This is a genomic window from Streptosporangium sp. NPDC000396, assembly GCF_042898655.1.
GTDB lineage: Bacteria > Actinomycetota > Actinomycetes > Streptosporangiales > Streptosporangiaceae > Streptosporangium.
This window is the reverse complement of record NZ_JBIAZA010000010.1, coordinates 226420-284090: the sequence shown is the minus strand read 5'-3', so window position 1 is coordinate 284090 and position 57671 is coordinate 226420. Positions and strand designations below refer to the sequence as shown.

Here is a 57671-nt window from a genome sequence, read left to right as displayed (position 1 = left end):
TCCGCCTCGGAGATTGAGGACTTCGCGAGAGGAATGGGCGGTGTCCTCAAGCCCAGTAAGAGGAGTCGGAAGTGGCGCAAGGCACCGTCAAATGGTTCAACGCGGACAAGGGCTACGGCTTCATCGCGGTAGACGGTGGTAAGGATGTGTTTGTCCATTACTCCGCGATCCTGATGGACGGCTATCGTGCGCTCGAACAGGGCCAGCGGGTCGAGTTCGAGATCACTCAAGGTCAGAAGGGTCCTCAGGCGGAATCCGTCCGGACGGTTTGACGAGGCCATTTCGTCAAATCATCGGAAAGTGCCAGTGGATCCCGTGGCAGCGCAGTCCGCGCGGATCCTCTCGCACGACGGCCCGGTCCACCGCTTCGGCCGGTGGGCCGGGCCTCCGTTTGGGACATGACCGGGCAGGTCCAGGTCAGACTCTGTCCAGGCTCGCACCGGGTTCCGCCCAGGCTTGGGTCGGGTCCCGGCGAACTTGGGCCGAGGCCGGGCAGGTTTGGGCCGGGTTCTGTCCGGGCCGAGGCCAGGTCAGCGCCGCGTCGCTTGCACTCTCCGGGGTAGAGTGCTAAACAGTTGCTTGGCACTCCCTGTCGGAGAGTGCCAACCCTGGATCGAGACGATGGGGCCCGCCGAACGGAGTCGCGGGTCCACATGCCGTCGCGGGCGTCGGCTCGATCCGGTGCAAGCCACCCTGTGTTTGGGAGGTCTAGCCGTATGGCAGCCAAGATGATCGCGTTTGACGAGGACGCCCGGCGCGGTCTCGAGCGCGGTATGAACCAGCTCGCGGACGCCGTCAAGGTGACCCTCGGCCCCAAGGGCCGTAACGTCGTTCTGGAGAAGAAGTGGGGCGCCCCCACCATCACCAACGACGGTGTCTCCATCGCCAAGGAGATCGAGCTCGAGGACCCGTGGGAGAAGATCGGGGCCGAGCTCGTCAAGGAAGTCGCCAAGAAGACCGACGACGTCGCCGGTGACGGCACCACCACCGCCACCGTGCTCGCCCAGGCTCTGGTGCGTGAGGGCCTCCGTAACGTCGCCGCGGGCGCCAACCCGATGTCCCTGAAGCGGGGCATCGAGGCCGCCGTGGAGCGCGTCTCCGAGGAACTGTCCAAGCTGGCCAAGGACGTGGAGACGAAGGCGCAGATCGCCTCCACCGCCTCCATCTCCGCGGGTGACCCGCAGATCGGCGAGATGATCGCCGAGGCGATGGACAAGGTCGGCAAGGAAGGCGTCATCACCGTCGAGGAGAGCAACACCTTCGGCCTGGAGCTTGAGCTCACCGAGGGCATGCGCTTCGACAAGGGCTACATCTCGCCCTACTTCGTGACCGACCCGGAGCGTATGGAGGCCGTCCTCGACGACCCCTACATCCTCGTCGTCAACTCCAAGATCTCCGCGAACAAGGACCTGCTCCCGGTTCTCGACAAGGTCGTGCAGGCCGGCAAGCCGCTGCTGATCATCGCCGAGGACATCGAGGGCGAGGCGCTGGCCACCCTGGTCGTCAACAAGATCCGTGGCCTGTTCCGCTCGGTCGCCGTCAAGGCTCCGGGCTTCGGTGACCGCCGCAAGGCCATGCTCGGCGACATCGGCATCCTGACCGGTGCCCAGGTCGTCAGCGAGGACCTCGGCCTCAAGCTCGAGTCCACCTCCCTGGACATGCTGGGCCGCGCCCGTCAGGTCATCGTCACCAAGGACGAGACCACCATCGTCGACGGCGCCGGTGACCCCGAGCGGATCGCCGGCCGGGTCAACGAGATCCGCGCCGAGATCGAGAACACCGACTCCGACTACGACCGCGAGAAGCTCCAGGAGCGCCTCGCCAAGCTGGCCGGCGGCGTGGCCGTCATCAAGGCCGGCGCGGCGACCGAGGTCGAGCTCAAGGAGCGCAAGCACCGCATCGAGGACGCCGTCCGCAACGCGAAGGCGGCCGTCGAGGAGGGCATCGTGCCCGGCGGTGGTGTTGCCCTGCTCCAGGCCGGCACCAAGGCGTTCGACAAGCTTGAGCTGCCCGGCGACGAGGCCACCGGTGCCGCGATCGTGCGCAAGGCTCTGGAGGAGCCGCTGAAGCAGATCGCCGTCAACGCCGGCCTTGAGGGCGGCGTCGTGGTCGAGAAGGTTCGCAACCTCAACCCGGGCGAGGGCCTGAACGCCGCCAGCGGCGAGTACGTCAACATGTTCGAGTCGGGCATCATCGACCCGGCCAAGGTGACGCGCTCGGCTCTGCAGAACGCGGCGTCCATCGCGGCGCTGTTCCTCACCACCGAGGCTGTCATCGCCGAGAAGCCTGAGAAGGCTGCTGCCGCTCCCGCCATGCCGGGCGGCGGCGACATGGACTTCTAAGTCCAGACGCTTTTACGAAAAGAGGCGACCCCGAGGTGCCGGGGCCGCCTCTTTTCGCGTTCACCGAACGTCGCACTGCCGGACTTTGCCCTTTCTCCGAGGTTCACAACCTGTAAAGAGGCCAGTCCTAAACGGGTTCTGACTAAAGGGCCTTAACCCAGCGCGACCACTGCGGCCGAGGAGCATAACCGACGGCTTCCAGCCAGAAAGCCGGCAGCGCATCGATGTCTTCGAGCCGGCCGTTTCGCGCACTCACTGTCATGGGCGGGAAAGCTAGCAGAGCTGTGCGGGGAGCTCCCGGGCGTGAAGAACGGTCAGGGAGGTGACCGCACGGGTCAGGACCACGTAGAGGCGGGCCAGGCCGCGCGGCTCGGCGTCCACGATGTCGGCCGGCTCGACCACGATGACGTGGTCGTACTCCAGACCCTTGGCCAGGGTCGCCGGGATGACCAGCAGGCGGTGCTCCTCGGCCGAGTCGGGGCTCAGCACGCGATGTTCCAGATGGGACAGGGCCTCGGACACGGCGGTGACCGAGTCGTCCGGGACGATGACGCCGATCGAGCCCTCCCGGGACAGCGCCTCCCGCGCCGCCTCACGCACCGCGCCGGCCAGGGAGCCGTCCGAGGCGGGCCGTACCGTCAGGGAACCCACACCGGGCCGGAGCGACTGGGGGACGGCCAGGTCCGGGGCGACGGAGGGCAGCAGCCTGGCGGCGTAGTCGAGGATCTCGCGGGGAACGCGGAAGCCGAGCGTGAGTTCGGTGACCGCGCCCTCCTCGAAGCCCAGGTGGGTGAGGACCTCGGTCCAGGATCGAGCGGACCAGGGGGTGGTGCCCTGCGCGAGGTCGCCCAGAACGGTCGCCGACCCGGTACGGCAGCGCCGCCCGAGGGCGCGCAGCTGCATGGCGGACAGGTCCTGGGCCTCGTCCACGACCAGGTGTCCCAGGGAGGCGGTCCGCTCGATCAGGTCGGCGAGCTCGTCCATCAGCGCGCCGTCCGCCGCCGACCACTTCGCCGAGCGGAAGGACTTGGCCGGCTTGGCCCACAGGAGCAGAGCCTGCTCGGAGGCAGTGAGATCGTCCTTCGCCGCGGCGGCGAGGAACTCGGGATCGCTGAACAGCCGATGGAGCACCTGCTGCGGGGTCAGCTTGGGCCATACCTGGTCCACGAGCTGCTTGACCGGCCTGGACCGGGCCACCGCGTCCTGCACCCGGTCGTCGGGGGACTCGCCGCGCTGCTCCATCCGGACGAGCACCATGTGGGCCAGGCGCTGGGCGAGAGCCGTACGGCCGGGGCCGTAGCGCGTGGTCCCACGCAGGGAGGCGACGATCTCACGGACCTCGTGGTCGGCCACCCGGTACCGGTTGACTCCCTTGGTGAACAGCAGGCCCTCGGCCGGCTTGACGATGTGCATCCACAGGGCGCGCCTGAGCACCGGTGCGATCCTGGCGTCGCCCTTGACGGCGCTGACCGCGGGATCCTCGGGCGCGGAGTGGTCGCCCAGGATCCCGGCGACCGTGGTCTGGTCGACCTTGACCTCGCCCAGCGCGGGGAGCACCGAGGAGATGTAGGAGAGGAAGGCCCGGTTCGGTCCGACGATCATCACGCCGGATCGGGCGAGCTTCTCACGGTGGGTGAAGAGCAGGTAGGCGGCCCGGTGCAGGCCGACGGCGGTCTTGCCGGTGCCGGGAGCCCCCTGGACGCACACGGTCCGGCCGAGTTCGGAGCGGACGATCTCGTCCTGGTCGGGCTGGATGGTCGCGACGATGTCGCGCATCGGACCGGAGCGGGGCCGCTCGATCTCCTCGGTGAGGATCTTGCTGTGCTGGAGGGTGACGCCCTGCGTGAGCGGCTCGTCCTCGTAGGCGGTCAGGTCGCCGCCGTGGTAGCCGAACCGGCGGCGGAGCGCGACGCCCATCGGGTCGGACGGGCTGGCCTGGTAGAACGCTCGCGAGACGGGAGCCCGCCAGTCGATCACCATGGGGCGGCTGCGATCGTCGTGGACGTGCCTGCGCCCGACGTAGATGGTGCCGGGAAGGTCGTCGTCCGCGGCGCGGTCGAGGCGGCCGAAGAACAGCGGGGTGCCGGCGTGGTCGGCGAGCGCCGCCACTCGCTGGTCCAGGAGCGCCTGCAAAATCTGCTGGGACACCCAGTCTCCGGCGGCGTCGGAGGAGAGGGACTGGGCGTGTTCTCGCATCGCGCGCAGCGCGGCCCTGGAGGCCGCCAGGTGCCGGCGTTCAGCGGTGAGGGTGTCGGCTGGATCGCCGGTTATGTCGGGGGCCAGTTGGTGTGCGGGCATGCGAAAGCGCCTCCCATTCGGCAAACGGAGGTGGTGGTCAGGTAGCGAATCGACTAGCGTACCGGCGGCCTTCGCACGCCTCAAAGGAATTACACGCGGACTGGGAACCGGCCGGAGCGGGTATCCCAACGGACGTGCGGATCTCCCCTGTGATACCGACTGTGGCGAGCCTCCTGCTCGCCGCGCTCTGGGGGCTGTCGGTGTTCGCGGGCTGGGGACTGGATGCCTTCTGCTCGGACGGCGCCTGCGCCGACCGGCTGGGCGGGTTCGTCCGGGTGTCCGGCCTGTTCGCCGTGGTCGCGGCCTGCTGTACGGCGGGCGCCTGGCTGGCCCCGGCGGCCCGCCGCGACGAGGGCCGTTTCATGGCCCTCATGAGTGTCGCGGTGGCCGCCTGGGTGATCGCCGAAGGGGTGGTGTTCGTGGGCGGCATGATCGTTCGGTAGCCGTCCTGGCACCCTCCGTCATTCTGCCTCAAGATACCGAAAAAGCCGGGCAAATCCGGTGAATCACACAGACCATGAGGGTATGTCGCCCAGGTGGCCGTCGCGGCCTAGCGAGGGGGTGGTGTCTTTGTCGAAAGCCTGCGGTATCTCGTGGACCTGACAACAGATGACGGCGTGTTCGCCATGTGACGTTATTCCCCGGCGAGCACGTCGTCTGCGTCAATGATGTGATACGCGTACCCCTGCTCGGCCAGGAACCGCTGCCGGTGCGCGGCGAAGTCCTGGTCGACGGTGTCGCGGCTGACCACGGAGTAGAAGCGGGCCCCGCCGCCGTCCGACTTGGGCCGGAGCACGCGCCCCAGCCGCTGGGCCTCCTCCTGCCGCGACCCGAAGGTGCCCGACACCTGAACGGCCACCGAGGCCTCCGGCAGGTCGATGGAGAAGTTCGCCACCTTGGAGACGACGAGGACCTGGATCTCCTTGTCGCGGAACGCCTGGAACAGCCGCTCCCGCTCCTTGACCTTCGTCTCGCCCTTGATCACCGGTGCGTTCAGGTGCTCGCCGAGCTCGTCCAGCTGGTCGATGTACTGGCCGATGACCAGCACCTGCTCGTCCGGATGCCGCCGGACCAGCGCCTCGGTCACCCGCGTCTTGGACGGCGTGGTCGCGCAGAACCGGTAACGCTCCTCGGAGTCGGCCATCGCGTAGGCGAGCCGCTCCTCGTCGGTCAGCGTCACCCGGACCTCGACGCAGTCGGCCGGGGCGATCCAGCCCTGGTTCTCCATCTCCTTCCACGGCGCGTCATAGCGCTTGGGGCCGATCAGGGAGAACACGTCACCCTCCCGGCCGTCCTCGCGCACGAGCGTCGCGGTGAGCCCCACCCGCCGCCGGGCCTGCAGGTCGGCGGTCATCCGGAAGATCGGGGCGGGCAGCAGGTGCACCTCGTCGTAGACGATCAGACCCCAGTCACGGGCGTCGAACAGCTCCAGGTGCCGGTAGACGCCCTGCCTGCGGGTCGTCATCACCTGGTAGGTGGCGATGGTGACCGGCCGGATCTCCTTCTTGGTGCCGGTGTATTCGCCGATCTCGTTCTCGGTCAGCGAGGTCCGCTTGATCAGCTCCTGCTTCCACTGGTGCGCCGAGACCGTGTTCGTCACCAGGATCAGCGTCGTCGCCTTGGCATGCGCCATCGCCGCCGCGCCCACGATCGTCTTGCCCGCGCCACAAGGGAGCACGACCACACCCGAGCCGCCGTGCCAGAACGCCTCGGCGGCCGCCTTCTGGTAGGTGCGCAGCTCCCAGCCGTCTTCGGCCAGGGTGATCGGGTGGTGCTCGCCGTCGACGTATCCGGCCAGGTCTTCAGCCGGCCAGCCCAGCTTGAGCAGCAGCTGCTTGATGTTGCCGCGCTCGCTCGGATGCACCGCCACGCCGTCGTCGCCCAGCCGCTCGCCCAGCAGCGGCTGGATCTTCTTGGAGCGCAGCACCTCCTCCAGCACGGCTCGGTCGGTGCTGGTCAGGACGAGCCCGTGGACGGGATGCTTCTCCAGCCGGAGCCTGCCGTACCGCGCCATGGTCTCGGCCACGTCCACCAGCAGCGCGTGTGGCACCGGGTACCGGCTGTAGGCGATCAGCGCGTCGACCACCTGCTCGGCGTCGTGCCCCGCCGCCCGCGCGTTCCACAGCGCCAGGGGGGTGACCCGGTAGGTGTGCACGTGCTCGGGCGCGCGCTCCAACTCGGCGAACGGCGCGATCGCCCTGCGGCACTCGTCGGCCCTGTCATGGTCGACTTCCAAAAGCAGGGTTTTGTCCGATTGGACGATCAGTGGCCCGTCAGTCACAGACTTCTCCCTCGTGTACGGCCGGCGAACCCATGGTCGCACTCACACGGGCGATCACCGGCTCAATCCTCGCCTGACGACCCCCGCTCCGTATGTCCAACGGAGATGAGCCTCCGGACAGTCCCGATCTCGCTCAATTGTCGAAAGCGCCGCTGGCACCCGCGACGATGAGGGCGATGATGCCCAGGATTACCAGGCCGACGTTGATGCCGACGCTGATCCAGGTCCACTTGAGCAGGTTCCTGGCGCCCCGGGGGTCGGTGTCGACCTTGCCCAGCGCGATGCCGGACAGGATGGCTCCGGCGATGCCGCCCAGGCTGACGTAGCAGGTGAAGCCCAACATGATGCTGACGACCAGTGCGACGATGGCGTGGGTTCGGACGCCGTCGTTGTTCTTTTGCGGCGCGGGACCGTAGCCGTACTGCCCGTAAGGCTCGCCGTAGCCCTGACCGTAACCGGGGTCGTAAGGCTGCCCGTAACCCTGCCCGTAGGGCTGCTCGTCATAGCTCGGCTGCTGCTGACCGTAGGGCTGCTGGCCGTACCCGGGAGCCTGGCCGGGGCCGGTCTGGCCGTACCCGGGAGCCTGGCCGGGGCCGGTCTGGCCGTACCCGGGGGTCTGGCCGGGGCCGGTGCTGTAGGGGCTCTTCCAGTCGTCCGGGTTCGTGCTGGGACCTTCGGGGTGACCGCTGCTCACTGGACCGTCTCGCTCCTGTCGAGGGGAACATCAACGGATATCACGATATTGGGCTTGTGTCGCGTGCCGTAACTAAACGCCATAGATGGGCGGCCTTGGTCGCATCTAGACAGGCGTTGCGACCCTTCCGGTGAGGAGACGCGCGGTGCTGGTCCTCCGGCATCGGCGCGCCGTAGTGCCTGATCAGTAGTGCTTGATCAGCGGTGCCTGGTCAGTTGATGTCGGCGATGCCGGTGATGCGGTGCAGGGCGAAGCGGTGCACCGCCGCCCGGGTCTCGTCGTAGGCGGTGAGATAGCCGCCTTCCATCCGGGCGGGTTCCAGGATCCGGCTGGTGGCGTTGCCCTGGGAGTCGAGGTAGCCGATCCAGACCTGGGAGCCCTGCCGGATGGCCTCGCGCAGCGCGGTGATGGTGGCGCTCGCCGGGGACCGGGGAACCTGGCCTTCGGGGGCGTCGACGGGGACCCGGCGGGACCGGCGGGCGGCGTCGCCCGCGCGCACGGCGCGGACGGCGGCCGCCACGACGTCGGCCTCCAGGCCGGTGAAGGTGGCCGTGGAACGGACGACGGGCTGGCCGTCGGTCCTGCGGACGTCGAGCTGGGTGATGATCACATCGCCGTCCAGGGACTCGGCCACCGGGGCGTAGCCCATCGCGCGCAGCGAGTCGACCAGGGTGGGCCGGGAGGTCTTGGAGGCGATCACGGTGGGGGCCAGCCGACGCAGCCGCAGCGGAAGTGCGCGCCTGTCTGCCATCACCTCGTCCAGCAGCGAGGGGTCGTCGCATCGCACGTAGGCGCTCGCCGTGCCGACGCGCATGCGGCCGTGGCGGCGGGCCACGTCGGTGATGAGGTAGCTGAGCGGCTGCGGCACGGGCGTGGCCGAGTGACGCTCCAGCATGGCCAGCATCTCGTCGGCGCCCTGCCCGGCGTCCAGAGCCCGCCGGATCGACTGCTCGCCGAAACGGTAGACCGTCGCGCCGCCGGTGGACTCCACATCGGCGGCCAGTCCCAGCCACCGCCTCAGGTCGCTCGTCAGCGGACCGGGGGCGACGGCGGTCAGGTCGGCCTGGAGGAGCACGTGGTCGAGCGGTTCCGGCAGCAGCGGGACCAGCAGCTGACCCGCCGACGCGGTCCGGCTGCCGCCCGGAAGCAGGGCCCGGCCGTGGCCCACGATCGCGCCGAGGCCGGTGATCCCGATCTGCTCGGCCTCGCGCAGCGTGAACTCCACCAGCTGGTCGCGCTGGCCGCCGCGGCGGCGGGGCTGCTCCCAGGCCAGGCGCTCGCGCACCGATTCGAGGGTGGGGGCCACGCCGGGGCCGGCGGCGGAGAGGATGCCCAGGGTCGTGGTGCGGATCTCGGCGGCGACGGGGCGGCGCAGGTCGGGGTGGAGGGCGTTGAGCAGCCGATCGCGCTCGTCGCGCTCGCCGATCACTCCCGGCACCCGGTCCATGGTGAGCCAGGTCGTGGCCAGCACCACCCAGCGGTCCTCGGTGCCCTTCACCCGCCAGCCGTCATAGGTCGGGGTGGGCAGCCAGTCGCCGTCCACCGAACCGCTCGCGGCCACCAGCCCGGCCGCGTGCGCCACCTCGATGATCAGCCCCGCCACCCACTCGGGCACGTCCAGCAGGCTCGCGGCCCGCTTGAGGTCGCGCACGGCCAGGCCGCCGCTGCGCAGCACACCGGGAGGGTCGACGCTCCACCTCTCGCACAGCTCCTCCACCGCCCGGGTGAACGTGAACGCCTGCCCCGCGGCCGTGCGGTCGGAGAGCTCCTGGGCGCGCTCGGGGCCGTCGAGCGCGGGCGGGACGGGAGAGAGGTCCTGGTGGATGCGGCCGTCGCGCAGGAACAGGCCGACCTCGCGCGGCAGGACGACGGTCTCCTCCCCGGTGGCGCCCAGCAGAGCGCGGGAGAGAAGCTGCTCGATCGGCGACTGGGCGGTGGCGGCCCGCACCTCCCTGCGCGCGTTGGGCACCCGGCCGCTGGCGGGCCCCCAGGCCAGCTCGTTGAGCGCGGACCGGGCCTGCGGGGAGACATCCTGGATCAGCCGCCCGACGGTCTCCGGGTCGCCGAGCAGCTCGGCGAGGGCCTCCTTGGTGTCGCCTTCGCCGCCGACGTCATGGATCAGCTCGGCCAGCCGCTCCGCGGGATGGTGCCTGAACAGCTCCTCCGCCGGCGGGCCGAGCCCCGCGGGGGCCTCCAGGACCTCCCGCACGCCGGGGGCCAGCGCCAGGGCACTGTCGGGCCCGTAGACCAGGGCCAGGGTTCGCAGCCGCTCGACCGTCTCCTTGAGCGCGCCCTGGAACGGCGAGCCGGCCGCTCCGGGCAGCGCGCGGGCCATCTGGGTGCGCAGCGGTTTGTAGCCGATCGGCTCGGGGAGCACGGCCAGCGTCTCCACGACCGAGAGCGTGAACCGGTCGAGCCGATCGAGCACGCGGCCGATCGCCGACGGGCTGCTCGCCCGCGCGGCCAGCCCCTCGAGGTGTGCCGGGACCGGGGTGATGAGCTCGGGGCGCACGGTGACGAGGGCCCGCAACTGGTCGTCGCTCCGGCCGCGCAGCCACGTGGTGAACTCCGTGCTCATTCCGTCAATGGTAGGAGGCCTTACCGACAAAGCGCGGTCCGGGCAAAGGCCGCATTTACCCGACCGGCCATGAGCAGGGCCTCCGCCGGCTCATCCGATCGCCTGTACGGCCGGCCGAGGGAGCAGCCCGAGCGCCAGGCGCACCCAGGAGGCGACGAAACGATCACGCTCCGCGCGCCCCGGTGGCTCGCCCACGGTCTCCTGGAACAGCCTGTAGTGAACCACCGCACCGCCGAGCACGGCGCCGATCGCGGGCCAGTCGAGCTCGGCCTCGGCGTATTCGGGCTGGGCCCGGAACCACATGGTGATCGCGTCGAACATGGGCTGCAGCAGCCCCTCGCGCACGATCGCCACCAACTCGGGGAACTGGCTCAGGTCGCGGAAGAAGACGCGCGTCAGCTCGCTCTCCTCGCGGACCTTGGCCAGTCCCGCCCTGCACAGGTGCGCCAGGCGCTCTTCGAGATCGACCGAGGCGTCGACGGTGCTCATCTCGGCCAGGGTCTCGGCGATCTGCGCCCTGGTCCGGGTGGCGTGCTCGTTCATCGCCGCGGCCAGCACCTCGTACTTGGACTTGAAGTGCCGGTAGAGCCCCCCGGCGCCCGGCGACAGCCCCGAGGCGGCCTCGATCTCGGCCACCGAGGTTGCCGAATAGCCCCGTTCGGCGAACAGGCGCAGGGCCTCGTCGATGATCCGCTCGCGCGTCGATCTGGTCATTTCTCTGCCGATACCTCCCCCATGACCCTATCCAGCGCCGAACCTGTCGGCTTTCGGCACGCCGGATCGAGCCCGAGACGGGTACGGATCCGGCCGGGCGGGCGGCGTGGGTGAGGATCCGGCCATGAGGTGGTCTCCAAGCCACCCGGATGTGGCCGTTCCCCTTCCCAAGGGTTCCACAGCAGGTGGCGTGGCGTACAGCGACCCGGGATTACCCATGTCCGGATGTATTTGGCATGCTTCGAGGGGCATGTGGAGTGTGCCCTTCTTGATGTTCTCCGGGATCTGTCCGGGGTCCGATGGCGGCGGATCCCGGCCGGGCTGCCCCTTCCCCAGTGAAAGGAACCGAACAGATTCCGATGAACACCACTCCTGCCCGCCCCGAAGACGGAAGCATCCTGGCGAGATTCCGTGAAGCGGATGAGGAGCGGTGAACGACCGGATGAACTCGGTGGGATTCGACCTGGACATGACGCTCGCGGACACGCGGGCCGGCATCGCGGCCGTCTACGACGAGCTGGCGCTGCGCACTGGCGTGTTCATCGACAGCGCCGCCGTGGTGGCCAGGCTGGGGCCGCCGCTGGAGTGGGAGCTGGCCAACTGGTTGCCCCCGGAGGAGATCCCGGAGGCCGTCGCCGTCTTCCGGTCGCTGTACCCCTCGCTCGCCGTTCCGGCCACCACGCTCATGCCCGGCGCGCGCGAGGCCGTCGAGGCCGTACGGCGGGGCGGCGGCAGGGTCATCGTGGTGACCGGGAAGAATCTCCGTGACGCGGTGCGAACGGTCGAGTTCCTGGGCCTCGACGTGGACGAGGTCGCCGGATCCGTCTTCGGGGCCGACAAGGGCCCGGCTCTCGCGAGTTTCGGCGCGGCCGCCTATGTTGGAGATCATGTCGCCGACATCGAGGCGGCGCGAGCGGGAGGCACCGTCAGCGTGGCGGTGGCGACAGGCCTTTACCCGGCGGGAGAGCTGCATGATCACGGAGCCGATGTGGTGCTCGGAGATCTGACAGAGTTCGCCGGGTGGTTCGACGGTTGGCGAGCCTCGGCCGCACTCGTGTAATTCAGGCCTGATTAGCACTCGTGTAATTCAGGCCTGATTAGACGGTCGCTCTGAGCCTTCGCTGGGCATAACCTACATCCATTCCTTTTCACGACAGTCTGAACGAGGTCACCCCTGTGCCGAGTGGCAAGGTCAAGTGGTACGACGCCGACAAGGGTTTCGGCTTCCTCACCCGCGACGACGGCGGTGAGGTCTTCGTGCATTCTTCCGCGCTGCCGGGCGGCGTGGGCTCTCTCAAGCCGGGTCAGAAGGTCGAGTTCGGCGTGGCCGAAGGGCGCCGCGGCCAGCAGGCGCTCTCGGTCCGCGTGATCGACCAGCCGCCCACGCTCACCAAGAGCGTCAAGCCGAAGGGCAAGCGCAAGAAGCCCGACGAGATGGTCGTCATCGTGGAAGACCTGATCAAGCTCCTGGACGCGGTCTCCACGTCCTACCAGAAGGGCAAGCACCCCGAGGCCGCGCACGCCAAGAAGATCGCCGCTGTGCTCCGGGCCGTGGCCGACGACCTGGACGAGTGACCTGACGCCTCGCGGCTCAGCCGTGAGGATTGGTCAGCGGTTTGGTCCGCTTCTCCGTCGGGGAATCGTCCCGCCGCACGACCGCGGTCGTCGTTCCGGCGGGCTTGGGCCTGGGCGTCTCCCACGGGGCGGGGGAGGCGGTGTCCGGAGCGGAGGAGGGAGCGTCGGGGGTCGAGGACGGGGAAGGGGCGCCGGAGGCCGAGGACCGGGCGTCCGCACCGGCTGCTCGGGCGGCCTCGACCTTGGCGTCCCTCGCCCGCGTTCGCCGGCCTCGCCGTACCAGCAGCCAGCCGAGCGAGCCTCCCAGCACCGCGGCCATCACCGCGAGCCCGGCGGACCCTCCGGCGAACAGCGACAGCAGCAGCCCGACCAGCCCGCCGAGCACCCACGCGATCTGCAGGAACGCCTCCACCACGCCGAAGGTGGACGAGCGCACCTCCTCGCCGATCTCGCGCTGCACGATCGCGTCCAGCGCGAGTTTGCCCAGGCCCTGGGCGAACGCGGCCACCAGCGCGACGGCCACCGCGGTCCACAGGTTGAACACGATCGCCGCCACCACGGTGACCGCGGCCGTCAGGGCGAGGGTGACCAGCACGATGAGCTGCGGGGAGTGGCTGCGCACCCAGGAGGCCACGGCCGCTCCGGCCAGGCCGCCGACGCCGGCGGCCACGGCCAGCACGCCGATCGTGACCGTCGGGGCGAGGCCGGGCAGTTTCCTGTCCTGGACAAGAAAGAGCAGGTAGAAGAGCAGGAACCCGGAGTGGAGGCGGATGGCGACGTTGGCCTTCATCGCCTCGGCGACCACCGGGCCCACGTTCAGCAGGGTGCGCCAGCGGTGCGACCGCTCCTCGTCCTCCTCCAGCTCCTCAAGATCGGGAGAGTCCACGTGACGCGGGAGCCGTACCGCCAGGACGCCTTCCAGCAGGAAGAGCACCGTCGCCCCGCGTAACACCCATTCGGCGCCGAGCCAGGCGCTGATGCCCGCCCCGGCCGGAACCGCGAAACCGGCCGTCACCAGGGCGAACAGGGCGACCCTCGCGTTGGCCGTGACCAGCGCGATGTCGGCGGGCAGCACGTTCGGCATGATCGCCGCACGGGAGACGTTGTAGGCCTTCGACAGCACCAGCACGGCCAGAGCCGCGGGGAAGATGGTGAACTCGTCGTCCGAGACGATCGCCGCCGCCATCGCGAAGCACAGCAGGCCACGGCCGAACAGGGTGCCCGCCATGACGAAGCGCCGGCCCGAGCGGAACCGGTCGAGAACCGGGCCGACGAACGGCGCCACCACCACGAAGGGGATCATCGTGATCAGCAGGTAGAGCGCGACCTGACCCCGGGCCTCGTTCACCGGGAGCTTGAACAGCGTTCCGGCCAGGGCGGCGGTGACCAGCGCGTCGCCCGCGCTGTGCGCGGCGGTCAGCTCGATCAACTGCCCCAGCCCCGTACGGCCCGCGCCCTGGGCGTAGGTGAGCCGGCGCGCGCTCCTGCCCACCCATCGGGTCCCGCTCGCCGCGCCGCGACCGGCGCGCATGACTCCCCGCCCCGTGCTTTTACCGGCGCGGACGGTCGCCCGGCCCGCTCCGGAGGCAGAGCGGCCGATCAGGCGACAGGTCTCGCCCGCTGCCTTCTGCGCCCGTTCCCACCCATTTGCCACGCATCCAGTCTTACCCGATTGCATCATCTCCAAGGCTGAGGCCCAAGCACCCCAACCTTCACAGATCGTGATTTTCAGTCCCGTTGACAGGTGAGACGTCCGGTGCGGTGGGCGACTCCTCATGTCATGCGCCCGTACCGGTGTCGTTCGCTCCGGGCATGGGTGAGAATGAACTGTGAGTCAGCGCAACGAGCTAGGCAGGAAGCACAGCGACCGTCGGGTTGCGAGACCGCTGGAGGAGGACTCGTGAGCCGCACCCGAGCCCGCACCCCCGCTCTCGACCAGGCCTGCGTCGCCGCCGTCGACCTGGCCCGTTCCGCGATCGAGGAGACCGTCAAGCCCGACGAGGTGGGTGAGCACCTCGGGGTCGAGAGCGAGGGCGAGCGGGTCGTCACCCATCACTTCGCCTGCCTCGATCGCGCCTACCGAGGGTGGCGCTGGGCCGTCACCGTCGCCCGGGCCTCCCGGGCGCGCAACGTGACGGTCAGTGAGGTCGTGCTCTTGCCCGGCTCGGGCGCGCTGCTGCCGCCCGAGTGGGTGCCGTGGAGCGAGCGGCTGCGCCCCGGGGACCTGGGTGTGGGCGACCTGCTGCCCACCGCCGAAGACGACGATCGGCTCGCGCCCGCGTTCACCGGGGCCGACGAACCCGACCAGCAGCTGATTCTTGAGCAGGGCCTCGGCCGGGCACGGGTGCTCTCCCCGATCGGCCGTGACCGCGCCGTGCGCCGCTGGCACTCCGGTGACTCCGGCCCTCACACCCCTCTCGCGCACGCCGCTCCCGCGCAGTGCTCCACCTGCGGCTTCTACTGGCTGCTGGCCGGTGCGCTGGGCGCCGGGTTCGGCGTCTGCACCAACGAGTACGCCCCCGACGACGGCCGCGTGGTCGCCGCCGACCACGGCTGCGGCGCGCATTCCGAGGCCGCCGTCCTGCCGCCCCAGGTCGAGCCGACCTCGCCCATCCTCGACGACCTCGCCTACGATCTCGCCGAAGACTCCGCCGAGGCGGATCTGGCCGGTTCCGTGGACGACGCCGCCGCCGAGCCACTGGGTCACTCCTGATCCGACGCTGGTCTCGCAGGCCGCCGGACCACCTCTGGTCCGGTCACCTGCCGTGCGACGTGATCTGTGGGGCCCCTGACCTTTGGACTCATCGCCTTGACTGACATTTTCGGAACTGATCGACTGCGCTCCGCCGTGCTCGCGGCATGGACGGCTTCGCCCGCGCGTTTCCGCGAGGACGCCAACGCAGAGGAGGACTTCGCACTCGGCGGCTATCGCGACCGGCTGATCGTCGAGCTCGCCCAGAACGCCGCCGACGCCGCGCTCCGCGCCGGGGTGCCCGGCCGGCTGCGGCTGTCGCTGCGCGAAGGGGTGCTGTCGGCCGCCAACACCGGAGCCCCGATCGACGCCGCCGGGATCGAGGGCGTGTCGACGCTGCGCGCGTCCGCCAAACGCGACGAGTCCGGTGCGGCGGGCCGCTTCGGCGTCGGCTTCGCGGCCGTGGTGTCGGTCTGCGACGAGCCGGTGATCGGTTCGCTCGGGTCCGGGGTCGTCCGCTGGTCCCGCGACCAGACCGTCGCGCTGGTGGCCGCCGAGCCCGTGCTGGCCAAGGAGCTCGCCGAGCGCGGCGGGCACGTGCCGCTGCTGCGCCTGCCGTTCCCCGCCGGTCCGGTGGAGGTTCCGAGCGGATTCGACACGCTCGTACGGCTGCCGCTGCGTGACAGGGCGGCCGAAGACGCCGTCCGGCGGATGCTGGAGGAGACCAGTCCCGCGCTGCTGCTCGGCCTGCCCGCGCTCAGGTCGATCGAGATAGACGTGGACGGCGAGGTCAGGACGGTCCTGCCCGACGGCTGGCACGTGGTCTCGGCTTCCGGGCAGTTCTCCCCGGAGCAGGTGACCGAGCTGTTCGCCGACCGGCCGACCGAGGAGCGGGCCCGGCCGTACTGGCTGGTCCGCTGGGCCGTACCCGTCGACGGGCCGGCCGGCGACGCTTCGGACGGCGCGCAGGACGGCCCGCGAATCGGCGCGCAGGACGGTTCGCGAAGCGGGGCGCAAAGTGGTTCCCAAAGCGGCTCGCGGGGCGGTGAGCCCAGGCCGCTGCCCGCGCAGGTGCCGCCCGTGGTGCACGCGCCGACGCCGAGCGACGAGCAACTTGACCTGCCCGCGCTGCTGATCGCCTCGTTCCCGATGGCCACCGACCGGCGGCACGTGGCCATGGGCCCGCTGACCGACTTCCTGGTCGAGCGCGCCGCCGACGCCTACGTCGAACTGCTCGCCGGGCTGCCCCGCACGCCCAAGCTGCTCGATCTGGTCCCCGGTCTGATGGGCAAGGGCGAGCTCGACGCCCAGGTGCGCCGGGCCATTCTGCGCAGGCTTCCCGACACGCCGCTGCTTCCCGCCCTCTCCCCGCCCGCCGACGCCGAAGGGTCGCCCGCCGGACGACCCGCCGACGGCGAGGACCTGGTCGTGGCCGGACGGCAGGCGTCCGTGGTGGAGGCTCCGGGCGAGCTGCTGGAGAAGGTCGCCGACATGGTGCCCGGCCTGCTGCCCGCCGGATGGCCGTCCAGGCACCCCGCGATCGTCACTCTCGGCGTCAGGCGAGTGGAGCTCGCCGACGTCGTGGACATGCTCTCCGGCGACGTCGTCAAGGACAGGGATCCGGCCTGGTGGCGGTCACTGTACGAGGTGCTGCCCGCCGACGACCCCGAGTCTCTCGGCGCGCTGCCGGTGCCGCTGGCCGACGGCCGCCTGGTCCGGGGACCGCGCGGCACGCTGCTGCTGACCGACGGCTCCACGCTGGACCCGGCCGTGCTCGCCCCGCTCGGGCTGCGCGTCGTTCACACGGACGCCGCCCACCCGCTGCTGCTGCGGCTCGGCGCGGGAGAGGCGACGCCCCGGACGGTCCTGGAAGACCCGCTGACCCGCGCCGCCGTCGCGGAGTCGCTCGACAGCGCCGACTCGGAGCCGGTGGCTCAGGCGGTGCTCGCGCTGGTGGAGGCCGCCGGGCTGGCCGTCGGCGAGGCTCCGTGGCTTGCCGACCTGGCGCTGCGCGGTGCCGACGGTGAGCTGTATCCGGCGGGCGAGCTGCTGCTGGCCGACGGATCGCTGGCCGGGCTGCTGGACCAGGAGACGCACTTCGGCACGGCCGCGCCCGAGCTGGTGGAGCGCTACGGCTCGCGGGTGCTGGCCGCGGCCGGAGTGCTCGACGGTTTCGCCGTGGTGAACGACACCGACGTCATGATCGACCCGGACGAGTGCGACCACGACCTCGACCGCGAGGACGAGTGGCTGGAGGCCGTTCTCGACCTGCTGCCCGAGATGGACGTGCCGCCGATCACCAGGGAGTTCTCCGCCATCCGCGACCTGGAGTACGTCGCGGACTGGCCGTCGGCCCTCGCCCTCCTGTCGCGCCCGCCGCTCCGCTCGGTCCTGCACCCGTTGCGGGTTCTGGTGGCGGGTGAGGTCGTGGAGGTGCCGTCCTACACGGCGTGGTGGCTGTCCACCCACCCGGTGCTCGGTGGAAAACGCCCCACGGAGCTGCGGCTCCCGAGCGCCGACCCGCTGCTGTTCGGCCTGTACGGCGACGCCCCCGGCGGCGTCGACGAGGCCGCGCTGGCGATGATCGGCGTCCGGACCACCCTGCCCGACCTGCTCGCCTCGCACGGCGGTCCCGACGAGCTTCTCGAACTGCTGGCCGACCCCTCCATCGAGGTGGACCGGGCACAGCTCCGGGCTCTGTGGGTGGCCCTGGCCGCCGTCGCGCCCGCCCGCGTCGCGCCACCGCGCGCGGTCCGCGCCGTCCTCGGCGGTGAGATCGTCGTCGCCGAGGCCGAGGGCGGCCGTCTGCTGTCCGGCGGCACCGGTGCCGAGGGCGAGCTGGGCGAGCCGGTCGTGGTCGAGGCGCCGGACCTGCTTCCGCTGGTCGCCGACCGGCCGCTGATCCTGGCCCCGTTCGACCTGGCCGAGGCGCTGTCGGAGTTGCTCGACCTGCCGCTGGCCGGGGAGGAGTTCGCCGGTGAGGTGACCTCTGCCGGTGAGGTCCGGGAGGTTCCGCCCGCCGTACGGTCGCTGCTGCCGGGTGCGCCCGCGACCTACATGGAGCACGAGAAACTGCTCGTGGACGGCGTCCCCACCACCTGGCGGTTCTTCGAGGGCACGGTGCACGCCACGGGCGTGGAGGGCCTGGCGCGTGGGCTCGCGTGGGCGTCGGGCCAGTGGGGTGACCGGCTCGCGGTCGCCGCGCTGCTGCGCGATCCGGCCGCGGTGCCGCTGCTGCTCGCCGAGGCGGACCTGGACAGCTGGACCGCCTCGACCGACTAGGGTCTGCTTCCGGCCGGCCCTGCTCTCGCGTTTCCTCGCGCGCCGGGGTCAGCGCAGGCGGGGCTGGTGTCCCTCTTCCGTCGCGTCGGGCGGCGGGGGAGGGACGGGCGGGATCGCCGTGATGGGCTCGACCGGTTCCTCGTCGGGGGACGGCGGGCCTCGGCGGTCACGGCGCCGGACGTACCAGAGGCCGAACAGGCCGCCGCAGATGCCCGACACGCAGGTCCAGATCCACCAGCGGTGCTCCGGGCCCGGTTGCACGATCAGGAGCACGACCAGGGCGACCGCCCACAGGCCCGTGCCCACGAGGATCGTGGCCGAGTCGCTGGTCTTCAACGGCTGGAGATCCGGGGGGCGAGGCTGGTTCACGTGGTCCAGCGTAGGCGACGGGGTCTCACCGGTGGCAAAACGCCCCCTGTGAGAGCGCGGATCGATCTCGAAAGCATCACCATCGTGACCCAAGTCTTCCGATGGCGGGTGCTCGCTGTCACCCTGCGTGCGTGAGCGACAGGAAAACCAACCATATAAGTGCACTTGACCGTTTCTTTCACGTCACGGACCGTGGTTCTTCGGTAAGCCGGGAAGTCCGTGGTGGGTTCGTCACCTTTTTCACGATGGCCTACATCGTCGTGCTCAACCCCTTGATCATCGCCACGGTCAAGGACGCGGAGGGCCAGTTCATCGGCGACGGGAGCACGCCGAACATCCCGCTGGTCGCGGCCGGCACCGCGTTCGTGGCCGGGCTGCTGAGCATCCTGATGGGCGTCATCGGCAAGGTCCCGTTCGCGATGGCCGCCGGGCTGGGACTCAACGCCTTCGTCGCTTTCGGCATCGCCTCGCAGATGTCGTGGGAGTCGGCCATGGGCCTGGTCTTCATCGAAGGCGTGATCATCGCTCTTCTGGTGCTGACCGGATTCCGGACGGCGGTGTTCAACGCCATCCCGTCCCAGCTCAAGACCGCGATCAGCGTCGGCATCGGCCTGTTCATCGCCCTGATCGGCTTCGTGGACGCCGGTTTTGTCCGCAAGGCGCCCGCCGTGCCGCTGGAACTCGGCATCGGCGGCAACCTGACCAGCTGGCCGATCCTCGTCTTCGTGGTCGGCCTGCTGACGGTCGCCCTGCTGGTGGCCCGCAAGGTGAAGGGCGCCATCCTCATCGGCATCGTCGCCACCACGGTCCTCGCGATCGTCGTCGAGGCCGTGACCAAGGTCGGCGGCCCGGGGACGCCGGACAAGCCCAACCCCTCAGGCTTCCGGCTCGTCGTCCCGGAGATGCCCAAGGAGATCTTCGGGTTCCAGAACCCGCTGGTGCTGTTCAGGGAGTTCGACCCGGTCGGCGCCTTCAGTTCCGTCTCGGTCCTCATGGCCCTGCTGTTCGTCTTCACCCTGCTGATCACCGACTTCTTCGACACGATGGGCACGATCGTGGGCGTCGGCGCCCAGGCCGGTCTGATCAAGGAGGACGGCTCCCTGCCCAAGACCCGTGAGATCCTCCTCGTCGACTCCATCGGCGCGGCGGTCGGCGGCGCGGGCTCCGTCTCGTCCAACACGACCTACATCGAGTCGGCCGCGGGCGTCGGGGAAGGCGCGCGCACCGGCCTGGCCAGCGTCGTCACCGGCGTGCTCTTCCTCCTGGCCATCTTCGTCTCGCCGCTGGTCGCCGTCGTCCCCTACGAGGCCGCCGCCCCCGCGCTCGTCATCGTCGGCTTCCTGATGATGACCGCGATCCGCGAGATCGACTTCTCCGACTACGAGATCGCCATCCCGGCGTTCCTCACGATCGTGCTCATGCCGTTCAGCTACTCCATCGCCAACGGCATCGGCGCGGGGTTCGTTAGCTTTGTCCTGATCAAGCTCGTCAAGGGCAAGGCGCGCGAGGTTCACACCCTCATGTGGGTGGTCGCCGCCCTGTTCGTCGTCTACTTCGCCCTCGGCCCGATCAAGATCCTCCTCGGCCTCGCCTGAGGACCAAGCCGAAGGCCGTCATGATGACCACTGCGTCGGTCATCATGACGGCCTTCTCCGTGTCCGGACCTCCCGCGAAGCCCAGTGGCGTCGCCGTGGTGGTCAGCTGTCCGGCCCGGCGGCGTTTTCGCTGAGGGACTCTGCCTGGGGTCGCAGGCTGGTCACGACGGTCGCGGCGTAGCTCCCGGCGAGCGCGATCCAGCAGATCACAAGGATCACGGCATGGATGTTCTTGAGGTCGCTCATCATGGGCCGCCCGGTGCCGGGGTCGGCCGGGAGGGGACGTACCAGCCCGAGCGGATCCTCAAGGACGGTGAACGAATCTGACGGGTTCCCGTCCGTGCGGGCCGCCTCCCGCCGGGCTTGCGTGAACTCGCTTCCGATCATCGCTCCACCGGCCACCGGGTCGCCGTCCGGCCCTACGAGCTCCAGGAAGACCGTGCAGGTATACGGGCCGAGGGCGGCGTCCTGGCCGGTGGCCGACCTGCCGCACCGGTCGGTCGTGTCCGCGACGGTGGCCTCGACCGGTCGGCCCAGCACGCTCAGATACAGGGCGTGAAGGGGCTGCACTCCGCCGAGAAAGATGGCGGCACCGAGGACGAACTGCGCCAGCGCCGTGGTGACGACCCACCGGGTCCGGCCGCTCAGGGTCAACAGCAGCAGGATCGGTGTCGCCAGCAGGCCGAAGAAAAAGGCCATGAACATCAGGTAGGGGAAGAATCCGCCGTCGTTCCTGCTGATGGTCAGTGGCGCCACCAGGTCGCAGACGAGGCACGCCAGAAGCGGGATCAGGTGTTTCGGCTTCGGTTTCCAACGCCCCATGCCGCCCTCCCTGGGCCATTGTCGATCACATCGATGGTGCCATCACCGGACGATCGGGGGAATACTTCGCGCTCCAGCCCTGAATCGCCGTGCTCCGCAGCCGTGAACCGCCGCAATTTGCGTAGGGGGTACCGATGCCGGGCCCTCTCCGCCGCCGCATCGTGAACGCATGAGCACCGGACAGAGAGTGATCTGCCGGTTGGTCGCAGGGCGATTGGTCACAGGGAGAGGAAACGATGGGCAGGAACATGTCCTGGGCGTCCGGCGGGACGCGCACCAGAGCATTGGGAATGGTCGCCGTGGGGTGCCTGGCGTCAGCGCTGCTCGGCACCACGACGGCCTCGGCCGAAACCGAGACCGCCGGTGCGCGGCGGGCGGGCGCGGGGTCCTCGCCCGACACCTGCGCGTCCGGGTACGTCTGGCGCGGAGCCAGGGCCAGCGACCACGTCTGCGTCACCCCGGCCACCCGCGACCGTACGGCCGGCGAGAACGCCGGCGTCTGGCACGAGTGCACCACCGGCTTCGTCTGGCGGGAGGCGTACCCGGGCGACCACAGATGCGTGGTTCCGGACTCCCGCAGCCAGGCCCGCAGCGACAACGCGAACGCGCCCTACCGGCTCGCCTGGGTGATCATGACCAGGCGGAACCACTCGGCCCCGCCGCCCACCTGCGAGGGGAACGCCTGCTCCCACAGCAACGAGTCGCCGTACCAGACGGTGGGCATGCGGGGTTACTACCTGACTCCCGGCGCCCAGGTGACCGTCCGGATCGTCCGCTCCGCCGACGGGCGGGTCATGTGGTCCGGCAACACCACGGCGCAGGCCGGTGGGAAGGGGCCGGGCGGGAACTACTCGATCGACACCGAGCGCACCGTTTGCCAGGGGGGCCTGTTCGCTCCTCCGCTCGACGCGTACGTGCAGGCACGGGAGAACGGCGGCGCGTGGTCACCTCGCGTGCCGATCGCCTGGCGCCTGTGCTCCAGACTCTGACGACTCCGCCGCTGTCCTGTCCGCAGAAACCGCTCCACGGGAAAGGAAGCCTTGTGCACGCTATGAATCGTGGCCCGCTTTTACTGGCCGCATCCACTCTGCTGGCGACGGTGGTCACCGCATCCCCGGCCGCGGCGGAAACCGTCCGCTACTACGAGGTCGTCGTCGAGCACAGCGGCAAGTGCCTGGACGTTCAGGACGCCAGCCGCGCCCACGGCGCCGACGTCATCCAGGGAAAGTGCTTGGACGGATACAACCAGCAGTGGTCTCTGGTGCCGGTCGGAGGCGGCTACTACAAGCTCGTCGCCCGGCACAGTGGCAAGTGCCTGGACGTTCAGGACGCCAGTCCCGCTCACGGTGCCAACGTCCTACAGGCGACCTGCTCGAACGAATATGACTACAACCAGCAGTGGAGGATGCGCTCTGTCTCCGGCCCGAAATGGCCCGGCACCGGTACTCCCTTCCAGCTGCGGGCCCGGCACAGCGACAGGTGTCTGGACGTTCAGGATGCCAGCTACGCCCACGGTGCCAACGTCCTGCAGGCGACCTGCTCGAACGGGGCCAATCAGCGCTGGCGCCTCCGAACCCCCTGAGGTCGCCGCTCACGGTGCGTCGGGCCCGGCCGAGGGGGGAGGGTCCGGCGGGTCCGACCCGAGGGCCTTCAGCCTGCGGGCCAGACCGGCCCGATCGCTGACGCCGAGCTTGTGGTAGACGCGGTTCAGGTGGCTGGAGACCGTCCGTATGGAGATGAACCGCTGGCCGGCGATCTGGCGGTTGGTCAGGCCACCGGCCGCCAGCTGGGCGATCTCCCACTCGCTCGCCGTCAGCCGGGGAGCGGACAGCTGCGCCAGGGCGGGCGTGTGCGCTCCTTGGCAGCGGGTCGCGAGGTCATGGGCCCGTCCCGCCGAGGCCCGCGCGTTACGCTCGCGCCCCTCGGCGATGTGGGCGAGGGACGCCTGGGCGGCGGCCTCGGCGGCATAGAGGATCACCCCGAACCTCTCGAAATCCGCCGACACCTCATCCAATGCCTTCCCGGTGCGGGCCGCCGCGTGCCTGGCGCAGAGCACGACCAGCTCGCCGTCGACCAGCTCGACGAGTCCGGCTAGCCGGTCGGCGACCCGCCTGGCCGCGCCCAGCCGTACCACGTCGTGCAGCGCGAACATCTGCCAGACGCGCAACCCGTGCCGCTCGGCGTCGTCTGCGGCGGCCAGCGCGCACTCGACGGCGCCCTGCACGTCTCCCGCGAGCGCCGTCATCCACGTCCGGGCCAGCAGCAGCGGGAAACCGACCGCCATGAACGAAAGGAGCGGCGCCGATTCCTCGTCGCCGGGGAACGCCTTCCGGGCCGCCTCCAGGTCGCCGGTCAGGGCCGCCGCGTGCGCGAGCTCACCCCGGCACGGGGCGGTGGTCACCAGCGGGATCACATCCCAGCATTCGACGCTGTCGGCGCCCCACCGCCGGGCGTCCTGGACCTGGCCGCGGAGCCGGTGGACGGCACCGAGAATGGCGCTGGAGGTGGCCCTGGCGAGCGGCGCCGAGCCGAACTCGCCTTCGAGGGCCAGCCGTTCGGCGGCGGCGGCCTCGGCGGAGTCGAGAGCTCCGGTGAACAGGTGGGCCATGCAGATCCCGTCGGCCAGGAAGTGCTCGACGAACGGTGCCTGGTCCCGCCAGGCGTCGACATCGGAGAGCGTGCCGGTCATCAGGGCCAGCGCTTCCCGCACCCGCCCGCGCATGAGGAGGATCCAGGACGAGACCGCGGACAACATTGCGGTGAGCCGGACTTCCGGCACCCCCAGCTCGCGTGCCCGGTCGAGGTCGTGCTCGGCCTCCCGCAGGCGCCCGGCGTACACGTGGAACGCCGCACTGAACGACAGGATGTCCTGTAGCAGGGCGGGGACGGCGGTCGCCGCCGTCGCGTCGGCCAGCACCCGGAACGCCTCGGCCTCCCGCCCCAGGCCCCAGATCAGGTTCCAGGCGCGCGCGATGCGATGCATGACGAGCTCGTGCTCGGCCGTGATCAGCCCCTCGGCGCGGGAGAGCACCGCCTCGGCCTCCGCGGCCTGGCCGGTGAAGAACAGCATCGGTCCCAGCACCCCGGCCACGGCCGCGCCGCCACCGGCGTCCAGGGCGGCTCGCCCGAGCCGGATCGCCAGGTCCAGGTCCCACGCCGCCCACGAGGCCAGGCAGGCCTCCATCAGAAGGGCGGGGTCGGCGGCCCCCTCACCGTCGAGCTGCCAGACGGCGACCCGGACGAGGTCGCCACGACGCCGCATACCGGTCGCCTGCGCGGCCTCGGCGAGCCGGCGCAGCAGGGAGCGGGTCCGGAAGGGGCCCATCGCGCCGCGGACCGCCTCACCGTAGAGCGGGTGCGCGAGCCGTACCACGAGGCGGTCCCTCTCCCCGTCGGTGGTGATGAGCTGCCTGGCCTCGGCCCGGTCGACGGACGAGGAGGGGACGAGGCGCGTCAGGATGTCCGCGTCGAGGGGCTCGCCGAGGGCGACGAGCTCCAGCACCTCGCGCTCCGCGTCGTCGACGTCGCCGAGCCGGGTCTCGATGAGTTCTCTGAGCCGGGAGGAGACGAGGAGTTCACCCTGCCACTGCCAGACGCCCTGGGACGATCTGCGAAGACGTCCCTGTTCCTGTCCGGTCAGGACGAGCTCGCGCAGGAACAGGACGTTGCCCTGGGCGGCGGTGTGCAGGCGCTGCGTGGTCCACAGGGCGGGCTGCCCGCCGAGCGCCCGCGACAGCAGGAGCCGCGTCTCCTGAGAGGACAGGGGAGCGAGCTCCAGCCGGGACATCAGGTCGTTCTTCCACAGCGCCATGATCGGGTCGGGTGAAGGCTCGCCGCTGCGGACGGTGGCCAGCAGTCTCGCCCGGCCGTGCACGACCAGGTGGTGCACCAGGGCCGCCGAGGTCGCGTCCAGCAGGTGGGCGTCGTCGACGTGGAGCAGCATGCCGTCCGGTGCGACGGCGTCGGCGGCCCAGCGCAGCAGGTTGCCCCGTCCTCCGACGGGAAGCCGGGCGGGAAGCATGTGGGCGAACGCCCCGAGCGGGATGGCGGTCCCGGCGCTGGTCCCGCACACGTGGACGACGGGCAACCCGGTGATCTCCTTGAGCGCCTCGGTGACCAGACGGGTCTTACCCACCCCCGCCGGTCCGGCGACCACGAGCCCGCTGCCCCGAAGGCTCGCCGCGCGTACGCGGTCGAGTTCCGATGCTCGCGCGACGAACGGCCACAAGCCTCGCATGGGCTTAATATACGGACGGTTCAGATGATCGTCCGATCATTTCATCACGGTTCGATTCGGACTACCGCGAAGCCCTGTCCTGGCTGAGCCGTGAAGCGGAGGTCGTCGACACGACCGGAATCCCGCCTTCGCGGGTCGCCCGGATCGTCGCGGCCGGAGCCGGGGTGGAAACCGCGGGCGTCGAGTAGCCGCTGTCGGTATGGCGGAAGCTCGGATTCGGCCCTGGAACAGCCCTGAATCGTCCGGCGCGTCGCCCTTGATCCCGTCACGGCCTCGCTGGACCCGTCCTGGGTTCTTTCTTGCCGAAATCGCCTTACGGAAAGCCTTTATTCGCCTACTCCAGGTGACAGAAAGGAATGGATATACACTGGTAGTTGGTCGTATATATGGAGGTCGCCTGTGGCGAAGATCCTGGTGGATGTCGATGAGGAGATGCTGGCCGCGGCCCAGCTCCTCCTTGGCACCAAGACCAAGAAGGACACGGTCAACCTGGCGCTCGCGGAGGTCGTCGCGCGAGTGACCAGGTTGAAGGCTCTGGAGGAGGGGGTTGAGCTCTTCGCGGAAGGCGAGTTCGACTCCTTGCTGGACAAGCGCAACTACCGGTCCGTCCCGGAAGGGCATGATCCGATTCCGCGTAAGGAAGATGATCCGGCTCCGGGTGAGGAAGACCACGAGGATGGCCGGAGGGCCGCATGAGTGCCTTCGGCACGCACCTCGCCGACACCTCGGCGGTGGTGCGCATCTATCGGGACGCCGAAGTCCGCGAGCACTGGAGCCAGCATGTCGTCTCCGGGCTCATCTCGATCTGTCCGGTCGTCGAGTTGGAGATGCTTCGCGCCGCCGAAGGTAAGGTGGCGCGCGAGCGGCTTGACGAGGTGCTCTCGGGAACCTATGGCTGGGTGCCGATGCCGGACGACGCCTTCCATCGGGCCCGCGAACTCCAGGACACCCTGGCGGCGTCCTCCAGCCATCAGGGGCCGAGTGCCGTGGATCTTCTGATCGCGGTGACGGCACGGCACCACGGGCTCAAGGTGCTCCACTATGACCGGGACTTCGCGACGATCGCGAAGGCCGCAGACATCGAGGTCGAATGGGTCGCCCAGCCGGGTTCGGCGAACTGAGGGTTTCCCGGCTGAGGCGCCCCTGCGAGGTCCTGCCTGCGGGGGCGCTTCGCTGGGGCCGGTGTTCCCCCGGGTGTCCGGCACGTCGGTCGGCTCCCGCCAAGAAAATCTCCCCCGAAGGGAATGCGTTGCGATCGTATTTAGTTAGCAAAGGTAATGACTCATGCTAACGAACTACCCCAAGAAGGACCCCGCCGCGAGCCTGCGAAGCGACGCCGGTCTGGCCTCGGCGCTGCGCGTGTCGCTGGCGCGGCTGAACAGGCGCCTGCGCAGGCAGGCCGCAGTGCACTCGCTGACTCCCACCCAGCTCGCGACGCTCGCCGCCGTGGAACGGCATTCCGGGATAACCCCCGGCGAATTGGCCGAGCTAGAGAAGGTGCAACCGCCCTCGATGACGCGCGTGATCGCCGCGTTGGACGAGCGGGGGCTGGTGTCGCGTACCCCGCACCCGACCGACCGGCGTCAGGTGACCGTGAGCGTGACCGAGCAAGGAACAACGCTGCTGAAGGAGGAGCGCCGCCGCAAGGAGGCGTGGCTGACACAGCGGTTGAAGGAGCTGACACCCGAGGAGAAGGCGGTGCTCCGTCAGGCGGCTCCGATCCTGGAGAAGCTCAGCCGGATCTAGCCGAGCCTGAGGAACCCGGGGCCTCGGCGACCCTTCAGGACGCCGAGGCACATGCCGTACCCGGTGGGAAGCCGGGCCGGTGGGCAAGGGCACGAGGGCGGATCGCGCACGCCGTACCCGGTGGGAAGCCGGGCCGATGGGCGAGGCTGCGGCGGCTGAGGATTTCACGGGCCGCGGCCGCGAGGGAGCTGCAGGCCGTCGAGACCGCGACCGCGCAGGTCGTGCCGGAGACGCGGGGCGGGATGTTCCGGTCGCTGCGCAACCACAACTACCGGCTGTTCGCGATCGGCGGGGTGGTCTCCAACGTCGGCGGATGGATGCAGCGCACCGCGCAGGACTGGCTGGTGCTGGACCTGACGCACGGCAGTGCCGCCGCGCTGGGCCTGACCACCGCGCTGCAGTTCCTGCCGCTGTTGCTGTTCGGACTCTGGGGCGGCATGCTCGCCGACCGCTATCCCAAGCGGCCGCTGCTGATCGTCGCCCAGTCGCTCATGGGCGTGCTGGCGCTGACCATGGGCGTGCTCACCGTGACCGGGGCCGCGCAGGCCTGGCACGTCTACGTGATGGCCTTCGTTCTCGGTCTCATCGCGTGTGTCGAAGTGCCGACCCGGCAGTCGTTCGTGGTCGAGATGGTCGGCCGCCACGACCTGGCCAACGCCATCGCGCTGAACGCCTCCAGCTTCAACCTGGCCCGCGTGGTCGGTCCGGCCCTCGCGGGCGTGCTGATCTACGCTCTCGACGGCACGGGCCCGATCTTCCTGATCAACGCGCTGTCGTTCCTCGCCGTGCTCGGTGGCCTGGCGCTGATGCGCGCCTCGGAGCTGACCACCCCCGACCCGGTTCCCAGGGCCAAGGGCCAGCTCCGTGAGGGGCTGCGCTATGTGCTGGAGCGGCCGGACCTGCTGCTGCCGATACTGCTGATCGCCTTCGTGTCGATGTTCGCGCAGTCGTTCTCGATGTCCATCGTGCTGATGGCCCGTCATGTCTTCGGCGCGGGCGCGTCCTCCTTCGGAGTGGCCTCCAGCATGTTCGCGGTGGGTGCGCTGGGCGGCGCGCTCATGGCGGCCCGGCGGGTACGGCCCAGCCGCAAGCTCCTGATCGGCGGCGCGGCGTCGTTCGGCCTGTTACAGATCGCCACCGGTCTGGCTCCGTGGTATCCGCTCTACCTGCTCTTCCTCATCCCCGCCGGTGTAGCGCTGATCTCGGTCAACACGGCCGCCAACACCAGCGTGCAGCTGGCCTCCTCGCCGGAGATGCGCGGCCGGGTGATGGGCATCTACGTGCTGGTGTTCACCGGGGGCGCTCCGGTCGGCGCGCCGCTGCTCGGCTGGATCTCCGAGCTGGGCGGCCCCCGCGTGGGAGTCGTGATGGGAGGGGCGCTCACCCTGGTCGGCGTCGGCGCGGCGATAATGCTGACCAGGTTGGTCGGCAGGAGGTCGAATGCGGCTGTTCGTGGGGTTGCTGCCGCCGCAGCGCACGCGTGACGAGCTCCTGCGCGCTCTCGAACCCCACCGTGCCGCATGGTCCGAGCTCCGCTGGCTGGATTCGGAGAACTGGCACGTGACGCTGTCGTTTCTGGGAGAGGTGCCGGAGCGGGTCATGCCCGAGCTGGAGACGAGGCTCGCTCGCGCCGCGTCACGCTACGCGCCGATGACGCTGTCGTTCACGGGTGCGGGTGCCTTTCCCTCGGCTCGCCGGGCGCGGGTCTTCTGGACCGGCCTGGACGGCCCCCGCCCCGAACTCGTCCGCCTGGCGGACTCGCTGGGGGCGGGGGCGCAGCGCGCGGGAGCCGTACAGGCCGACCGGCGGCGGTTCCGGCCGCACCTGACTCTCGCCAGGTCCCGTGCGGAGACAGATGTGCACCGCCTGATCGAGGCTTTCGGACCGTTCGCCGGAACCGCCTGGGAGGCGGGAGCCGTACACCTGGTGAGAAGCCATCTCGGAGCCGCTGTCCGTTACGAGACGATCGCGGAGTATCCCCTCGCGGCAGCGGCACCCGGTGGGCGGAGCTAAGCTCCAGAACGTGGATCGTCCCCGTCGCTGGCTCCTGCCCACGGTGCTCGCACTGCTCGTGCTGCTCGTGGTGATCGGCGCCCTAGTCTCTTAGCCGCTACCAGGCGTATTCCTCGGGAGCCGTCCTGAACCCGGGGAAGATCTCGTCGAGGCGCGCCAGGGCGGCCTCGTCAAGAGTGATCTCCAGGGCCTTGGTGGCGCCGTCGAGCTGGTCGATCGTGCGCGGGCCGATGATCGGCGCGGTGACGACCCTCTGGTGGAGCAGCCAGGCCAGGGAGACGTTCGCCGGGTCCTCGCCGAGCTCGTCGCAGAACGCCTCGTAGCGCTCGATCTTGTCGCGGTGCTTGTTCAGCTCATTGATCATGTTCTCCGAGGCGGAGCGACCCTTGTCGATCTTCCGGAGGACGCCGCCGAGCAGGCCGCCCGCGAGCGGGCTCCAGGGGATCAGACCGACGCCGTAGTCTTCGCAGGCGGGGATGACCTCAAGCTCGGCCGCCCGGACGATCAGGTTGTAGTGGGACTGCTCGGAGACCAGGCCGAGGGTGTTGCGGCGCCGGGCGGTCTCCTGGGCCTTGGCGATGTGCCAGCCCGCGAAGTTGGACGACCCGACATACAGGATCTTGCCCTGCTGCTTGAGGATGTCCATGGCCTCCCAGAACTCGTCGAACGGGGTGTCCCGGTCGACATGGTGGGCCTGGTAGAGGTCGATGTAGTCGGTCTGCATGCGCTTCAGCGACGCCTCGGCCGCGCGGCGGATGTTGAGCGCCGACAGACGGCCCTCGTTGGGCCAGTCGCCCATGTCGCCGTAGAGTTTCGTGGCGATGACCGTCTTCTCGCGGCGGCCGTCGCCCTTGGCGAACCATCGCCCGATGATGTTCTCGGTGATGCCCTCGCCCTTCTTCCAGCCGTAGACGTTGGCCGTGTCGAAGAAGTTGATTCCCAGCTCGTGGGCGCGGTCCATGATCGCGAAGGAGTCTTCCTCCGAGGTCACGGGGCCGAAGTTCATCGTGCCCAGGCAGAGGCGGCTGACCTTCAGGCCGGTACGGCCAAGCTGTGTGTAATCCATGGGGTTCAGACTAAGGACCTGGAGTGCGCTCCAGGCGAGCCCGAATCCAGGGCGTATCGGTTAGGCCACCCGCCGATGGCCGACGCCCTCTTCGACAACGCCACAATGATCCTTGACGCGGACGAGAAACTTCCGCGGCGCCTGCGGGCCCTGCTGTCAGGGCATGATGGCTGAATGGGGAGCAGAGCGGGGAACGCTGTGATTCGTGTGCTCGCGGCGGCCGGGCTGGCCGGAGCGGTGGTGTTCGCCGGGCCGGTGGCCTGGGCGGACGGAGATCAGCCTCTCTTCACCTTCAAGGACAGGCGAATCACCGAGTCGAGCGGGCTGGCGGTCTCCCCGACACACGAGAACGTCTACTACACCCACAACGACAGCTCCGCCGGACCGGTCTTCTTCGCGGTCGGGTCCAACGGGCGGACCCGCGCGACATTCACCCTGCGGGGGGCGGCGGCCCGTGACTGGGAGGGCATGGCCGCATCCAAGGACCCGCAGACCGGGCAGGGGGTGCTCTGGTTCGCCGACATCGGCGACAACTTCGACGGGGCCTGGCCCGACGTCTCGGTCTACAAGGTGAAGGAGCCCACCGCGCTGCGCGACGCCACCCTGCCCGCCGTGCGCTACCGGTTCCGCTACGAGGACGGCGGGCACAACGCCGAGGGCGTCATGGTCAACCCCCGCACCGGGCGGCTCTACATCGTGAGCAAGGAGTTCTCCGGCTCGGTCTACGCGGCCCCGAAGCAGCTGCGCACCGACAGGGTCAACGTGCTTCGCAAGGTCGGCTCCGCGCCCATCATGGCCACCGACGCCGCATACGCCCCGGACGGATCCAGCTTCGTGATCCGGACCTACTTCTCCGCCACGGTCTATCGGGCTCCGGGGGAGCAGATCGCCCGGATGTCGATGCCGCAACTGGACCAGGCCGAGTCGATCACCTACACGCCCGACGGCAAGGCGTTGCTGACCGGTAGCGAGGGAGTCGGCAGCCCGGTCTACCAGGTGCCGCTGCCCGACAGGGTCCTGCGGGAGACGGCCCCGAAGCCCGCCCCCACCCCGACGACCCGCACCAGCGACGCCGCGCTTGTGGCCGACGCGAAGACGAAGGAGGACGCCGGGGTGCCGCCTTCGACCATGGCCCTCTGGCTGGTGGCCGCCGTGGGCGCCACGGGCATCATCACCTTCATCGCCCGCCGTACCCGTTAGGGCATATCTGGCCGCGATCGAGCTCTCACCGCAAGCGAACGGAAACCTGCATCGGGCATTCTTCGTACCATGCACGATCAAAGCCCGCCGAACGGCCCGCGTCGTCCCCCAGGGGTGAGCTGCCCGGAATGCGGCGAGCCCATCGCGAGGAAGCACGATCGTTGCCCGCGCTGCGGGCTGCCGCTCCGTGGTCCGGTGGCGACCGACCTGTGGCAGCTCGACATGGCACTGGCCGGGCTGCGGGCCCGAGAGGCGGAGCTGCTGGCCCGGCGCGACCAGCTGCTCGGCTTGCTTCGTTCGGAAAGGGACCGCCTGGCCGGAAGCGATCCGGGCGTACGGCAGGCGGCCGAGGGCGATCCAGACGCGCGGTGGGTAGCCGAGGGCGGTTCGGGCGCGCGGCAGGCGGCCGGAATCGGCTCCGGCGTACGGCCGGTGGCCGGGAGCGGCCTGGGAGTACGGCAGGCGGCCGGAACCGGCCCTGGGCCGGCGCAGGCGGAGCTTCCCGCCCCGGCCGCGCCGCGGAGGGACTTCTCGCCCAAGGCCGTGCAGAACCTGCTTCTCGTGCTCGGCGGCCTGCTGCTGGTCGTCGCGGCCATCGTGTTCACGGTGGTCAGCTGGGGGCACATCGGCATCGGCGGGCGGGCCGCGATCCTCTCCGGGATCACCCTGGCGACCCTTGCCGTGCCGAAGCTCCTGGTGAGGCGGGACCTCATCGCCACCGCCGAGACCATCGCGATGCTCGGCGTCGCCCTGCTCTTCCTGGACGGCTACGCCGCCCGGCGGGTCGGCATCGCCGGAGCCGACGGCATCGCCGGGCTCGACTACGCCGCCCTGCTGTTCGGCCTGGTCGCGCTCATCATGGCGGGATACTCACGGCTGATCCCGCTGAGACTGCCGCTACCGGTGGCGATCGTGCTCGCCCAGCTCCCGCTTCCGCTGCTCGCCCTGAGCGAGACCGCGTCCTGGATCACCGCCGCCCTGGCGGCGACGGCCGCGGCCGACGCCGCCTTCCTGATGCTCGCTCGTGGGAAGAGACCCGTCACGGTGTCCGTCGACGGGAAACCGGAACCCGCGACGGTGTCGGCTGGTGAGCCGGATCCTGTGGTGGTGTCGGCTGGTGAGCCGGATCCCGTGGCGATATCGGGTGGTGAGCCCGATCCTGCGGCGGTGTCGGGTGGTGGCGAGCCGGAGGAGAACGCGGCGGCATCACACCGATCCGGGGCGGGCACGTCCGAGGCAGGGGCGGGCGATGTCCGGCCGGTGGGCGCCGCACCTGGAGTCCGAGCGACCCTGTGGGCCTGTTTCGGTGTGGTGTGGACGCTGGGGGTGGGCTGTGGATTCCTGAACTCCGCTCTGGGGCTGACGGGCTCGTTCCCCGCCGAGGATCTGATGACCAGCTCCGTCAAGGGCGCGCTGCTGGTCGTGCTGGCCATGATCGGGGCGGTCATGGCACCGCGAGTGGGGTTGCTCAGGTTCTTGACCGCCGGATCGGTGTTCGCGCTGACCGCCGGTCTGGCGGCGCCTGTCTGGCCGCTGCTCCCGTTCGAGTGGTGGGCCGTTCCGTACACCGCCGCGGCGCTGGTCGCCGGGGCGGCCGCGCTGTACCTGCCCGGTCTGAACGACCCGCGGGTCCGATCGGCCGGTGCCGTCTCCGCCGGGATCCTGGCCGCGATCACCGCGGTCCCGTTCCTGCCCGCGGTGGTCTTCATCCTGTACACCCCGTTCGGGCGGCTGGACGATGTCTGGCCGGAGGTCTACGGTTCTGTCGGCCGTTCCTTCCCCGCGATCCCGGTCGTACTCGGGTTGCTGGCGGCCGCCGCGGCGGCGACGGCCCGCCGGGGGCGTTCCCGGCAGGACCGCCAAGACCACCAAGACTGGCAAGACCAGGACCACCAAGACCAGCGGGACCGGCGGGACCGGCAGGCGCGCGTGGCCGTGCGCATGGGGCTCACCGCCCTGGCCCTCGGCACGCTCACCGTGGCCGTCGCCCCTGCCGCCTTCGGCTGGAGCTACCCGGCGGACCTCGCGGTCCTGCTGATCCTGGCCGCCGTGCTCGTGGCCTGCCTGTCCCCGGTCAGGTGGTCGTTGTGGGCGGGAGCCCTCACGGTCGCGGCCGTGGCGGTGACCGCGATGGCCGTGGCCACCGCGCTCGCCGGGCGAGTCCCCACATACGTGGCGCTTGCCGTCCTGCTGGCCGTGTGGGGCCTGGCGTCGTTCACCGCACGGGTGCCATGGGCAGCGGCGACCGCTCTGGTCACCGCGGTGCTGTCGGCGACCGGCCTGATCTGGGCGGTGGCCGTCGGGACACGATGGCAGCCGGTGGGCGACGGGTTGTCACTGGCCCTGGCGATCGGTGCGGTGCTGGCCGGTCTGCTGGCGCCGCGCTGGTCCGCCGGGCGAGCGGGTGCCGTGTCCGCTGACGGATCTGCCGTGCAAGCGGACGCCGCATCTGCCGGTGGGCCCGCCGTACGAGCGGACGCCGCATCTGCCGGTGGGTCTCCTCCAGCGGGCGCCACGCCCGCTGATGGGGCTGCTGTGCCGATGGATACCGCGTCCACGGTCAAGGCGGTCGTGGATCCCCGGTGGACGGCCGGGCTGGTGCTGAGCGCCGTGCTCGCCGCGCTCGCGGTGCTTCCCGTGCACTCCGCCGTCGCCGCGATCTCCGGTTTCTACCGCCCGCTCGCCCTGCCGTGGACGCCCCTGGGCGACCCCGTCGGCCACCACCCCCTCTTCGTCGTGATCACTGTTCTCGTAGCGGCCTCCGCGGTGCTGGTCTCCTGGCAGGCCGCCGGGCGCAAGGGCATGATCAGGGCCGGGCTGACGGCCTGGCCGGTGGTGCTGGTGGCTCTGCCGATCTCGGTCGGCCTGCTGTACGGGGTGGAGGTGGGGTGGTTCGTCGCGGGTCTCGGCCCGTTGGCGTGGATGGCCGCGCGGAGCCGTACGAACTGGGCGTTCGGTGGGGCGGCGGCGCTGTGGACGGCCTCGATCGCGATCTCCTGGGCGCTCATGAGCAAGCCCGCCACGTTGATCGTGCTGCCGGTGGTGGCGGCGGTCGCGGTGGCGACCGCGTCCCTCGGGCGGATACGAGCCGTACGGGCCGGTGGGGCGGGGCTGGCGACGCTGCTCACCGGTGCGGAGGCGCTGGCCGCCGGGCTGGCGCTGGAGTGGCCGGTACGGCACGCGGCGTTCGGCGTGCTCGCCGTGGCCTGTCTGGCGGCGGCCGTGGCGGGCAGGTTCAGGCGTTCGGTGTTCGCGATCGGTGTGGAGGCGGCCGGATACGTCCTGGCCGTCGTGGGCCTGCTGCTCGGTTCCGGTGACCTGCCGTCGGCCAGCCTGGCCTGCGCGGTCGCCGGTGTGCTGATGGCCGGGACGGCGCTGCGGCCCGACCGCCGGTGGGCCGGATATGTGGGGACGGGGTTGCTGCTGGCGGCTTCCTGGCTGCGGCTGCTCGCCTCCGACATCACCGTGGTCGAGGCCTACACGGTGCCGTTCTCGCTCGTTCTGCTCGCGTTCGGCTGGTGGCGGGCGCGGAGCCGGGAGGTCTCCTCCTGGGTCTCCTACGGCTCCGGACTCGCCTCCAGCCTGTTGCCCAGTCTGATCGCGGTGCTCACGGGGTCGGGCTGGCTGCGGCCGCTGCTGCTCGGCGTGATCGCACTGGCCGTACTGCTGGCGGGGGCGCGCTTCCGGCTCCAGGCTCCGGCGCTGCTCGGCGGCCTCACCCTGGCGGTCGTCGCCCTGCACGAGCTGGCGCCGTGGATCAGGCAGGTCGTCATGACGGTGCCGCGATGGGTGCCGATGGCGATGGGCGGGTTGCTGCTCGTCGTGATCGGCGCGACTTATGAGGCGCGGCTGAAGGACGTGCGCCGCCTGCGGACGGTCATCGGCCGGATGCGCTGATCTTGCCCGGCCGTACGAGACCCGTACGGGATGAGCCGATCTCGCCCGGCCGTACGAGATGAGCCCGGTCGTACAAGATGAAACGTCACAAGGTGAAGCGCCCCTCTTCTCCTTTGCGGAGGGTTGCCGTTACCTTTCGAGCATGCGCGTTCTGGTGACCGGGGCATCCGGCTTCGTCAGGAAGGTCGGCGGGCTGCTCGGAAGGAGCACGCCGTGAACATCGGGATCGTCGGAGCGGGGATCGTCGGCCTGGCGGTGGCCAGGGAGGTGGCGCGGACCCGCGGTGCCAACGTGACCGTCCTCGACAAGGAGGATCACGTCGGAGCCCATCAGACCGGGCACAACAGCGGCGTCGTCCACGCGGGGATCTACTACCAGCCGGGCTCGCTCAAGGCCCGGCTCTGCCGGGAGGGCGTGGCTCTGCTCAGGCAATACTGCGCTGAGCATCGCATCCCCTACGAGGAGGTCGGCAAGCTCGTCATCGCCTCCACCGCGGCCGAGCGGCCGGGTCTGCGGAAGATCGCCGAGCGCGCCCATGCCAACGGGGTCCCCGGCATCGCCGAGCTGGACGCGCTGGCGCTGCGCGAGATCGAGCCGCACGCTGTCGGGGTGGCCGCCGTGCACTCCCCGCACACCGCGATCGTCGACTTCCCCGCCGTCGCCCGCCGCCTGGCCCGCGACGTGGAGGAGACGGGTGGGTCGGTGCTGCTCTCTCATCCGGTCCGCGCGCTGCGGGAGACCGCGAGCGGGGTGGACGTGCTGGCCGGGCAGCGGAAGCTGAGCTTCGACCGGTTGATCGTCTGCGCCGGGCTGGGCACCGACAACGTCGCCCGGATGGCCGGAGCCGCCGGAGACGTGCGGATCGTCCCCTTCCGGGGGGAGTACTACGCGCTGGCCGGCGCGGCGAAGGATCTGGTGCGCGGGCTGATCTACCCGGTTCCCGATCCTCGCTATCCGTTCCTCGGCGTGCACCTGACCCGCAGGATCGACGGAGAGGTCCTGGTCGGCCCCAACGCGGTCATGGCTCTGGCCCTGGAGGGCTACTCCTGGCGTGACGTCGATCTGGCCGACCTACGCCGGATCCTGGCCTGGAAGGGCACCCGTCGGCTGGCCGCCAAGCACTGGCGGACCGGGGTGAGGGAGGTGCTCGGCTCGATGACCAAGAGGTCCTTCCTGGCGGACGCGCGCCGCTACGTGCCCGCGCTCACCAGGGCCGACCTCGTCAGGACCGCGGGCGGAGTGCGGGCTCAGGCCGTTGCGGGCGACGGCGGCATGCTGGACGACTTCGCGATCGACGTGCACGGACGGATCACTTTGGTGAGGAACGCCCCTTCGCCGGCGGCGACGTCCAGCCTTGCGATCGCAAGGCATATCGTGGGGATAACCTCTGTATTGACCACTTAACTCCTTTCTCTCTGGGCGCGTGAAGATAATCCTGTGACCGACTCACCCGAAGCCCGTCTCCTGATCGTCGAGGACGAGCCCAACATTCTCGAACTGCTGGCCGCAAGCCTGCGATTCGCCGGATTCGGGGTGAACACGGCAGGCAATGGAATGGACGCCGTCGCCGCGGTCCAGCGCCATCGCCCGGACCTCATCGTCCTCGACGTCATGCTGCCCGACATGGACGGGTTCGATGTCGTGCGGCGCCTGCGCGGCGGCGGCACCGACACGCCCGTGCTCTTCCTCACCGCGCGTGACGCCATCGAGGACAAGATCCGGGGGCTGACGGTGGGCGGGGACGACTACGTGACCAAGCCGTTCAGCCTGGAGGAGGTCGTGGCCCGGATCCGGGCGGTGCTCCGCCGTACCGGCACGGGAGACCTTCTCGCCCGCCCGCCCCGGCTCACCTTCGCCGACATCGAACTCGACGAGGAGAGCCACGAGGTGTGGCGCAAGGGTAAGGCGGTGGCGCTGTCGCCGACGGAGTTCAAGCTTCTGCGTTACTTCATGGCGAACGCCGGGCGAGTGCTGTCCAAGGCCCAGATTCTCGATCACGTTTGGGACTACGACTTCCGGGGCGATGTCGGGATCGTGGAATCCTACGTCTCCGTGCTCCGCCGGAAGATCGACAACACCGACCCCCGGCTGATCCACACCCTGCGCGGAGTCGGCTACGTGCTGCGCCATCCACCTACCCGATGATGATCAAGAGCACCCCGCTGCGGGTGAAACTGATCGCGATCATTCTGGTTCTGCTGGCCATCGCGCTCACGCTCATCGGCATCGGCAGTGTCTCGATCATGCGTGGTTACCTGATCGACCGTGTCGACAGCCAGATAGGCCTGATCGCCGAGGGCGCGCTGCGCCGCATGCACCGCGGCAACTTCACATTGATCGGCAAACCGCTGCCGGCCGACATGAAGCTGGAGCTCCGCGACCCGAAGGGGGCGATCATCCTCTCGGCCAGCGGCGCCGACGTGGAGGGCAAGCCCAGCCCGCATGTGCCCGCCGGGCAGGGGATCGAGCCGTTCCACAGCGCCGAATGGCGGGTTCGCATGATCCCGGTGCAGGACGGCAAGAGCCTCGTCCTGGCCGTGGATCTGGCCGAGGTCCGCCAGATCGTCGGCCAGCTCGCCCTGGTGGAACTGCTCGGCGGCGGCGGGCTGATGCTGGCACTCGCCGGAGCGGGCGTGATGATCATACGGAAGAGCCTGCGTCCGCTGGAGGAGATCGAGCGCACCGCCCAGGCCATCGCCGCCGGAGACCTGAGCCGACGCGTCGCCAACGCCGACCCGAGCACCGAGGTGGGCCGCCTCGGCCAGTCGTTGAACAGCATGCTCTCCCAGATCGAGACCGCATTCCGGGCCAGATCGGAATCCGAGACGGCCGCCCGGCGGTCCGAGGAGCGCATGCGCAGGTTCGTCGCCGACGCCTCTCATGAGCTTCGCACGCCGCTGACCTCGATCCGCGGCTTCGCCGAGTTCTACCGGCAGGCGCCCGACATCGACGCCGCGCCCCTGCTGCGCCGGGTGGAATCCGAAGCGGTCCGGATGGGCCTGCTGGTGGACGACCTGCTGATGCTCGCCAGGATGGACCAGCAGCGGCCGATGGTCATGCGTCCGGTGGACCTGCTCGCCATCGCCGCCGACACCGTCCACGACGCCCGCATCCTCGCCCCCAGCCGCGAGATCACCCTCTCGGTGGACGGCGCCGCGCTCATCGTCTCCGGCGACGAGGTACGGCTCCGCCAGGTCGTGGGCAACCTGATGACGAACGCGCTCACCCACACGCCCGACGGCACCCCCGTGCGGGTGACGCTCTATGCCCGGAACGGCATGGCGGTCATCGAGGTGACCGACGAAGGCCCGGGTCTCACCGCAGAGCAGCGCGAGCGCGTCTTCGAGCGGTTCTACCGCGTCGACTCCGCCCGCGGCCGCCGCGCGCCCGAGGACGGCGGCAGCGGTCTCGGCCTGGCCATCGTGGCCACCATGATCGAGGCCCACGGCGGCGCGGTCACCGTGGAGTCCTGCCTGGGAAAGGGCTCCACGTTCCGGGTCAGCCTTCCGCTCGCCGCCGAATCCGGCTGATGCCGCCGAACCCGGCAAGCGGGGGAGAGCTCAGGCTGTTGACGGAGACTTTCCGGCGGTGTGATCAAAGCGTATGACGCCCGAAACTGACTCGGTTCTCAGGAAATCTTCAGCCGGACCTGAGCTGCACTCCAGGAGGGTGAGCAAGCCTCGTGTTGTGCTGGACAGAGTCGAGGCCAGGCTGCTGATCGTGGACGACGAGCCGAACATCCGCGAGTTGCTCTCGGCCAGCCTGCGCAGGTTCGGGTTCGAGGTGATGACCGCGGCGGACGGGCGGGAGGCCATGCACTTCGCCGAGCGGATCCGCCCGGACCTCGTCGTGCTGGACGTCATGCTGCCCGACATGGACGGGTTCACGGTGGCGGGGCGGCTGCGGGAGATGAACGGGCAGATGCCGGTGGTCTTCCTGACCGCGCGGGACGCGACCGACGACAAGGTCGCCGGCCTGCGCGTGGCCGACGACTACGTGACCAAGCCGTTCAGCCTGGAGGAGGTCGTGGCCCGGATCCGGGCGGTGCTCCGCCGTACCAGGGGAGACCTCGACCTCCCGTCCCGCCTGCAGGTCGGCGACCTGGAGCTGGACGAGGAGGCGCACCAGGTGTGGCGGTCCGGCAGGCCGGTACGGCTGTCGCCCACCGAGTTCAAGCTGCTGCACTATTTCATGGTCAACACCGGCCGGGCACTGTCCAAGGCGCAGATCCTCGATCATGTCTGGAACTACGACTTCGGGGGCGACGCCGGGGTCGTCGAGTCCTACGTCTCCTATCTGCGCCGGAAGATCGACATGGTCGAGCCGCGGCTCATCCACACCCTGCGCGGAGTGGGTTACGTCCTGCGACCGCCACGGGGTGATTGAACTTTCAGCGAACATTCAGCTTGGACTGACCGGACCTTGAGCTTCGCTTGCTCCAATGGGCAACGCGTGACCCCCGATCACCCCGTGATCACGCGGTGGGTTCAGGCTCGTCTCCAGCTGCGGGGGAGACGAGTCCGGTACAACCCTCCACGTGAAGCTCGGGGGAAGGCCCCATCGCTCTACCGAGTTCGCCCCCGTAACCCGGTCGAGCGGTGGGGCAAAATCACGTCTAGGGCCCTTCCTGACGGGAAGGATCGGTCCTATGGGTGGGAACGACGGGCTGCTCGAGGCGCTGCGGGAGTTGCGACGCCGCCTCGACCTCGACCTGCTGCCCCTCGCGATCGGTGACGTCGAGACCGACCGCCGGGCGTTGCGCGAGCTGACCGGCCAGCTCGACGACTACCTGATCCCCCGCCTGAGCGCGATCGACGCCCCGCTGCTGGCCGTCGTCGGCGGTTCCACCGGGGCGGGCAAGTCGACCCTGGTGAACTCCCTGGTCGGCGCCGACGTCTCCGTCCCGGGCGTCCTGCGGCCCACCACCCTCGCCCCCACCCTGGTCACCAGCCCCGCCGATGAGGCCTGGTTCACCGCCCAGAACATCCTTCCCGGGCTTCCCCGCGTCACCGGGGACGGCCACGGCCAGCCGGGCACCCTCCGGGTGGTCACCGTTCCGGATCTCCCGCCCGGCCTGGCCCTGCTCGACCCGCCGGACATCGACTCGGTCGTCACCGCCAATCGTGAGCTGGCCGCCCAGCTTCTCGCCGCCGCCGACCTGTGGCTGTTCACCACAACGGCCGCCCGCTACGCGGACGAGGTGCCGTGGGGCTTCCTGCGTTCGGCTCGGGAGCGGAGCACCGCCCTGGCCATCATCCTGTCGCGGGTCCCGCAGGAGGCCCTGGGTGTGGTGAAGAGGGATCTGACCCGGCTGCTGGAGGTCAACGGGCTGGGCGGGACGCGCCTGTTCGAGGTGCCGGAGCTCGTGCTGCCCGAAGAGAACGCCCGGCTGCCGCACTCGGCGGTCCAGCCCGTCGCCGACTGGCTGGCCGGAATCGCGGCCGACTCCCAGGCCCGTGCCGACGTGGTGCGCCAGACCCTGTCGGGCGCGCTGGAGAGCCTCGCGACCCGTGTCCCCGCGCTCGCCGACGCGGTGGATCGCCAGCTCACCGCGGCAGAAGATCTCCGCTCGATGACCGGTGCCGCCTACGCCGGGGGGCTGGCCTCCTTCGACGTGGGCATGCTGGACGGCTCGCTGCTCCGGGGCGAGGTGCTGGCCCGCTGGCAGGACTTCATCGGAACGGGCGACCTGATGCGTTCCCTGGAGCGCAGGGTGGGCCGGTTCAGGGATCGGCTGGTGGCGCTGCTCACCGGACGGCCCGCGTCCGAGAACGAGCTGAGAGTCGCGCTGGAAAGCGGGGTGGAGGCGCTGATCAGGGCCTCGGCCGACAGCGCCGCCGAACACGCGCTGGAGTCGTGGTCGTCGCACCCGGCGGGGCGCGCCCTGCTGGAGGCGGCCGGGGTCACGGCGGCCGGGCGTCTGGGCCGGGCCTCGGCCGACCTGCCCGTGAGGGCGGAGGCGGCGGTTCGGAGCTGGCAGGCGTATGTGCTCGGCCTGGTCCGTGAGGAGGGCGCCGACAAGCGGGCCACGGCCCGGATCACCTCCTACGGTGTCAACGGCGCCGGCCTGCTGCTGATGCTCGCGGTGTTCGCCTCCACCGGCGGCCTGACCGGGATAGAGGTCGGCATCGCCGGGGGCACCAGCGTGCTGAGCCAGAAACTCCTGGAGGCCATCTTCGGGGACCAGGCCGTTCGCACCCTCACCGTCAAGGCACGCACCGACCTGCGGTCCCGCGTCGCCGATCTTCTCGGTGCCGAGGCCATCCGCTTCACCGACCTTCTCGACGCCGTCCAGCCCCCCGAAGACACCGCCCTCGCCCTGCGCGCCGCCGCGCACGCCGTACGGGATCACCGGCGAGAGCTTCCCGTCACGGACCGCCAGGGTGCGCTGCCGGAGGGGGCACCGCCGGAGGGGTCGCCGCCGGAAAAGTCGCTGCCGGAAAGGTCGCCGCCGGAGGGGGAGGGCCGTCCGGGGACGCCGCCGGAGGGGGAGCGGCACGGGCGGCTTCCCCCCGCGCCCACCGGGTTCGTACTTCCGGCCGGTGACAGGCACGCCGCTCACGATCCGAACGACCAGCCGAACGACCAGCCGAACGACCAGCCTCCGGACGCCTTTCCCCGGACGACCGACCGAGAGGCGGGCGAGGCGTGAAACTGCTGCGGCGGAAGAGCCCCGTCTCCTTGGACGATCGGCTGAAGGCGCTGGCGGAGGCCGCCGACCTGGCCGACGGTCGGCTGGCCGCCGACGCGGTCGCCGGGGCGCGTTCCGTGGTCTCCCGCGCCGGAGTACGGCGAAGCCTGTCCGTCGACCACACCGCGGTCGCGCTGGCCGGGGCCACGGGCAGCGGCAAATCCTCGCTGTTCAACCTTCTCTCCGGTACCTACCTCGCCGTGGTCGGGGTCACCCGCCCGACCACCTCGACCGCGCAGGCCGCGCTCTGGAAGGGCGCGGGGGCCGGGCCGCTGCTCGACTGGCTGGAGATTCCCCGCCGCCACGAGGTGCCCACCGCGGGCGCCTCCCACACGCTCGCGCCGGAAGCGCCGGAAGGCCGGGGCGAGGCGGGCGCCCCCGGCCGGGCAGCCTGGGCGGACGGCGACGCGGCCGGGCTGATCCTGCTCGACCTTCCTGATCACGACTCGATCGAGCTGACGCACCGGCTGGAGGTGGACCGGCTGGTCGAGCTGGTCGATCTGCTGGTGTGGGTGCTCGATCCGCAGAAGTACGCCGACGCCGCCGTGCACGAGCGATATCTCCGGCCGCTGGCCCGGCATCGGGGCGTCATGGTCGTCGTCCTCAACCAGATCGACAGGCTGCCCCCGGGCGCCACGGAACGCTGCCTCGCGGATCTGCGGCGGCTGCTCGACGAGGACGGACTGGCCGGGGTGCCACTGCTCGGGGTGTCGGCACGCACCGGGGCGGGTCTGCCTGAGCTGGGTTCCCTGCTGGCCGCCCGGGTCGCCGATCGGAGATCATGGGCCACCCGCCTGGCCGCCGATGTGGGTACGGCCGCGGACACGCTCGTCAGGGCGTCCAGCGGCACGGACGGTCGTGCCGGTGGCGCCGCGAGGTCCGGTGCGGGCGTGGATAAGCCGATCGGTGCGGGTGCGGGTGCGGGTGCGGGTTCCGGTTCCGGTTCGGGTGCCGGTTCTGGCTTTTCCGGAGGTGCCGGTTCCGGTTCGGGCGCGGTTGTGATGGCTGCGGTGCCGGAGGTGTCCATGGACGACCTCGCCAGGCCGCTGACCGCCGCGCTGTCGGACGCCGCGGGGGTGCCGATCGTCGTCGAGGCCGTGGCCAAGGCTCACCGCCATCGTTCGGTCGTCGCGACCGGCTGGCCGTTGACCCGGTGGATCCGCCGGTTCCGGCCCGACCCGCTCCGGCGTCTCCGCCTGGGCGCTTCCGCGACCCAGAACTCCGACGCCCCCGTGGGCCGGACCTCGATCCCCGTCACGACCGTCGTGCAGCGCTCCCGGATGGACACCGCGATCCGGGAGGCCGCCGGGGCGGCCTCGGCGGGACTTCCCGAACCGTGGGCGGCGGCCGTACGGCAGGCGGCCCGCTCGCACGGGGATGAGCTGGAGGACGGTCTCGACCGGGTCGTGGCCACCACTTATCTGGGCGCGCCCGAGCGGCCCGTATGGTGGCGGGCGGTCGGCCTGGCGCAGTGGCTGGTGTTCGCGACCATGCTGGTGGGCGGCCTCTGGCTGCTCGGCCTGCTCGGCATGGACTATCTCCGGCTTCCGCAGCCTCCTCTGCCGACCGTGGGTGAACTGCCCTGGCCGACCCTGCTGCTGATCGGCGGTGCCCTTCTCGGGCCGGTGATCGCGTTGCTCTCGCGGGTGGCGGCCTGGCTCGGTGGCCGCCGCCGGGCACGCAAGGCGGCCAAGGCGCTTGGCGTGAGCGTGGGCCAGGTCGCCCGCGAGCTCGTGCTGGAACCCGTGGGCGAGGAACTGTCCCGATATCGCCGGTTCACCGAGGCGATCACGGTGGCCCGAGACGGCGACTAGGCGTGCTGTCCCGCGACGCGGGCTACCACCGCCGGCAACGCCACTGCGCTACGACCGTGGCCGTCCTCATCAGCGCCGCCCTGCTCTTCACCCTCTGAACCCATCCCCCAACCCCAAACCCCACCTCCCAAAGGAATCACACAGATGTCACTGATCGTGCCGGACTTCAACGAGTCCGTGATCGTCCGCTCCGCCGACGCCGAGGTCATCGGCCAGGCCCCCACCACCATCCGGCTGCTGGCCGACAGCAGCTCCACCGGCGGCGCCCTGTCCACCCAACGCGTCACCCTGACCAACGGCGCCGACGGCGCCAAACCGCACCACCACGCCAACTCGGCCGAGATGTTCTACATGCTGGACGGCGTCGCCCAGCTGCTGTCCGGCGACCAGATCGTCACCGCGGAACGCGGCGACCTGGTCATCGTGCCGCCCGGCCTGGCCCACGCCTTCGCCGCCGCTCCGGGCGAGAACGCCGACATCCTCATCGTCATCACCCCGGGCGTCGAACGATTCGAGTACTTCCGCCACCTGGAGCGCATCGCCTACGGCAAGGTGCCGCCGGAGAGCCTGCTGGAGGTCCAGGAGCTCTACGACACCTACTTCCGCACCAGCACGACCTGGAACGACACCCGATCGTGAGATGGTGAACCCACCGCATCAGCCTCTTCGTCAACCTCGGCAAGCTGATCCCGGCCGGCGGAGCCATCAGCCGGACACCGGATGAACAACTCACGCGTTCCGCCAGAGCGTCGATGCCTGCCCGGTTCAGCCGGCGGTGTACTCCACGGCGACGCTGAGCACCGAGAGACCGCCGAAGACCATGGCCAAGGTGACGAGCCCGGTGTCGTACAGGGCGAGCGCGGCCGTGCCGAGGGTCGCCACCTTGACGACGATCTCCGCGGCGAGTGGCAGCGGCACCATCGGTCCTCCGGCGGCGAGGAACAACCCCCACACCACGCCTGCCAGGACCGGCGCACCCACGGCCAGCAGCGTCCGGGAGACGGGGCCGGCGCCGGTCTTGATGCCCCAGTAGCACAACGCGGCCAGCATTCCCGCTTCCAGGGCGAGGGCCAGCCCCGCGTTGGCGACGGTGAGGGAGGTCCAGGCCCGGTCAGCGACCGGGCCCGGCCTGGCGATCCTCATGCCTCGGCCGCCCTCTTGAGCGCGGTGAGCCACTTCTCCAGCGTCGCCTGGAGCTTGGCGTTGGAGAAGAACAGGATCAGGAAGGGGCCGCCCATGGACTCCTCGGTCCGCACCAGTGTGGCGCCGTCGGCGGTCTCCTCCAGCACGTGCCGGTGCACGGCGTAGGCGCCCGCCGACACGCCGGTCCAGGTGATCTCCCGTTCAGGCTGGACCACGGCGAAGCGCGACTTTATCCGCGCCATGCCGTTCTTCCAGGTGAAGGGGGTGTCCACGGCGACGGCGGAGCCGAGCTCGATGGCATGGATGTCCGGGTCCAGGGTTCCCCACCCGGGCGGGTCGCTCAGCAGCTTCCACACCTGCCGGATGGGTGCCTCGATGCGGATTTCGTAGGCGGCGGTGAGCGGTGCCCGCTCATCCAGACGTCCTTTCTTGGCGTACTCCTCATGCAGGACCTCGATCGAGGGACCGCGATAGAGCAGACGGTCGAACATGTGGCTTCCTTGTTGTTCAGGGGGTGGAATGTGGCGGTTTCCTGGGGTTACGCGGCCACGGGTTCTTCCTTCGGCGCCGTCGGCAGGGCGCGCAACCTGCTGACCGGGGAGACGACGAGTCCGATCACGACAGTGGCCGAGCCGATCGCGGCCACGGTGAGCGCGCCCCTGGCGCCGAGCTGACCGGTGAGGAGACCGGCGGACAGGCCGCCGAGGGCGCCGCCGCCGAACAGCAGTGTCCGGAACACCGCTGTCATCCGTCCCATCATCGACTGCGGCGTGCTGGCCTGGCGCAGGCTGACGATGATGACCCCGGCGACGCCCAGGCCCAGGTAGGTGGTGAAGAAGGACAGGACGAACATCCCGATCATCACCGGCCGGGGCCCGGCGGCTGTCGCGATCAGCGTCGGGCCCAGCAGCAGTGCCGACTGCGCGACCAGGTAGACACGCCCGAGCCGGAACCGTCTGATGACCCGCCCGGAGATCATCGCGCCGATCAGACCACCCACGGAGGCCGTGGCGAAGATGCCGCCGAGGGTCGTCGAAGGGAGCTGGAGATCCCGCGTGCCGTACAGCAGGAACATGGTCCACACGGTGACCATTGAGAAGTTGCAGCAGAACCCGATCAGCGCCAGAGCGCGGAGAACCCTGTCACCCAGCACCCAGCGGAGCCCGTCGCGCAGCTCCGTCGGCGCATGCCGCTTCGCGGCGGGCCGCGGGCGTGGCTCGGGTGTGCGGATGAGCAGCAGCGAGATCACGGACACGGCGTATGAGGCCGCGTCCACGACCAGGGCCACCGGCGCGGTCAACGCCGACACCAGCACACCGGCGACCCCGGGACCGGCCACGTCGGCCGCGGAGGCGCTGATGCTCAGCTTGGCGCTGGCCTCGACGTATCGCGCCGGGCTCTTCACCAGCGTGGGGACGTAGGACATCCAGCTCACGTCGAAGAACACCGACGCGATGCCGACGGCACATCCGATGACCAGCAGTGTCACCAGGTTCAGGGCGTGGTACCAGTACAGGACCGGGACAAGCGCCAGCAGGGACATCCTGACGAGGTTGGCGGCGAGCATGACGCGCCTGCGCCGGACCCGGTCGGTCCACACCCCGATCAGCAGGGCGAGCCCGAGGAAGGGAACGAGCTGGAGAAACCGCAGTATCCCGACCTGCTCGTCAGTGGCGCCGAACGCGCTGATGGCGGTCAGGGGTAACGCGAGGTTGGTGACCTGGGTTCCGAGCAGCGACACGCTCTCGCCGAGCCAGAACCTGAGGAAGTCGCCGTTGCGCCACAGGCTTTCCGCCGCCGGACCGGGCGATGTGAGTGTCTCCTGCATCAGCGGCCCGCGAGTTCGGCGACGGCGGCGGCGACCAGGTCGACTTCCTCGTCGGTGTTGTAGTAGTGCGGCGACAGCCGCAGGCACCAGTCGACGTCCTTGTCGCCGAAGTCGAACTGCGCGAACTCGCGGAAGCTGAGCGCCGAGTTGATGCCTCGGGCGTCCATCGCCGCCTTGAACGGCTGCGCCTGCCAGCCTTCGATCTCGAAGGTCACCAGGGCTCCCAGCTTCGGTCCGCGGTCGAGCGTGCGCACTCCGGGGATGGCGTCGAGCCGGTCGCGCAACCGGGCCGCGAGCGCAGGGGTACGGCGGGCGATGGCGTCCACGCCCACCTCGCGGGCATAGCGTGCGGCGGCGGCGCAGCCGAGCACGGAGGCATAGGGGAACTCCCACTCCTCGAACCTGGCCGCCGACTCGACGGGCTGGTACCGGCCGGGCTCGACCCAGCGGGAGCCGTGCATGTCGATGAACAGCGGTTCGTATCCGGCCCGCAGAACGCGATCGGACACGTACAGGAAACCTGTGCCGCGCGGGCCGCGCAGGAACTTTCGGCAGGTCGCGGTGAGCAGGTCGCAGCCGATCTCGGCCACGTCGACGGGGTACTGCCCGACCGACTGGCAGGCGTCGACCAGGTACAGCAGGTCCAGCTCGCGGCAGTGCCTGCCGATCTCGGCGACGGGCTGGATCAGGCCGGAGTTGGTGGGGATGTGGGTGGCGCTGACCAGCCGGGGGCGGTGCGATCGCATCAGCGCGGCCATCGCGTCCACGTCCACCCCGCCCTCCGGCGTGTCGGGGGCGTGGACGATCTGCACGCCGTACCGCTTGCGCAGGGACAGGAACGCGATCTGGTTGGAGATGAAGTCGTTGCGGGTGGTGAGGATGACGTCACCGGCCTCGAACGGGATCGAGGACAGCGCGGTGGAGTAGGCGTGGGTGGCGCTGCCGGCGAAGGCGATGTTGCCGGGCGTGCAGTTGATCAGGGCGGCGATCTCGGTGTAGAAGCCGCGCACCTGCTCGGCGCGGGCGGCCGAGGCCTCGTAGCCGCCGATGTGCGCTTCCAGGTTGAGGTGGCCGAGCATCGCGGACAGCACCGGAGCGGCCAGCAGGCCGCAGCCGGCGTTGTTGAAATGTACGACCCGCTCGCAGCCGGGAGTATCGGCCCGCAGGGCCGCGACGTCCAGTAGTGGTTCCGGGCTGTGGTCAGAAGTGCTACTGTTATCTCTCATGTCAGACAGTAGCACTTCTGGCGAATTGGTCACCAGCCTGCGCGCGCTGCTGAGCCGGCTGGCGCCCGGAGACCGGCTGCCGAGCAGCCGGGAGCTGACCCAGCGCTACCGGGTCGGCCCGGGCACCGTGTCGCGGGCCATCGCCACGCTGGCCGCCGAAGGCGCCGTGGTCACCCGCCCCGGCAGCGGCACGTTCGTGGCCCCGCGCGTCGCCCGGTCGGAGGGCGATGCGCCGGACACCTCCTGGCAGGCGGTGGCACTGGCCGGACGCGACTTCGACCCGGCCCATGCCGTCGAGGCGTCGCACCCTCTTCCGGAAGGAGGGATCTCGATGGCCGGGGGCTACCTGCACGAGACGCTCCATCCGACCCGGGCGCTGAGCGCGGCCCTGGCCCGCGCGGCACGCCGCCCGGACGCGTGGCACCGGGCTCCGACGGCGGGCCTGGCACCACTGCGCGCGATCTTCGCCCGGCAGGCGGGAAGCGCGGTGAGCCCCGAGGACGTGCTGGTCACGGGGGGCGGCCAGGGGGCTCTGTCCATGCTGTTCCGGGCTATCGCCGCACCGGGCAGCCCGGTCCTGATGGAGTCGCCCACCTACGCCGGCGCACTGGCCGCGGCGCGGGCGGCCGGGCTGCGGCCCGTGCCCGTCCCGATGGACGAGGACGGCATCCGTCTCGAACTGCTGGCGGACGCGTTCGCCATGACCGGCGCTCGCCTGCTGTACTGCCAGCCGACGTTCCACAACCCGACCGGCACGGTGCTCGCGCCCGCCCGGCGCAGCCAGATCATCGACGTGGCGCGCGCCGCGGGAGCCTTCCTCATCGAGGACGACTTCGCCCGGCACCTCGGCCACGGCCGGCCGGTGCCGCCCGCGCTGGTCGCCGACGACCGCCACGGCACGGTGATTCACCTCACCTCGCTGACCAAGCCCGCATCGCCGAGCCTGCGCATCGGCGCGGTGATCGCACGCGGCCCGGTGATGCGGCGGCTGCGGGGGATGCGCTACGTCGACGACTTCTTCGTCGCCCGGCCTCTGCAGGAGGCGGCCGTCGAGCTGGTCAGCACACCGGCCTGGGACCGGCACCTGCAGGTTCTCTCCGCAGCGCTGCGGGAACGCTGCGCGGCGCTGGCCGACGCCCTCGCGCGCGAGGTCCCCGACTGGACGCTCACCCGGCTCCCGGCGGGAGGGCTGCACCTGTGGGTGCAACTGCCCCCCGGATGCCACGACCTCGCCATGGCCGATGTGGCACGGGCCCACGGCGTGGCCGTCAACTCCGGCAGCCGCTACTTTCCCGCCGAACCCCCGGACGCCTATCTCCGGCTGGGTTTCGCGGCCGCCGCCGGCATCGCCGAACTGGTCGAAGGCGCCCGCTGCCTCGGCGCCGCGGCGCGGGCCCTCGGCACCGGATGACCTCCGACGGCGGAGCGCGGGTTACCCGAAGCGGACCGGCATGTGCTTGATCCCGTTGATGAAGTCGGAGCGCATGCGGCGAACGGGCCCTGCCAGCTCGGCCGACGGGAAGCGGCGCAGCAGCTCACGGATCATGAATCGGATCTCCAGGCGAGCCAGGCCGGCACCCAGGCAGTAGTGGGGGCCGCCGCCGCCGAAGGTCACGTGGTCGTTGGGGGCGCGGCGGATGTCGAAGGTCAGCGGGTCGGTGAAGATCTGCTCGTCGTGGTTGGCCGACATGTAGAACGTGACCACCTTCTCGCCCTTGGCTATCTTCTGGCCGTGGATCTCGGTGTCCCGCGTCGCCGTACGGCGGAAGTTGTGGATCGAGGACCCCCAGCGCAGGAACTCCTCGGTGGCCGACCGCCACAGGGCCTCGTCGTCGAGGTTGGCGGCCAGCTCGCGGTAGACGTTCGGGCGTTCGATCAGCGCGAGCATGGCGTGGGAGATCAGGTTGCGGGTGGTCTCGTTCCCGGCCACGCAGAGCACCACGAAGAACGCGTCGATCTCCTCGCGGGTGAGCCGGTCGCCGTCGATCTCGGCCTGGACGAGTGCGGTGATGATGTCGTCGCGGGGACTCTTACGGCGCTCCTCGACCAGCCCGTCGCAGTAGCCGAAGATCTCGGCGGCGGCGATCTCCCCGTCCTCCGGGGTGGTGCGGAAATCGGGGTCCTGGAAACCGACCATGCGGTTGGACCACTCGAAGACCAGGTGGTGGTCAGTCTCGGGGACGCCGAGCATCTCGCAGATCATCTGCAGCGGGATGTACTCGGCGACGTCCGTGACGAACTCGACCTCGCCGTCCTTCTCGACGACCTGGTCGGCGATCCGCTCGCACCGGGTCTGGATGGTCTCGGCCAGCTTGGCGATCATCCGGGGCGTGAATCCGGCGCTGACCAGCCTGCGGTAGCGGGTCTGCTTGGGCGGGTCCATGTTGAGCAGCATCAGGCTCGCGACGTCGATGAACTCCTGCGTCTGGGTGCGGATGAACGCGGTGCCGATCTCGGTGGACCAGGTGTGCGGGTCGCGGCTGATCGCCTTGACGTCGTGGTATCTCGTGATGGCCCAGAAGCCGGTGTCGTCGGGAACCTCGTGCCAGTGGACCGGCGCCTCGCGACGGAGATACTCGAACTGGCGGTGCGGAACTTCCTGTTCCCAGGTGTCTTCAAGCAGGTTGATCTGCATGGTCGGGGCTCCCTTTCGGCGCGTGTTCCGGGAGTGGGTGGTGGTACGGCGACGCCCGGCCCTGCCGACCGGGCGGGTGGTACGGCGGCGCCCGGGTTTGCGGACCGGACGGCGGTGCCCGGGTCTACAGACCGAGCAGGTCACGCAGGCTTTCGACGACGGCCTGCGACTCGACCGCGGGAGGATCCAGCCGGTGCTGGATCGCGCAGCCGATGAGCACACCCAGCACCGCGACCGCGGTGTGCTCCAGTGATCTTCGAAGGGGCTTCCCCGCCAGCTCGGCCCAGTCGCTCAGGCCTTCCGCCAGCAGGTTCCGGATCTCGGCGTACCGCCTGGCGAGGGGTTCGCCGATGTGGGGGTCGCGCGCGCCGTGCAGCCACAGCTCCATCTCCAGCAGGAGCCATGACGCACCGCGATCCCCGTCGGTGAGCGTGTCGTACACCGCGGCCAGCCGGTCGTCGAGCTCGGTCATCTCCCCGAACCCGGCGAGCAGCTCGGTCGCTGCCTGGTCCTTCCACACCTCCAGCAGCGCCAGCAGCAGGCCTTCCTTGCCGCCGAAGTGGTTGTAGAGGGCACCGGTCGTGCGATGGGCGGCGCCGCTGATGGCCTCGGCGGACACCGCGTGGAACCCCTTCCGGGCGAACAGGTCGGAGGCGGCCTCGATCAGCCGGGCGCGGGTGTCGGCCCTGCGCTGATCCTGCGTCCTCGTCATGGTCGCCTCAAGAAATATCGGGTTCCCTACATATATCTACTTCCCGATATTTCCTGTCATGAGGCTACCCGTCAAGAGTCTCTGATGAGACGATCACCTTCGCCTGACGGAGCCGTCGTGGCGCCGTCGTGTAGAAGGAGAATCGTGAACCGCAAGACCCTCGATATCGCCATTCCTACGGTCTTCGCCGCCGTGATGGCGTTGACCGCGCTCTTCGGCGCGGGAAGCAAGACCGTCAGCGCGGTGGCCCTGGTGGGCGGTATGGGAATCGGGCTGTACTACGCCGCGCTCCGCAAGAACATCAAGGAGTAACGCGTTCGAGGAGCCGGGTCGCGCTGTCGAGCGCGTCCGGCGAGGGGCGGAGCAGCCGGTGGCGCTCCGCCCCTCGCCATGTCGGGTGAGAGTGCGCCGCTTACCGGATCTTCGTGAGGTCGATGATCACAAGTTCGCCCTTGAGCGGATAGTCCACCAGGCGGCCGTCTTTCCTGCCGGGTTGCACGGAGACCGACACACCTTCGGCATTGGGGCGTATCCCCAGGTCGCCGGACTTGCCGGTGGCCAGGTCGTGCAGGACTTGGCCACCCGGCCTCGGCAGATGGACGGTGAGGAAACGGTCGGCGGCAAGCCCCATCATCGGGTAATCCTGCAGGTCGCGCTCCTGTGAGCCGTCACGCAGCCGGGAGAAGGGCTTGCCGCCGGACTTCCTGCCGACGCACATGGTCACCCCGCACCGCAGCCCCCACTCGCCCGGATTGATCGAGACCGTGCGCTTCTCCCCGGTCTCCACGTTGAGCAGCTCGCCGAAGTTTGCCTTCTCGGAGTGGTTGTACTTCCCGCCCGAACCAACCCACGGCCAGCTCATGATGTGATACTTTTCCGCGCCCGCGACCGGTTCCACGGCCCCGCCCCCGAGAGGGACCGTGAAGACGCCGTCACCCTGCCTGAAGGAGAAGGCGATCCTGCCGTCGCCGGTTATGGCCGGCGGGTCGAGTGCCCCGCTCTTGCCGTTCCGATGCGAGGCCACGAGCCGGGCCTCGCCGCCGGAGAGCGGAGCCGCCCACAGATCGGCGATCTCCCCGTCGCCGGTCTTGCGGGCCGTCCACCAGGCCACCTGTCCGGCGCCGATGGTGAAGTCGGAGGCGAACAGCACCGTCTTCCTCGGCGTGGGCACATCAGCGATCTTGCGGACCTCGGCGCTGTCCATGTCGTAGGCGTAGATGGCGTCGGCCTTCTCGAAACTCGACTGGGTCTGCACGAGCAGCGTGTGGTCGTCGATGAAGCCCTGCGGTTGGAATCTGCGCCCGTCGGGCAGCTTGGCCGGGATCTTCCTGACCGCCTGCGGCCAGACCTCCTCGACGGGGTCGGGCGCCTCAGGCGCCTGTTCATCGGCGGGGGACGGGGTCGTGATTTCGGCGCTCGGCACCTGGGTCGGGCTCACGACGGGAGAGGCCGGGTCGCCCTGGACCCCGCGCACCGTCACCCCGACCCCGCCCGCCACCACCGCCACGGCGACGGCGGCGACCAGGGCCTGCGCTCGCGTCCTGCGCCGCCGAGAGGACGTCACGATGTGCGAGGACAGGCTGCTCGGCGCGTGCGGCGCGCGCTCGGAGGCGTGCCCGAGGGCCCTGCGGAGGTCGTCTTCCAGATGGTCGTTCATCGGGCGCTCCTATCCATGGCTGTGGGGTGCGGTACGGCGGAGCGGAGCTTGTTCAGGCCGAGTGAGGCGTGGCTGCGCACAGTCCCCCTGGAGACGCCGAGAACGGCCGCGATCTCCTCGTCGGTGAGCTGCTCGTAGTAGCGCAGGACGAGCACGGCCCGCTGCTTGCGGGGCAGGCCTTCGAGCGCCTGCCACAGGCCCTGCTCGACATCGGAGGGCAGGGCGTCCAGATGGGCCCCCTCCGGCAGGTCCCAGGTGAGCCGCTCGCGACGGCGCAGCCGCCAGACGCTGATGTGCAGCCGAGCCATGATCATCCGGGTGTAGCTTTCCGGATCGTGTTTGCGGCGCACCCGCGACCACGCGCGGTGCAGCCGGATCAGGGCCTCTTGGGTGAGGTCGGCCGCGTCGTGGGGGTTGCCGCTGAGCACGTAGCCGTAACGCAACAGCGCGTCGGCCCGCTCGGCGACGAAGTCCGCGAAGCGGGAGTCGTCGTCCAATTACCTTCGCCTTTCCGAAATCCGTCACATCCCAGACGAACTTCGGGGCGAAAGTGTTGAATCCTTGGATCCGGTACAGCCACTGCTCCGGGGCAGTGCGGCCCAGGCCGTCGAGAGGCGGCTGACCAGTTCTGCCGAGGTGTCCGGGGCGAAGGAGCAGGGGAGGCGGATGTAGTCGTCGTGGGCGCCGGTCGGATCCATCGTGGCGCCCGGGATGACTTCCGCGCCGTGGCGCAGTGCCACCTGCGCGTAGATCCGGGCGTCGGTGCCCGGGGGAAGCCGGATCCACAGGACGGATCCTCCCTGTGGTTCCTGCCAGCGCCAGTGTGGAAGCTGCTCGGCCAGCAGCCGGGTGATGGTGGCGAGTCGCTCACGGCGGACGCGGTCCCGTTCGGGTGCGAGGGCCGGGAGCTCGGGGAGCAGCCGGGTGGCGAGGGCTTGGTCGAGGAGCGGGCTGCCGAGGTCGTTGAGCGCCTTGAGCCGGGCCAGGCGTGCCACGGCGTCCTGCGGCGCGCGGATCCAGCCGATCCGCAGGCCGCCCCATACCGCCTTGGTCAGCGAACCCACCGTCAGCACGGTTCCTCCGGCAGGGTGCGCGGCGATCGGCGGCGGAGCCTGCCCGGGGGCGAGAGCCGCCGCGTGGGCGCTGTCCTCCAGGAGGGTGACGCCGTGTTCTGCGGCGAGCTCGGCCACTCGGCGACGGCGTCCGGCGGACATCAGGGTGCCGGTGGGGTTGTGGTAGGTCGGCATGACGTAGAGCAGCGCGGGCCGGTGTTCGGCGAGCGCGGCGGCGAGCCGGTCGATCCGGATGCCGTCGGAGTCGAGTTCGACGCCGACCAGCCGTGAGCCGGCCGCTCTGAGGACGTCCAGGCAGCCCGGCCACCCGGGGGATTCCACGATCGTGGTCGACCCGCGTCCGAGGTAGAGCTGGGCGCTCAGGGTGACGGCCTGCGTGGCACCGGTGGTCACCATCACTTGGTCGGGCGTGGTCGGCAGTCCGTGCGCGGTGTGGTGGGCGGCGATCGCTGCCCGCAGCGCGGGGAGTCCGGCCGGGTGGTAGCCCGCGTCGAGGATCAGCCCGGGCAGGTCCTCGCGGACCAGGTGGAGCAGCGCCTGGGCCAGATCCGGACCGCCGGCCTCAGCCGCCTGTCCCAGCGAGATGAGGTTCGGCGGCTGTGCCACCAGCCGCTGGATCACCGCGGTGGCCTGGCCTCCCTGCACCCGCCCGTCCGCCGGAACCCGGTGGACGACGGCTGCTTCCGACACCCGCGTGCCGCTGCCCCGACGGGTCTCGACCAGGCCCGACCCGCGCAGTGCGTCGTAGACGGCGACCACCGTCGCCCGGCTGACCGAGAGAGCGTCGGCGAGCCGCCGCTCGGACGGCAGGCGGTCACCGGTACGCAGGTCCCCGGACCGTACGGCTTGGACGAACGCTTCGGTGAGCCGCCGGTACAGCGGTCCCTCGGCCGAACTCCACTCGCCCAGCAGGTCGATCAGTTCGGATGGTTCGGACATCCCGCGATGCCGGTCCACTTTCTCTCCATCAGGTCTGGTGAGGGGACTGCCGGGTTTACCCGGCAGGGGAATCGCTTCCCTGTTACGGTTCCCTTGTTTGAAACGGTCAGGGCTTGGCCGTCGCCTACCTCTGCCGAGGGAAGCGAGAAGCCGCTCTCTTCAGGGAGCGGAGGAGTCACTGGCACGGGTGTACGAGCCGCTGTTGCCAGAGGTTAACGGCATGACATCCGCCTCAGTCCTTGCCCCCTGCGGGTGGCGGCGATCTGTCATCGACAGCTGACACCGGAAAACGGTCCACTTCGGCGGGAAGTGGACCGTTTGGACCGCAGTCCAATCGCACAGGCTTGCCGCGTGGACAACCGACTGAAGGCGATTTGCGACCTGTCCGTGCCGAGCGCGCGGGAACGGGCGGGCAGGCACGAGTACGACGGGGTGCCGCAGGATCTGTCCCCGTCCGGGGTGCGGGCCGGGCTGGCCGCGCTGGGCGGGCCCGGCTACCCGGATCGATACGACGAGGCATTGGCGCTGGCCGCCGAGCACACGCTGCGGGTGTCGTTCGGCGAGCTGGAATTGCACCGCTCCAATCCGCTGTGGCACATCGCCAACCTGGAGCTGACCTGCTACGACCGCGAGTACGCCGCCGAGGCGGAGCGGGCCGAGGCGCGGCGAGCGCACCTGGCGGCCTGGCCGGACGCGGTGGACGCGGCGGTGACCGCGCTGGACCGGGTGCCCGCCGCGGTCGCCACGGCCGCGCTGCCCGCGGCGCGTGGGCTGGCCACCGGGGTGCACGACCCGGCCGCGCTGGGCGCGCTGGACCGGCTGGTGGCACACCTGGAACACGCGGCGGGGCACGGCGAGCCCACCGCCGCGCTGGGCGCATCCGCGTTGACCGCGCTGTTGTCGGCCACCGAGGCCTTGGACGCGAACCTCACCGACCTGGTCACTCATGCGGAGCTGGAACGGAAGCGGTTGCGGCAGCTGCTCGACGAGTCCTGCCGCCGGATCGACCCGGACGCGCCGAGCGAGCGGACCGTGCGGGCGCTGCTGGCCGACCGGCCCACCCCGGACCAGGTGGTCGGCGAGGCCACCGCACTGGTCGCCGAGGTGATCGCGTGGACGGCCGAGGAGGGACTGGTGCCCTACGACGACGGCGAGTGCCTGGTCGGGCCGACACCGCCGTCCCAGCCGTGGCAGGTGGCGGCGATGGTGCCCGCCGCGCCGGGGGAGCCGGACGCGCCGAGCCGGTTCTACGTCACCCCGCCCGGATCGGACTGGCCGGAGCGGGACCGCGAGCAGTGGCTGTCGCTGTACGCGCGGTCGTTCCTGCCGGTGATCGCCGTGCACGAGGTGGCTCCCGGCCACTTCTCGCACGGCAGGGCGTTGCGACAGGTGGCCTCGCCGGTGCGCCGTACCTGGCTGTCCGAAGCGTTCACCGAGGGCTGGGCGCACTACACCGAGGAACTGGCGCTGGAACAGGGCTTCCGGTCGGCCGACCCGGGGTTCCCGGTGGCGGTGGCCAGGGACGGGCTGCTCAGGATCACCCGGTTGATCTGCTCGATCGGGCTGCACAGCGGGGACCTGTCGGTGGCGGACGCGACGCGCCGGTTCACCGAGGACGCGTTCCTGGAGGGCCGCACCGCCACCAGGGCGGTGCACCGGCTGTTGCTCGACCCGCTCTGCGGCGGGTACGCGTGGGGCAAGCTGGCCATCCGCGACCTGCGGGACCAGGCGCGCGAGCGCTGGGGCGCCGGGTTCTCGCCGCGCAGGTTCCACACCGCGCTGTTCGACCTCGGCGCACCCCCGCTCGGCCTGCTGGACACCGCACTGGAGCGCGGCTGATGCCGGAGTATGCGCGGCTGCTCGCGTTCGCCGTGGCCTCGTTCGCGCTGATCGCCGCACCCGGCGCGAACCTGATCTACATCCTGACCAGGAGCGTGAGCCAGGGCAGGCGCGCCGGGGTGGTGTCGGCGCTGGGCGTGGAGACCGGGACCCTGGTGCACGTGGCCGCGGCGGTGCTCGGCCTGTCGTCGCTGGTGGCGGCGTCAGGCACGGCGTTCACCGTGGTCCGGTTCGCCGGGGCCGGATACCTGCTGTACCTGGCCGTGCGCACACTGCTGCGCCCGGCCGAGCTGTCCCTGACCGGCGACGCTCCACCCCAGTCACTCGGCCGGGTGTACCGCGACGGGGTGCTGGTGAACGTGCTCAACCCGAAGGTCGCGCTGTTCATGGTGGCGTTCCTGCCGCAGTTCACCGTTCCGGGGGACGACGTGCGCCAGCAGACCGTGCTGCTGGGCGCGGTGTTCTTCCTGCTCGGCCTCGCCATGGACGTGGCGTACGCGCTGCTCGGCGGCACGGTCCGGCGCCTGCTGCTGCGGCGGCCCCGGCTGCTGCGCGGGCAGCGGCAGGCGGTCGCGGCCGTCTACGGGGGCCTGGCCTGCTACGCGGTGCTGGCCCCGTACGGCGGCTAGACGAGCAACTCGAATCGCCGGAGCCTGCCACCGACCCAGGAGTGGGTCTGGCCCCACCCACCCGTACGGCCAAGCCCATATCGG

General features: G+C 70.4%; 47 protein-coding genes. 28 read left to right on the top strand and 19 right to left on the bottom strand.

Annotation, left to right across the window (positions count from 1 at the left end; genetic code table 11):
- The first annotated feature begins 71 nt into the window (after positions 1-71).
- Both ACFY2X_RS18660 and groL read left to right on the top strand, forming a co-directional pair.
- Positions 72-272 carry a cold-shock protein gene (locus tag ACFY2X_RS18660; RefSeq protein ID WP_055507665.1) on the top strand — a complete coding sequence of 67 codons (201 nt, stop codon included), beginning with the start codon at positions 72-74 and terminating at the stop codon, positions 270-272.
- A gap of 444 nt (positions 273-716) precedes the next feature.
- A complete protein-coding gene (gene groL / locus ACFY2X_RS18655; RefSeq protein WP_389939685.1) occupies positions 717-2342 on the top strand; it encodes a chaperonin GroEL in 1626 nt (541 codons plus the stop codon).
- Between the two features lie 273 nt (positions 2343-2615).
- Here the strand turns inward: groL and ACFY2X_RS18650 are convergent, their stop codons facing one another.
- Positions 2616-4640, bottom strand: coding sequence for a HelD family protein (locus tag ACFY2X_RS18650; protein ID WP_389939683.1), 2025 nt, complete (start codon positions 4638-4640; stop codon positions 2616-2618).
- Positions 4641-4801: 161 nt separating this feature from the next.
- Between ACFY2X_RS18650 and ACFY2X_RS18645 the strand changes: the two genes are divergently transcribed.
- Entirely contained in the window at positions 4802-5083 is a 282-nt protein-coding gene (locus ACFY2X_RS18645; protein ID WP_389939681.1) for a hypothetical protein, read from the top strand.
- Between the two features lie 191 nt (positions 5084-5274).
- On the opposite strand, the gene ACFY2X_RS18640 is transcribed toward ACFY2X_RS18645, so the two are convergent.
- From ACFY2X_RS18640 to ACFY2X_RS18625, 4 genes are all read right to left on the bottom strand, one after another.
- Positions 5275-6921, bottom strand: coding sequence for a DNA repair helicase XPB (locus ACFY2X_RS18640; RefSeq protein WP_389939679.1), 1647 nt, complete (start codon positions 6919-6921; stop codon positions 5275-5277).
- A gap of 133 nt (positions 6922-7054) precedes the next feature.
- Positions 7055-7615: a hypothetical protein gene (locus tag ACFY2X_RS18635; RefSeq protein WP_389939677.1), complete on the bottom strand. Its 561-nt coding sequence runs from the start codon at positions 7613-7615 to the stop codon at positions 7055-7057.
- A 211-nt stretch (positions 7616-7826) separates the two neighbouring features.
- Positions 7827-10193, bottom strand: a complete 2367-nt coding sequence (locus ACFY2X_RS18630) for a helicase-associated domain-containing protein (RefSeq protein ID WP_389939675.1) — start codon at positions 10191-10193, stop codon at positions 7827-7829.
- A gap of 90 nt (positions 10194-10283) precedes the next feature.
- A complete protein-coding gene (locus tag ACFY2X_RS18625) occupies positions 10284-10907 on the bottom strand; it encodes a TetR/AcrR family transcriptional regulator (protein WP_389939673.1) in 624 nt (207 codons plus the stop codon).
- A gap of 430 nt (positions 10908-11337) precedes the next feature.
- On the opposite strand from ACFY2X_RS18625, the gene ACFY2X_RS18620 reads away from it, so the two are divergent.
- Positions 11338-11967, top strand: coding sequence for an HAD family hydrolase (locus tag ACFY2X_RS18620; RefSeq protein WP_389939671.1), 630 nt, complete (start codon positions 11338-11340; stop codon positions 11965-11967).
- 116 nt (positions 11968-12083) lie between these two features.
- Positions 12084-12482, top strand: a complete 399-nt coding sequence (locus tag ACFY2X_RS18615; RefSeq protein ID WP_389939669.1) for a cold-shock protein — start codon at positions 12084-12086, stop codon at positions 12480-12482.
- A 16-nt stretch (positions 12483-12498) separates the two neighbouring features.
- On the opposite strand, the gene ACFY2X_RS18610 is transcribed toward ACFY2X_RS18615, so the two are convergent.
- On the bottom strand, positions 12499-14013 hold the full coding sequence (locus ACFY2X_RS18610) for an MFS transporter (RefSeq protein ID WP_389939667.1): 1515 nt from the start codon (positions 14011-14013) through the stop codon (positions 12499-12501).
- 369 nt (positions 14014-14382) lie between these two features.
- Between ACFY2X_RS18610 and ACFY2X_RS18605 the strand changes: the two genes are divergently transcribed.
- Together ACFY2X_RS18605 and ACFY2X_RS18600 are read left to right on the top strand one after the other, a co-directional pair.
- Positions 14383-15195, top strand: coding sequence for a DUF3027 domain-containing protein (locus ACFY2X_RS18605; protein WP_389939665.1), 813 nt, complete (start codon positions 14383-14385; stop codon positions 15193-15195).
- Positions 15196-15291: 96 nt separating this feature from the next.
- Complete coding sequence (locus ACFY2X_RS18600) at positions 15292-18456, top strand: sacsin N-terminal ATP-binding-like domain-containing protein (protein WP_389939663.1); 3165 nt, start codon at positions 15292-15294, stop codon at positions 18454-18456.
- A gap of 48 nt (positions 18457-18504) precedes the next feature.
- Here the strand turns inward: ACFY2X_RS18600 and ACFY2X_RS18595 are convergent, their stop codons facing one another.
- Positions 18505-18825 carry a DUF2530 domain-containing protein gene (locus ACFY2X_RS18595; protein WP_389939661.1) on the bottom strand — a complete coding sequence of 107 codons (321 nt, stop codon included), beginning with the start codon at positions 18823-18825 and terminating at the stop codon, positions 18505-18507.
- 131 nt (positions 18826-18956) lie between these two features.
- On the opposite strand from ACFY2X_RS18595, the gene ACFY2X_RS18590 reads away from it, so the two are divergent.
- Complete coding sequence (locus ACFY2X_RS18590; protein WP_389939659.1) at positions 18957-20420, top strand: NCS2 family permease; 1464 nt, start codon at positions 18957-18959, stop codon at positions 20418-20420.
- A gap of 102 nt (positions 20421-20522) precedes the next feature.
- On the opposite strand, the gene ACFY2X_RS18585 is transcribed toward ACFY2X_RS18590, so the two are convergent.
- Positions 20523-21242, bottom strand: a complete 720-nt coding sequence (locus tag ACFY2X_RS18585; protein WP_389939657.1) for a hypothetical protein — start codon at positions 21240-21242, stop codon at positions 20523-20525.
- Positions 21243-21478: 236 nt separating this feature from the next.
- Between ACFY2X_RS18585 and ACFY2X_RS18580 the strand changes: the two genes are divergently transcribed.
- Positions 21479-22231 (top strand): hypothetical protein, encoded by a 753-nt coding sequence (locus ACFY2X_RS18580; RefSeq protein WP_389939655.1) that lies wholly within the window; start codon positions 21479-21481, stop codon positions 22229-22231.
- 62 nt (positions 22232-22293) lie between these two features.
- The gene (locus ACFY2X_RS18575) at positions 22294-22824 is read left to right on the top strand and encodes an RICIN domain-containing protein (protein WP_389939737.1); all 531 of its coding nucleotides are present in this window, start codon (positions 22294-22296) and stop codon (positions 22822-22824) included.
- A gap of 9 nt (positions 22825-22833) precedes the next feature.
- On the opposite strand, the gene ACFY2X_RS18570 is transcribed toward ACFY2X_RS18575, so the two are convergent.
- Positions 22834-25479: a LuxR C-terminal-related transcriptional regulator gene (locus tag ACFY2X_RS18570; protein WP_389939653.1), complete on the bottom strand. Its 2646-nt coding sequence runs from the start codon at positions 25477-25479 to the stop codon at positions 22834-22836.
- A 399-nt stretch (positions 25480-25878) separates the two neighbouring features.
- Between ACFY2X_RS18570 and ACFY2X_RS18565 the strand changes: the two genes are divergently transcribed.
- From ACFY2X_RS18565 to thpR, 5 genes are all read left to right on the top strand, one after another.
- A complete protein-coding gene (locus tag ACFY2X_RS18565) occupies positions 25879-26175 on the top strand; it encodes a type II toxin-antitoxin system VapB family antitoxin (protein WP_389939651.1) in 297 nt (98 codons plus the stop codon).
- The gene (locus ACFY2X_RS18560) at positions 26172-26600 is read left to right on the top strand and encodes a PIN domain nuclease (RefSeq protein ID WP_389939649.1); all 429 of its coding nucleotides are present in this window, start codon (positions 26172-26174) and stop codon (positions 26598-26600) included. The genes ACFY2X_RS18565 and ACFY2X_RS18560 overlap by 4 nt, the downstream gene beginning before the upstream one ends.
- 163 nt (positions 26601-26763) lie before the next feature.
- Positions 26764-27225: a MarR family winged helix-turn-helix transcriptional regulator gene (locus ACFY2X_RS18555; protein ID WP_389939647.1), complete on the top strand. Its 462-nt coding sequence runs from the start codon at positions 26764-26766 to the stop codon at positions 27223-27225.
- Positions 27226-27446: 221 nt separating this feature from the next.
- A complete protein-coding gene (locus tag ACFY2X_RS18550; protein ID WP_389939645.1) occupies positions 27447-28709 on the top strand; it encodes an MFS transporter in 1263 nt (420 codons plus the stop codon).
- The gene (thpR, locus tag ACFY2X_RS18545) at positions 28666-29238 is read left to right on the top strand and encodes an RNA 2',3'-cyclic phosphodiesterase (RefSeq protein ID WP_389939643.1); all 573 of its coding nucleotides are present in this window, start codon (positions 28666-28668) and stop codon (positions 29236-29238) included. The genes ACFY2X_RS18550 and thpR overlap by 44 nt, the downstream gene beginning before the upstream one ends.
- A 97-nt stretch (positions 29239-29335) precedes the next feature.
- On the opposite strand, the gene ACFY2X_RS18540 is transcribed toward thpR, so the two are convergent.
- The gene (locus ACFY2X_RS18540) at positions 29336-30304 is read right to left on the bottom strand and encodes an aldo/keto reductase (protein WP_389939641.1); all 969 of its coding nucleotides are present in this window, start codon (positions 30302-30304) and stop codon (positions 29336-29338) included.
- Positions 30305-30502: 198 nt separating this feature from the next.
- Here ACFY2X_RS18540 and ACFY2X_RS18535 point away from each other — a divergent pair, with 198 nt between their 5' ends.
- From ACFY2X_RS18535 to ACFY2X_RS18495, 9 genes are all read left to right on the top strand, one after another.
- Entirely contained in the window at positions 30503-31504 is a 1002-nt protein-coding gene (locus tag ACFY2X_RS18535) for a hypothetical protein (RefSeq protein WP_389939639.1), read from the top strand.
- Between the two features lie 195 nt (positions 31505-31699).
- On the top strand, positions 31700-35401 hold the full coding sequence (locus ACFY2X_RS18530; RefSeq protein WP_389939637.1) for an SCO7613 C-terminal domain-containing membrane protein: 3702 nt from the start codon (positions 31700-31702) through the stop codon (positions 35399-35401).
- Between the two features lie 213 nt (positions 35402-35614).
- The gene (gene lhgO, locus ACFY2X_RS18525; RefSeq protein ID WP_389939635.1) at positions 35615-36805 is read left to right on the top strand and encodes an L-2-hydroxyglutarate oxidase; all 1191 of its coding nucleotides are present in this window, start codon (positions 35615-35617) and stop codon (positions 36803-36805) included.
- 33 nt (positions 36806-36838) lie between these two features.
- Positions 36839-37546: a response regulator transcription factor gene (locus tag ACFY2X_RS18520; protein WP_389939633.1), complete on the top strand. Its 708-nt coding sequence runs from the start codon at positions 36839-36841 to the stop codon at positions 37544-37546.
- Complete coding sequence (locus tag ACFY2X_RS18515; protein ID WP_389939631.1) at positions 37543-38931, top strand: ATP-binding protein; 1389 nt, start codon at positions 37543-37545, stop codon at positions 38929-38931. The genes ACFY2X_RS18520 and ACFY2X_RS18515 overlap by 4 nt, the downstream gene beginning before the upstream one ends.
- Before the next feature lie 157 nt (positions 38932-39088).
- Positions 39089-39787: a response regulator transcription factor gene (locus ACFY2X_RS18510; protein ID WP_389939629.1), complete on the top strand. Its 699-nt coding sequence runs from the start codon at positions 39089-39091 to the stop codon at positions 39785-39787.
- A gap of 262 nt (positions 39788-40049) precedes the next feature.
- The gene (locus ACFY2X_RS18505) at positions 40050-42053 is read left to right on the top strand and encodes an ABC transporter (protein WP_389939627.1); all 2004 of its coding nucleotides are present in this window, start codon (positions 40050-40052) and stop codon (positions 42051-42053) included.
- A complete protein-coding gene (locus ACFY2X_RS18500) occupies positions 42050-43906 on the top strand; it encodes a GTPase (RefSeq protein WP_389939625.1) in 1857 nt (618 codons plus the stop codon). Before ACFY2X_RS18505 ends, ACFY2X_RS18500 begins: the two co-directional genes overlap by 4 nt.
- A gap of 144 nt (positions 43907-44050) precedes the next feature.
- Positions 44051-44545, top strand: coding sequence for a cupin domain-containing protein (locus ACFY2X_RS18495; RefSeq protein WP_389939623.1), 495 nt, complete (start codon positions 44051-44053; stop codon positions 44543-44545).
- 126 nt (positions 44546-44671) lie between these two features.
- On the opposite strand, the gene ACFY2X_RS18490 is transcribed toward ACFY2X_RS18495, so the two are convergent.
- Genes ACFY2X_RS18490 through ACFY2X_RS18475 form a run of 4 tightly spaced genes read right to left on the bottom strand, consistent with a single transcriptional unit; the run spans position 44672 to position 48103 of the window.
- Positions 44672-45049, bottom strand: a complete 378-nt coding sequence (locus ACFY2X_RS18490) for a YrdB family protein (RefSeq protein ID WP_389939621.1) — start codon at positions 45047-45049, stop codon at positions 44672-44674.
- A complete protein-coding gene (locus ACFY2X_RS18485) occupies positions 45046-45540 on the bottom strand; it encodes an SRPBCC family protein (protein ID WP_389939619.1) in 495 nt (164 codons plus the stop codon). The genes ACFY2X_RS18490 and ACFY2X_RS18485 overlap by 4 nt, the downstream gene beginning before the upstream one ends.
- Before the next feature lie 47 nt (positions 45541-45587).
- Positions 45588-46877 (bottom strand): MFS transporter, encoded by a 1290-nt coding sequence (locus ACFY2X_RS18480; protein WP_389939617.1) that lies wholly within the window; start codon positions 46875-46877, stop codon positions 45588-45590.
- Complete coding sequence (locus ACFY2X_RS18475) at positions 46877-48103, bottom strand: aminotransferase class V-fold PLP-dependent enzyme (protein ID WP_389939615.1); 1227 nt, start codon at positions 48101-48103, stop codon at positions 46877-46879. Before ACFY2X_RS18475 ends, ACFY2X_RS18480 begins: the two co-directional genes overlap by 1 nt.
- Here ACFY2X_RS18475 and ACFY2X_RS18470 point away from each other — a divergent pair.
- Complete coding sequence (locus ACFY2X_RS18470) at positions 48102-49514, top strand: PLP-dependent aminotransferase family protein (RefSeq protein WP_389939613.1); 1413 nt, start codon at positions 48102-48104, stop codon at positions 49512-49514. The two genes, ACFY2X_RS18475 and ACFY2X_RS18470, sit on opposite strands and share 2 nt — an antisense overlap.
- 21 nt (positions 49515-49535) lie before the next feature.
- On the opposite strand, the gene ACFY2X_RS18465 is transcribed toward ACFY2X_RS18470, so the two are convergent.
- Together ACFY2X_RS18465 and ACFY2X_RS18460 are read right to left on the bottom strand one after the other, a co-directional pair.
- Positions 49536-50738, bottom strand: a complete 1203-nt coding sequence (locus ACFY2X_RS18465; RefSeq protein WP_389939611.1) for a cytochrome P450 — start codon at positions 50736-50738, stop codon at positions 49536-49538.
- A gap of 124 nt (positions 50739-50862) precedes the next feature.
- Positions 50863-51450, bottom strand: coding sequence for a TetR/AcrR family transcriptional regulator (locus tag ACFY2X_RS18460; RefSeq protein ID WP_389939609.1), 588 nt, complete (start codon positions 51448-51450; stop codon positions 50863-50865).
- Between the two features lie 144 nt (positions 51451-51594).
- Between ACFY2X_RS18460 and ACFY2X_RS18455 the strand changes: the two genes are divergently transcribed.
- On the top strand, positions 51595-51762 hold the full coding sequence (locus ACFY2X_RS18455; protein WP_389939607.1) for a hypothetical protein: 168 nt from the start codon (positions 51595-51597) through the stop codon (positions 51760-51762).
- A 100-nt stretch (positions 51763-51862) separates the two neighbouring features.
- On the opposite strand, the gene ACFY2X_RS18450 is transcribed toward ACFY2X_RS18455, so the two are convergent.
- The 3 genes from ACFY2X_RS18450 to ACFY2X_RS18440 are packed head-to-tail and all read right to left on the bottom strand — an operon-like array spanning position 51863 to position 55119.
- Complete coding sequence (locus ACFY2X_RS18450; RefSeq protein WP_389939605.1) at positions 51863-53107, bottom strand: hypothetical protein; 1245 nt, start codon at positions 53105-53107, stop codon at positions 51863-51865.
- Positions 53104-53604, bottom strand: coding sequence for a SigE family RNA polymerase sigma factor (locus ACFY2X_RS18445; protein ID WP_389939603.1), 501 nt, complete (start codon positions 53602-53604; stop codon positions 53104-53106). Before ACFY2X_RS18445 ends, ACFY2X_RS18450 begins: the two co-directional genes overlap by 4 nt.
- Before the next feature lie 24 nt (positions 53605-53628).
- Positions 53629-55119: a PLP-dependent aminotransferase family protein gene (locus ACFY2X_RS18440; protein ID WP_389939601.1), complete on the bottom strand. Its 1491-nt coding sequence runs from the start codon at positions 55117-55119 to the stop codon at positions 53629-53631.
- Between the two features lie 351 nt (positions 55120-55470).
- Here ACFY2X_RS18440 and ACFY2X_RS18435 point away from each other — a divergent pair, with 351 nt between their 5' ends.
- Both ACFY2X_RS18435 and ACFY2X_RS18430 read left to right on the top strand, forming a co-directional pair.
- Positions 55471-56958 (top strand): DUF885 family protein, encoded by a 1488-nt coding sequence (locus ACFY2X_RS18435; protein ID WP_389939599.1) that lies wholly within the window; start codon positions 55471-55473, stop codon positions 56956-56958.
- On the top strand, positions 56958-57587 hold the full coding sequence (locus tag ACFY2X_RS18430) for a LysE family translocator (protein ID WP_389939597.1): 630 nt from the start codon (positions 56958-56960) through the stop codon (positions 57585-57587). The genes ACFY2X_RS18435 and ACFY2X_RS18430 overlap by 1 nt, the downstream gene beginning before the upstream one ends.
- Positions 57588-57671: the final 84 nt, after the last annotated feature.

Excerpts from the sequence above, each read along its gene's own strand:
- groL (WP_389939685.1), top strand. The coding sequence starts at position 717 with ATGGCAGCCAAGATGATCGCGTTTGACGAGGACGCCCGGCGCGGTCTC.
- ACFY2X_RS18650 (WP_389939683.1), bottom strand. The coding sequence starts at position 4,640 with ATGCCCGCACACCAACTGGCCCCCGACATAACCGGCGATCCAGCCGAC.
- ACFY2X_RS18630 (WP_389939675.1), bottom strand. The coding sequence starts at position 10,193 with ATGAGCACGGAGTTCACCACGTGGCTGCGCGGCCGGAGCGACGACCAG.
- ACFY2X_RS18625 (WP_389939673.1), bottom strand. The coding sequence starts at position 10,907 with ATGACCAGATCGACGCGCGAGCGGATCATCGACGAGGCCCTGCGCCTG.
- ACFY2X_RS18610 (WP_389939667.1), bottom strand. The coding sequence starts at position 14,013 with ATGCGCGCCGGTCGCGGCGCGGCGAGCGGGACCCGATGGGTGGGCAGG.
- ACFY2X_RS18585 (WP_389939657.1), bottom strand. The coding sequence starts at position 21,242 with ATGGGGCGTTGGAAACCGAAGCCGAAACACCTGATCCCGCTTCTGGCG.
- ACFY2X_RS18580 (WP_389939655.1), top strand. The coding sequence starts at position 21,479 with ATGGGCAGGAACATGTCCTGGGCGTCCGGCGGGACGCGCACCAGAGCA.
- ACFY2X_RS18575 (WP_389939737.1), top strand. The coding sequence starts at position 22,294 with ATGAATCGTGGCCCGCTTTTACTGGCCGCATCCACTCTGCTGGCGACG.
- ACFY2X_RS18570 (WP_389939653.1), bottom strand. The coding sequence starts at position 25,479 with ATGCGAGGCTTGTGGCCGTTCGTCGCGCGAGCATCGGAACTCGACCGC.
- ACFY2X_RS18560 (WP_389939649.1), top strand. The coding sequence starts at position 26,172 with ATGAGTGCCTTCGGCACGCACCTCGCCGACACCTCGGCGGTGGTGCGC.
- ACFY2X_RS18555 (WP_389939647.1), top strand. The coding sequence starts at position 26,764 with ATGCTAACGAACTACCCCAAGAAGGACCCCGCCGCGAGCCTGCGAAGC.
- thpR (WP_389939643.1), top strand. The coding sequence starts at position 28,666 with ATGCGGCTGTTCGTGGGGTTGCTGCCGCCGCAGCGCACGCGTGACGAG.
- ACFY2X_RS18540 (WP_389939641.1), bottom strand. The coding sequence starts at position 30,304 with ATGGATTACACACAGCTTGGCCGTACCGGCCTGAAGGTCAGCCGCCTC.
- ACFY2X_RS18515 (WP_389939631.1), top strand. The coding sequence starts at position 37,543 with ATGATGATCAAGAGCACCCCGCTGCGGGTGAAACTGATCGCGATCATT.
- ACFY2X_RS18505 (WP_389939627.1), top strand. The coding sequence starts at position 40,050 with ATGGGTGGGAACGACGGGCTGCTCGAGGCGCTGCGGGAGTTGCGACGC.
- ACFY2X_RS18495 (WP_389939623.1), top strand. The coding sequence starts at position 44,051 with ATGTCACTGATCGTGCCGGACTTCAACGAGTCCGTGATCGTCCGCTCC.
- ACFY2X_RS18490 (WP_389939621.1), bottom strand. The coding sequence starts at position 45,049 with ATGAGGATCGCCAGGCCGGGCCCGGTCGCTGACCGGGCCTGGACCTCC.
- ACFY2X_RS18485 (WP_389939619.1), bottom strand. The coding sequence starts at position 45,540 with ATGTTCGACCGTCTGCTCTATCGCGGTCCCTCGATCGAGGTCCTGCAT.
- ACFY2X_RS18480 (WP_389939617.1), bottom strand. The coding sequence starts at position 46,877 with ATGCAGGAGACACTCACATCGCCCGGTCCGGCGGCGGAAAGCCTGTGG.
- ACFY2X_RS18470 (WP_389939613.1), top strand. The coding sequence starts at position 48,102 with ATGTCAGACAGTAGCACTTCTGGCGAATTGGTCACCAGCCTGCGCGCG.
- ACFY2X_RS18475 (WP_389939615.1), bottom strand. The coding sequence starts at position 48,103 with ATGAGAGATAACAGTAGCACTTCTGACCACAGCCCGGAACCACTACTG.
- ACFY2X_RS18465 (WP_389939611.1), bottom strand. The coding sequence starts at position 50,738 with ATGCAGATCAACCTGCTTGAAGACACCTGGGAACAGGAAGTTCCGCAC.
- ACFY2X_RS18460 (WP_389939609.1), bottom strand. The coding sequence starts at position 51,450 with ATGACGAGGACGCAGGATCAGCGCAGGGCCGACACCCGCGCCCGGCTG.
- ACFY2X_RS18450 (WP_389939605.1), bottom strand. The coding sequence starts at position 53,107 with ATGAACGACCATCTGGAAGACGACCTCCGCAGGGCCCTCGGGCACGCC.
- ACFY2X_RS18440 (WP_389939601.1), bottom strand. The coding sequence starts at position 55,119 with ATGTCCGAACCATCCGAACTGATCGACCTGCTGGGCGAGTGGAGTTCG.
- ACFY2X_RS18430 (WP_389939597.1), top strand. The coding sequence starts at position 56,958 with ATGCCGGAGTATGCGCGGCTGCTCGCGTTCGCCGTGGCCTCGTTCGCG.